This window comes from Terribacillus saccharophilus (assembly GCF_046592595.1).
Classification (GTDB): Bacteria; Bacillota; Bacilli; order Bacillales; family Amphibacillaceae; genus Terribacillus; species Terribacillus saccharophilus_C.
Genome location: NZ_JAWVPF010000009.1, coordinates 173,014 through 230,684 on the forward strand (window position 1 = coordinate 173,014; position 57,671 = coordinate 230,684).

The following is a 57,671-nucleotide window of genomic DNA, read 5'->3' on the forward strand; positions in this document are numbered from 1 at the left end:
AGCCTATTATCAGGAAGCTGGCCGTGCCGGACGTGACGGAGAACCGAGTGACTGTGTTCTGCTCTTCTCGGGACAGGATGTACATTTACTGAAGTTCCTGATTGAAAATTCATCATCCGATACACAAGCGGAATATCAGAAGCTGCAGCAGATGATGAATTACTGCCATACGCAGAGCTGCTTGCAGACGTATATGCTTCACTACTTCCAAGATCCCCATATACCCGAGGATTGCGGCAGGTGCAGCAACTGTCTGAATGAATTCGAAAAAACAGATATGACGCGTGAGGCACAAATGGTCCTTTCCTGTGTGAAACGGATGGATGAGCGCTTCGGTGCCGTTTTGGTTGCAAAGGTATTAAAAGGATCAAAGGACAAACGCATCAAACAATTCGGACTCGAAAGTCTTTCCACATACGGCATCATGAAAAACCGCACGGAAAAAGATATCACACAGTTCATCCATTATTTATCGGCTGAAATGATTCTCGCACCAACCGATGATAAATACCCTGTTTTGACACTTACAGATGAAGCTGTCCAAATTCTCAAAGGGGAAAGAAAGGTGATGATGCAGATTGCCAAAGCGACAGAGACAGTCGAAGCAGATTACGACGAAGTATTATTCCAAGAATTGCGGGAATTGCGCAAGGAAATTGCCCAGGCAGAAGGACTTCCTCCGTACGTCATCTTTTCAGATGCAACATTGAAGGAACTATGCAGATACGTACCACATACTCAAAGTGAGATGCTCGGAATCAAAGGTATCGGGGAAAGAAGAATGGAACAGTATGGTGAGCAGTTCCTTGAAGTACTCAAGCAGCATGAGCAGACAGCAGCAACTCCTAACCGTGAACCAAAGCCCCTGCTTCAGGAAAAGCAAGATACTCCAAGTCATCTAATCAGCTTTGAAGCCTTTGAGAAAGGCAGTTCCATGGAAGAAATAGCGAAGGATAGAAGCTTGACTCCAATGACTGTCAGCAATCATCTCTTCAAAGCTTATGCAGATGGAGAACCGCTCGATCTCCAGCAATTTTTCACACCGGAGCAGGAGACAGCTGTTCTGGATGTGCTGAAGCAGCATGATGAACTTCCGAAGCTTCGCGAAATCAAGGAACAAATGGATGTAGCTTGCGACTATCATGCTATCCGTGCTGTACTCGTGCATCATGGTATTTTAGAACAATAAAAAAACCCGCATTACTGCAAAGGTCCAGTAATGCGGGTTTTTATTTTAATCGAACTTGATTGCCCAGCTGCCGTCACGGAAAACGGGTTCGGATGATCCATCTGCAAAAATACCATCAATGGATAGATCTGCTGATCCGATCATGAAATCAGTATGTGTCAAACTATCGTTGACGCCATGCTTATCAAGCTCTTCCTCATTCATGGAAGCTCCACCTTCCAATGTAGTCGGATAAGCTTTCCCTAAAGCAACGTGACAGGATGCATTTTCATCATAGAGCGTATTGTAGAAAATGAGACCTGATTGGGAAATTGGAGATTCATGCGGTACCAATGCAACTTCTCCAAGACGCAAAGCTCCCTCATCTGTTTCCAGCAAGTGCTTCAATGTTTCCTGACCTACTTCTGCTTTGTAATCAACAACTTTTCCTTCCTTGAAGGTAAGCGTGAAGTTATCGATCATATTACCGTCATAAATCAATGGTTTTTTACTTGTAACAGTTCCATCCACATCGTATTTATGCGGCATCGTGAATACTTCCTCGGTCGGCATATTTGGATTGAATTCGGTGCCGCCTTCTGTTGTGGAAGATCCACCTTTCCATATATGGCCATCTGGTAAGCCAATCGTCAAATCTGTTCCTTCGGATTTGAAATGAAGCTTTTTGTATCGTTTGCCATTCAGTACGTCGCGGGCATTATGCAGCGTAGCATTATGTTCTTTCCACGCTTGAATCGGATCGTCCTGATCAACTCGGACAATCTTGAAGATGGAATCCCAAAGAAGCTTAGTTGCTTCCTCAGCTGATTTCCCTGGGAAGATCTTCTGTGCCCAGGCATCTGTCGGAATAGTTATAATCGTCCATGGAACGATATCATTCATTGTATAATGACGGAGATGCTGCAAAGCTTGTGCAGTGGCTTTCGTTGCTTGTGCCACTTTGTTTCCATCCACATCTTTTAGAAGGTCAGGATCCGTGGAACGGATCTGCAAGAGGGCTGCACCCTTTTTCATATAATAAGCGCGCTGCTCTACCAGCCAATCAGGGATGTCTGTCAGAACTTCCTCGGATTGATGCGTATATTTCAAAAGCATGAGGGTATCGTCTGACCAATTGATATGTACCTCACTAGCACCCAACTCATAAGCACGCTTCGCAATCATACGGACAAATTCAGCTCCATCGATCGGTGCCATAATGAGAAGCGGCTGGTCTTTTTGAATATTCACGCCTGTACGTAAAGCGACCTCTGCATATTTTTCTAATAATTCCTTATCTGGCATTGGAATCAATCCTTCCCGTCATTGAATTCAGACTATTCTTCCATTCTAATAAAGTATGGGCAAATTGGCACGGAATATGCCTGATATGGCTAGCTGCAGAAATCTGATACGGTCTTTTCCGCCAAAAGCCAGGAACTGCGCCGGAAGCGAGAAATCGGCTTTTTCCGCTTTTCTATTGTCTAGCTTCAAAAGCCAGGAACTGCGCCGGAAGCGATAAATCCCTACGAAAGGAAGAAACACCTTTCTTCGGGCTTTCTCACTTCCTTCTTCGTTCCTAATCGGCTTTTTCCGCTTTTCTATTGTCTAGCTGCGGTGACCAGAAACTGCGCTTTTCTATTGTTTCTGGCTTTCGATTTCTTCGACGAGCAAGGATAGTGTTTCCCATCGCTCCATCTTCTGTTCCAGCTGCTGTTCCAGGTTCTGCTGCTCGGTAAATAGCTCCTGGACACGTTCGCTGTCACTGCCTGCTTCCGTGATTCCTTCGGCACATGCTTCTATTCGCTCCTCCAGATCAGCGATTTCATCTTCTATAGAGTTCCATTCCTGCTGTTCTTTATAGGAAAGCTTCTGCTTTTTCTTTTCTTTCTGTGCTTGAACCGGCTCTTGTTTTGCCTGTTGCTGCAATTTAGGCTGTTCCTGAACCTTTTCGCGGTACTCGCTATAGTTGCCGTAGAATGTCGACACGGCTCCTGCTCCTTCAAAAAGGATTAGCTGGTCCACGACACGGTCGAGGAAATACCGATCATGGGAAACCGTGATGACGACACCAGGATAACTATCCAGATAATCTTCCAGAATTCCTAATGTTTCTGTGTCCAAGTCATTTGTCGGTTCATCAAGAAACAGGACATTCGGTTCCTGCATCAATACACGCAGCAAGTACAATCGTTTTCTCTCACCGCCTGACAAACGGTGGATATACGTATATTGATGATTCCGCGGAAACAGGAATTGCTCCAGCATCTGTTCTGCAGTGATGATGTTTCCATCCGCGGTATGGATGACCTCTGCTACTTCCTTGATATAATCAATGATGCGCAGCTGCTGGTCCATATCCTGCTGCAGCTGTGTATAATACCCCAGCTTAACAGTCTCTCCAGTTTCCACTTCTCCTGCTGTCGGTTGGATTCTGCCGGCAAGTGTGTTTAATAGTGATGTCTTCCCGCTTCCATTCGGACCGATGATTCCGATACGATCACCTGGTTTGAACAGGAAGTCGAAATGACTGAATAGCGGCTTATCCCCGAATTGTACGGTTATATCTTTTGCCTCCAGCACTTTCTTTCCTAAACGGGCTGCTCCAACTTGAAGGTCCAGTTCATTCTCCTGCGTCTGAAACTTGGTTTCTTTCATCTGTTCTACCCGTTGGATCCGTGCTTTTTGTTTGGTAGTCCGAGCTTTTGCCCCGCGTCGAAGCCATGCAAGCTCCCGGCGCAGTGTATTTTGATGTTTTTCCTGATCCAATAGTGTCTGAGCTTTCCGCTCTGCTTTTTTCGTCAAATATGTTTCATAGTTTCCTTCATAACGATAAAGGCTGCCCATCTCCAATTCAAAGATATGACTCGTTATCCGGTTCAGGAAATATCGATCATGCGTTACCAGCATGATCGCTCCGGGATAACTAGGCAAATAGCCTTCAAGCCATTCGATTGTCTCGTTATCCAGATGGTTTGTCGGTTCATCCAAAAGCAGCAAATCGGCAGGTTGAATAAGTGCCTTCGCCAGAGCTACCCGCTTTCGCTGACCACCGGATAATGTATCGACAGATGCTGTATAATAATTGACTCCAAGCTTCGTCAGGATTGTTTTTGCCTGCGTACTGGCATCCCATGCATCTTCCGCATCCATTTTAGCTTGAAGGGTGAAGAGCCTATTTTGTGTCTTGGTATTATCCGGCTCTTGCTCCAAGCTGGATAGTGTTTCTTCGTATGCACGAATCGTCTGCAGGATTGGACTAGTTCCGCTGAAAACTTCCTCCAGAACTGTTTTACCCGGAGTCAGTTCCGGCTCCTGAGCCAAATAAGCCAGCTGAAATGTCTTGCTGTGATCGATGTTTCCACTGTCCGAACTTTCAATACCAGCCAGGACCTTCAGCAATGTGGATTTTCCAGTTCCATTGACACCTACCAGACCGATTCTTTCACGGCTTTCGATATGAAATCCAATCTCCTGGAATAACTGTTTATCTCCATATGTTTTTGTAAGATTCTCTACACTGAAAATACGCATACGCTTCTCCTTCCCGAACAAGGAAAAAGCCGCCCATACAGGCGGCTTTTTCTCATCCATCCCTGCTTATTGCTGTGGCATGGACTTTCTGGCACCATGATTGACAGGGCCTACGTATTGATTAAGCTGGAAACCTCCGCGAATCGCTTCTGTAATGAACGTCTTCGCTTCATAGATTGCTTCCTTGACACTGCTGCCGTTCGCCAACAGTGCACAGATAGCCGCAGAACTTGTGCAGCCAGCACCGTGTGTATAAGTTGTATCAACATTCTCATTCTCAAGAATTTCAAAGCTTTCTCCATCATAAAGCACGTCAATTGCTTTATCTGTCTCAAGCTTGCTGCCGCCTTTTACAAGAACATACTTTGCACCCAGCGCATGAATTTTCTGAGCTGCTTCTTTCATTTCTTCCACAGAATGAATCAATGGCATCTGTGCAAGCTTAGCAGCTTCGAACAAGTTCGGTGTGATGACAGTCGCAAGCGGGACAAGTTTTTCCCGAAGACTCACTGTGTTTTCCGGCTGCAGCTCTTCATCCGCGCCTTTACACACCATAACTGGGTCAATGACTACATTTGGAATGTTGTTTTCTTTGATCATATTTGCAGCCAATTCGATGATTTCCGGAGATCCCAGCATTCCTGTTTTCACCGCGTCAACACCAGCTCCCACTACGATCGTGTTCAACTGTTCCTTCACTGTATCCACATCAACCGGAAAAACATTATGATGCCAGTTATTATAAGGATCCATTGCAACGATTGTCGTCACAGCAGACATTCCGTACACGCCAAATTCCTGCATTGTCTTCAGATCCGCTTGGATACCCGCTCCGCCAGAGGAATCTGAGCCTGCAATTGTTAATGCTTTTTTCATGTCTGTTACCCCTTTTGCACACATGCTGTCATTTTTTATCACTAGTTGTATTATACTCCTTTTCCACTCTCTCTATCAACCAGCCTGCATGCTTGCGAAGAGGGAGAGTTAACTTTTGCGGAATTCTGCTTTATATAAGGTTTTTCGTCAATACCCCCTCCTTTTACTGGAAAACTATGTTGGATTTGTAATACAATGAATCTAGTTGTTTTTACCTATTTTTAGAGGAGGTGTCCCCTGTTGGAAGATAATGGACTAGAAGAATCATATTTAAATAGAAGTTCTGCGCTCCATCGTCGGCATTATGGCCAGTATTTCACACCCGATGCCATAGCAAACATGATGAAACAGTGGGTGCTGCATAATCTGCAAGGCCGTCGGCTCCTTGATCCCGCAGTCGGTCTGGGGAAGCTAGTCAGAGATATACCTGATACATATGAAATTGATGCATACGATGAAGACTTAAAGATTTTGGATGCTAACAGGGACTTTTTCACATCTCGAGCATCTATACAGCTGTATGAGCATGATTTCCTTGTGGATGGCTGGGACAAAACGTATGACGGCATTATTTGCAACCCTCCCTATATCCCTTTTCGAAACGAAGATGAGAAGGAAATCTATTTAAACTTATTTCGGCAGAATATGGATGTCTCGCTTTCTACATATACGAATTTGTACGCTCTTTTTATATTGAAAGCTCTGCATCAGTTAGAAGATCACGGACGTGCTGCATTTATTGTGCCTTCAGATTTCCTGAATGCAAGATATGGAACGAAAATAAAAGAATATCTTCTGCACGATAACAGCTTGGAAATGATCATTAACACCGATATTCAAATGGGCTGGTTTAAAGGAGCAGCGACAACCAGCTCTATTCTGCTATTCGACAAGTCAAACAGCAGCGATGCGATAGAGTTTATCCGTACGCAATCCGATGAGGAGATTCAACAGGCAGCAGCATATATGCTAACTGATCGGAAAAAGCCTCTTGGAATCATGCGTCATAGACAGGATTTGACCCCGGCTGGTAAATGGAGATTGCATTTCTACCAGGAAGACCAGAAACGCTTTAAGAACGTGCAGCCGCTCAACCACTTCGCAGCAGCTAAACATGGCATTAAAACTGGATCCAATCAGTATTTCTGCTTCAACAATAGTAAGATGCGCCAGTGGAACATTGGCAAGCAGCATTTTTTACCTTGTATTTCTAAATCAGCTCAATTGAAGAATCCATTTTTTACGTACGTAAACTACAAGGAACTCGTGCAAAAGGACGAACAAATGCTTTTGCTGCATGCCGATGAGGAACATCTAAAGGATCAGGCGTTGGTACAATATCTAGCAGATGGCAAATTCCATCGCGTTGATCAGCGCCACCTTATCCGCTCCCGCAACCCTTGGTACCGGTACCCTGTTTTGGATGCAGCGCCAATCTTGGTGAGTGTATTCAACCGTAAGCAGATACAGTTTGTCCGAAATAAAACAAATGTCCGTCATCTGGACCAGTTGATCGGTATTTATTTTTATGAAGAGTATGAATCGGATGCAGATATTTTCATGGCTTATTTCCTCAGTGAAAGAGCACAGGAGCTGATGGCAAATCCCCATAAAGAATATGGGAAGGATTTAAAAAAACTGGAGCCGGATGACTTGAATGCATCACTTGTACTGGATATTCAAACACTTTCCCAAGAGCAGAAACAGGAAATACGCAGTCTCTACGGAAGGATAGAATATTTAACGGTACATGACGGAGATGAGCGGGAATTGGAGCATCATTATCAGCTCCTGAACGATTTCTTTCATAATTGGATACAATCATACGAGGAAGAGGAGCTATAAGAAACAGCTCCTCTTTTTTTTGTATTAAAACGCTAAACTATTAACGTATTCCTCCGATAGATACCAATGTACATGTATAGCTGCAAGGGGGATAACTATGGAAAACAAAATTGAAGCGATTATAACAGCAGTGCCATATATGAAAGCAATCCTTAGAGAAGAAGCAATGATTACCATTTTCGATGAAGAGCAGTATTTGTATTATTCTCCAAGTGCAGATCTTAACTTCCACCACAAGGCTGGAGATCCACTGCCAGAGGACTATAAGCATTTCAAGCAAGTCAATCCGGATGGTGTCACTATCGTGAAGGTTCCGAAAGAGCAATTCGGTATACCCTTTGATAGCATCTCAATTCCGATAAAGGATGACGCCGGAAAGATGATTGGCGGAATGAATTGTGCAGTGACGACAGCAAAACAAGACTTGTTCAAGGACATTATCAGTAGTATGGAAAGCGCCACCGATGCTTTACTTGGAAAGATACAGCATATTGCAGCGCATTCTGAGGAGTTGTCTGCAACTACAGAGCAGATCTCGGAGAATACTCGCAATACAGTGGCTCATTCTGCCAAAATAACTGATATCGCAGGAACAATCAAAGGTATCAGCGAACAGACGAACCTACTCGGTCTCAACGCAGCCATCGAAGCAGCGCGAGTAGGCAGTGCTGGAGCCGGATTCGGGGTTGTAGCTACAGAAGTCCGAAAGCTCAGTATCGAATCCAAGAACGCAACCGTCAGTATTGAAGAAACACTTCGCGCAATAAAGGAATCCATCAATCGGATGCAAAATGACTTTCAGGAAATTGCAACCTCTTCCCAGGAGGAAGCCAAGCTTGTTACGGAGTTTATGACCGAAATTGAAACGCTGACAAAAACAGCGGCTGACCTGCGTGAATACGCAGAAAAAAATATCCTGACATAAAAAAGACGAGCCTGGCATAAAAGCAGGCTCGTCTTACTTATTATTCCTCAAAATTACGACCATCGTTACGGAACCACGGATAGTCTGTTCCGAATGCCACAGCCATTTCTTTAGAGCGTTTCAACCGTTCCTTACGGTACGCAGCACGCTGCGGTGCACCATCATGCAGCCATTTCTCTTCAGGGCTCTCTGGAAATACTTCTGGTACTACAACCGGCTGTTTATTGTCACCAAGCGCAACCATCGTTAAAAATGCAGTTGCCGATACCTTTCTGTCTCCTGTGCGCAAGTCCTCTGTCACCGCTTTGACAAATACCTCCATGGAGGTATTGTTCGTCCACGTAACAAATGCTTCTACACAAATCGTATCTCCTACTTTAACTGGTGCAAGGAAATCTACACTGTCAGTCGAAGCTGTCACTACAAGCTGTCTAGCGTGGCGGTAAGCGGCGATTGCCGCTACATCATCGATATGAGCCATAAGCGTTCCTCCGAACAGCGTACCGTGGTTGTTCGTATCAGGAGGAAGTACATGGGACGTTTTAACTGTCAAAGATGCGATACATGGTTTCGATTTCACTATGGGTTCCTTCTTTCCGCCAAACTTTAGGCTACAAGATCGGGGAGATCAAACGCGAAAGGGATTCCTTGAAACGGATCCAGTTTGACCTCTGTTTATATAGTTTATGTGAAAGCTGTGTTGATAATAGGATATCCTCTTCAAATTTTTCTTTCAATACCCCTGCCGTATTTTGATCATATAAAAATGCATTAACCTCGAAATTCAGGCGGAAGCTTCGGACATCGATATTAGCTGTCCCGACAGAAGATATCTTATCGTCGACAACAATCGTCTTCGCATGCAGGAAGCCATTTTGATAAATATAAACCTGGGCTCCGGCCTTTATTAAGTCACCTGCATTCGAATAAGTTGCCCAATACACAAATGGATGATCCGGTTTGTTTGGAATCATGATCCGAACGTCAACTCCTGAAAGCACAGCCACCTTCAGTGCATCTGCCAGGCTCTCATCCGGAATGAAGTATGGTGTCTGGATATACACATACTTCTTGGCAGAGAGAATCATTTTGATATAGCCATGCTTGATCTGCTCCCATTCCGAATCAGGTCCGCTGGAGACGATTTGAACTCCCACATTACCGACTGGTTCTGACAGATAATAGCGATCTTCATACTCGATATCATGCCGGGAAGCTTGGTTCCAATCCAGGATGAAGCGTGTCTGCATTGCTCTTACGGCTTCTCCGGTGATCCGCAGATGCGTATCACGCCAATACCCGAATTTCTTATCATACCCCAAATACTCATCTCCGATATTAAAGCCGCCAATATAGCCGACTTTTCCATCGATGATCGCCAATTTCCGGTGATTTCGGTGATTTAGCTTCAGATTTATCTTCGGGATGAAGGACGGGAAGAAAGCTTCGATTTCAACACCGGCTTTCACAAGCCTGCGAACATAACTTTTCTTTATGCTTCGCGAACCCATATCGTCATACAAAAAGCGCACCTTCACGCCTTCTTGAGCCTTTTTAATCAATACATCCGCCAACCGTTCACCAAGCTTGTCGCTTCGCACTATATAATACAGAAGATGGATATGATCCTTTGCCTGCGATAGATCATGCAGCAGCGCATGGAACTTCTTCTGACCATCTGTGAAAAGCTCCACATCGTTTCCCTGAGTCAGAATGGCATCATCATTACGCAGATGCATGTAGGCAAGGTCTTTGTATTCCTTGACTGCCTCCTGTTTATAGACGAATGTATCTTCCTCAATGGCACGTAATTGAGCCTGTACTTGTTTCTTAACCCCAAGCCTGGATTTCGTGTCCCAGGTGAAAATCTTGCCCGAGAGCTTGCGGCCGAAGAGTAAATAAATCACGAAGCCCGCAACCGGGATAAAAACGAGTACGAGCAGCCATGCCCATGTAACACTGGCATCGCGCCTTTCAAGGAAAACAATCGCTAGTGCCAGGAGGATATTTATGATAGTTAATAATCCTAATAAATACGCAAATATATGCACATGAGCGTCTCCCTTCATATGTGGCATATTTCCATTTACCCATACTAATATATAGTATCACATCAAGCATTTACAACTTCTTGTAATCCAGCAGAAACAAAAGTATTGAAAAGCATCAAAGCCAACCTTACACTTAAATCATACAGAGATAGAAAGAGAGGCGCATATTAATATGCAATCGCAATCATCCAAGTCCGGTGTCGTGTATGCAGCAATCGCATACGTGATGTGGGGCGTTCTGCCGCTTTTTTGGAACTTATTAGGGGAAATAGATGCGGGTCATCTGCTGGCTCACAGAATCGTGTGGTCCTTCGTGACGATGATCCTTGTAGTGCTTTTGTTAGGGAAGATCCGTCCCTTTTTCCAACAAGTAAAAGATTTATTCTTGGATAAACGCGCATTCTGGGGACTATTCGCAGCTTCGTTGACAGTAAGCCTCAATTGGCTCGTTTTTATCTGGGCAGTTAATTCCGGACATGTCCTGCAGTCCAGCTTAGGTTATTATATCAATCCACTGATCAGCATTTTGCTTGCTATGATCGTCCTGAAGGAAAAGAGCACCCGCTTGCAAATTGTAAGCTTCATCCTTGCCGCTCTTGGTGTCCTTTATCTGACCATCAGTTATGGTGTGTTTCCTTGGGTATCCTTCTTGCTAGCAATCAGTTTCGCTGTATATGGCCTGTTAAAAAAAGTTGTGACAATCCCGCCGATGTTCGGGCTGACAATCGAGACGATGTTCGTTACACCGCTGGCTATTTTGTATCTGCTCTTTGTTCCCGCCGCACATAGCGATCCGATTTCTACAGGTACTGCCATCATCCTATTCTTGTCTGGAGCTGCCACAGCCGCACCGCTTTTGCTGTTCGCCCATGGAGCCCGCAGACTTTCTTTGACACAAATCGGATTGCTTCAATATATCGGACCGACACTCATGCTCCTCTTAGGTGTCACTTTATTCGGTGAAGCATTCACGCATGCACATCTGATTGCTTTTTCATGTATTTGGGGAGCACTTGTCCTCTATACCATTTCTGGCATCCGGCTGAAGCGCCTGACGACAAAGCAGCTGAAACAAGCCCAAGCTGCAAAATAAGCCACCTTTATTTACGAAAAGGTGGCAAGAAAAGCAATAACACAAATAATCCACATAAGATAGTAGCAAAGATGTATAATGTCCCTTTGATGATCTCCTCCTGGAACAAGAAGGAGAATATACTGGTGACAAGCAGCAGCAAAGCCGTTACAGCAGCCGGTATGAATAAGACAAACGGGTTTTTCGTGAAGTGCCGCAGCACTCCGATACTAAGCAGTGCAATTCCAGAAAAAGCCAACAGCAGCAAGGAAAAATCCATACACCTGCACCTCCTGCTGTTCAGCTTATTCAGGTACTGCCCAAAGGGTTATACAATACCGGCAATTCTTGCCGGTATTTTTTTAAAACTGGCGTTCTTCCTCAATTTCTTGTTTTGCATCATAGATGACAACTTTGCTAGGCGCATTTTCCTTAGCGATTCCTTCAGCTTCCAAAACTGCATCATCGCGTGTGTGATGCAGTTCCACTGGTGCTGTATTCTCAATCTTCACGTACCAGCCAGACGCGTCTTTATTCGGGACAACACTGTATTCTTTCATACTATGTTCCTCCTTCATACTTTTATAGCTTTTGTTCCCAGCTGTCCATCCCGTAAAACATCACGTGCCAGCTGTTCCCACTATCCAACTCCCTTTAAATCTAGTAAGATATAATTTTACATCCAATTTACAATTGTACTTTACCGTAAACCGCTGTCTAAGGAATTTAATAGCGGGAATACGTAACTATATTTCTACCAAACGAGGGTGATGATGCTTGCAAAAAAGAAAGATTTACCTGATTATTGCATCGTTCCTGCTCGCCGTCGTCATTGGCGCAGTGATTGTCTTTGCTGCATCCGATCAAAAAGCAACAGTCACCAATGCCCCTTCAGAGGTTGTCCCAACTACTGATTCCTCCGAAAATCCTGATGAGGAAGCTGCCGCATCTGAAGAAGAAGCAGATAACTCTTCAGATATAAAAAATGCTTTCCAGCGCTTGCTTAAGGATACACTTGGTCTTTTCATCAAGGAAGATTTGCATATTTCAGCGGTTGGTGATAGTTTGACTCAGGGAGTCGGCGATGAGACGGAGAATGGCGGCTACGTCGGAATTCTTCAGCAAACATTTGAGCAAACCGACGATCGTGTGAAAATTGATAATTTCGGTAAACGCGGAAACCGAACAGATCAGCTGCTGAAGAGATTGGATGATCCAGTCATTTCAGCCTCCATCGAGAATGCTGATGTTGTCCTTATTACTATTGGTGCCAACGATATCATGAAAGTGACGAAAGATCACTTCACTGACTTGGACTATGATGACTATAGTGCGGCCATGCCGTCCTATGAGGAACGAATGAAAGAAGTATTCAATAAAATTGATAAGCTGAATCCAGAAGCTGAAGTGTATTTGATTGGCTTTTATAACCCGTTCGAGGATAACTTCCCTGAACTCAAGGATCAGCTTGGCACTATCATGGATGAGTATAACGCCATAGGAAAGCAAGTCGCAGAAGAAGCAGATCAGCACTATATTGAAACAGCCGATTTGTTCCGCGGCCAGACCGAAAGTTTGCTTTCCGATGACTACTTCCATCCAAATGAAGTCGGGTATGGAAAAGTTGCAGAACGGGTATTGGAAAGCATTAAGCCCGTTATACAGGAAGACCAGGAAGACGATGAATAGGCAGGTGATGTATAGTGGAAAACAGGAAGAACGAATCCCAGCCACCAAAGCAGCGTGACTGGAAGAAATACTTCAAAATACTAGCTATTGCAAATGGTATCATTCTGCTGCTTTTATTGCTGCTCATTTTCCTGCCGGCATTCAGTCCGGCACCGGATCCGCCGAAGGAAGCACAATTTGACAGCTCTGACTCCTCGGAGTTCACAATCAGCTCAACAAAAGCAAATGTCAATGAACTGATAAATGCATACATCGATAAAGAGCTGAATGATAACTCGGATAATTACTCTGTTGTTTTAGGTGATGATGCGGTGGAACTGACCGGAGGTATTACAGCATTCGGCGTGCGGATTCCGCTGCAGATGACACTTGAGCCGCAGGTGCAGGATAATGGAGATCTTCTGCTTGTACAGCGGGACATATCACTTGGCAGTCTTTCCCTGCCAAATGATAAAGTACTCAAATATATAGACAGATATTACAAAATGCCGGATTGGGTAACCATCAATCCTGATGAAGAATCTATCTATGTTGCTGTTACCCAAATGGAGTTAGAGAATAACTTCCATGTGGAAGTAGAGCAATTCGATTTACCGAATGATAACCTCAGCTTCAAGCTGTATATCCCTAATGATACATTCGGCTTGTAAGTAAAGCAGGGCATCCCCTTAAAGGAATGCCCTGTTTTTTATTGAAGAAGCCCGTTTTCATGCACATAAATTGCTGCTTGTGTCCGGTCCTGCACTTCAAGCTTGCTCAGAATATTACTGACATGCACTTTGACTGTCTTTAAAGCAATGAACAGCTCCGAGGCAATCTCTTGATTCGATTTGCCCTTTGCGATCAAGAGCAGCACTTCCTGCTCCCTTGCTGTCAGCGCATCATGCAAAACGGGGGCTTTGGGCTTGCGCATGCGTGCCATTACTTTATTCGTCACTTCCGGCTCGAAGACGGCTGTGCCATTATATGTAGATCTGATCGCCTTCGCTATCTCAGAGGCTTTGGATGTTTTCAGCAGATAGCTTGCAGCTCCTGCTTCTAAGGCCGGATACACTTTATCATCATCCAGGAAGCTTGTGACGACGATCACTTTTGCTTCTGGCCAGGAACCAACGATTTGCCTGGTTGCCTCAATTCCGTCCATTCTATCCATTACAAGGTCCATCAAGATAATATCCGGACGCAAATCGAGTGCAAGCTGCACTGCTTCCTCCCCGTTATCCGCCTCCCCAATAACTTCGATATCGGCTTGGGTTGATAGATAGGCGGAAACACCGATTCGGACCATCTCATGATCGTCTACAAAAAGTACCTTGATCAAGCTTCTTCTTCCTCTCTGTCAAGCATCGGAACGCGTACTTCCAAACGTGTACCTTGCTTTGGCACACTTACCACCCGCAGATGGGCGCCTATTTCCGCTGCCCGCTCCTTCATATTTTGTAAACCGTATGCTCCTGGCTGTTCGGTTCCCATTTCGAAACCGATGCCATCGTCTGCAACAAGCAAGATAATAAAGCTGTCACGCTGCAGCAGTTTGATGGACAAGCTTTCCGCTTTTGCATGACGCAGCGTATTGGATACGGACTCCTGGACGATCCGGAACAACTGATCCTCGATACCCTTTTCCACAGGGAACGTGTCCAGTTCCCAATTTATTGTAAGGGGCACCTTTGCCCGCAAATCTTCGAGGAGCATCTCCATGCCTTCCTGCAATGTCTTCCCTTTCAGCGCAGCAGGTCTTAGATGGAGTAGCAGTGCCCGCATCTCCAGCTGCGATTGCTGCACCATAGCCTCCAGCTGCTTCAGTGCTTTATAGAGCGCTGTCTCTTCTTCCTCTGATTCAGTCAAAGCAGAAATCAGCATAGATGCTGCAAAAAGCTCCTGGCTGACTGAATCATGCAGCTCTCTTGCCAAACGATTCCGCTCTTCCGACACAATGCGCTGCACCTCTTCTTCGCGGTCGATCACCCGCTCATTCGTCAGCTTTTGTGCAAGCTTTGCCTGTTCGTTCATATAAGTCTGGAGACGTTCTAGTTCAGCCCATGTTTGCTGCAGCTCCGTCAAGCTGAAGCTGCGTTTCTTCAATGGCTGCTGGCCTTCCCTTATGCTTTCCATTTCACTTGCCGCCTGATGCCAGCGTTTACGCCAGTAAAGCCCGGAGAACAATCCGAGAATGGCCCCGGAAAAAAGGACAAAGAGCGGTGCCGCAATCAGAAATGGCACTGTGCTTTCATGCATCGTCCAAATATCTTTCCAATCATCCAGCGGGAAATCAATAATATACAGTACAGCTAATCCAGCCAGCAATAACAGACTGTACAGCATCCCAAAGCCAACGTGGCGTTTCACGATATTACTCATACGCGCACCACCTCCAGCTTACCGGCTACTACGCTCGTAACAATCTTAATGCGCTGGGATGATTGCTGATAGCCTTTTGTACGCATATGAATCACTTTATTCCAGCAATTCTGTTCTCTGTGATCGAAAATCGTGACTGAGCCGTAAACGACTGAATGATGGACATCCACTTCAATATCATATGGCACAATGATTCTTACATTACCGAGGACTTTGCGCACCATCAGGACGGCCTCTTCTTTTGGCAATACCGTATAATTCAAATCGATGATTGTATCACCTATGAAGGACTGGATATTCGTATCCTGCCACTCATACACGCCGCTTCCTGCCGACTGTGCGCCAAACCAGCTGTTTTGAAACAGAGACTTCTGTTCGAATACTTGCTCTTCTGAGGCGGCCTGATCAAAGGAAGGCTGATAGGTTTGCGGTTTATCCGTCGTATTATCATGGACTTTCGTAAAGTAATAGATGATACCCGCTGTAAGCACAAGATAAAAAGCGAATGATTGCAATAAACTCATGGCAACTATGAATATGCCTGCCCAAAACAGTATCGTTCCTTTACGACCGGATAACTGCCGCTTGCCAAGATAGATGAATAGAATACCCATACCAATTCCGATCAGCACACCTGTCCCCGACAGCAGTAATTCAGCCACGAAAACGACAGCTGCTGTGATCAGCAGCCAGCGGATCATATCATTAGGCTTCACTCCGAGGCACTCCTTTCATGCGGCAAGTGTAAATAAGGAAGCACACAGCCGCCTGTGTCCTTCCTAGATTACCATGTTGTGCCTATTTTAACTAGATTTCTTCTCGAGCTCAGCAAGCTTGGCGTCCAGCGTCATTTTTCGATAATCCGCGTCGACTTTTCGCTCCAAACGGTCTATATAGCCTTCTAGATTATTGAACTTATTGGATGCAAATTCGAATTCCGGCTTATGCTTCAGGACTTCATTCATACCTCGATGTGCTTTAGCAACATTCTCACGCTCTGCAAACTCCATTTTCTTTACATAAAGGTCTTTTAGCTTATGTTTCATCTGCACGTATTTCTTTTCAAGCTCTTGCAGGTCTGTGCTCGCTTTTTCCATCATCGTTTTAATCTTATCTGCGCGCTCCTGATACTGCTCACGTTCTTCCTGCGCTTGTTCGGCAAGTTCTGCTTCTCCTTGCTCTGCAGCAAGCTTCGCCTGTCTCTCCCGTTTATCTGCCATTGCCTGCGCCGCATGATATTCCTTCGTGAAATCATGCTTGAGCTGATATTGCTTTTCAATCAATTCACGGATCTTTTTTGCTTGCTGTTCGCATTGACGAATATATTGGCTAAGCTGAACCGTCGGATTCTTTTCCTCCTTCTTATCCAAAATTTCATGAAAATCTGCTGCTACCGCCTGTTTTATACGAGTAAAAATGTTTTCCATGTGTACCTCTCCTTTTTTGTTTAAAATATGTCATCAACAAGAGCCAATACTGGGATGAGCAGTGCCAAAATCGGGATAAATGCCCAAATCCATGTATTATCCTGGCGATTCGGCTTTGCCTTCTCCTTGAGTTCCTCCACTTCCAATTCCAGCACACGTATCCGTTGCTCCAAGTAATCGTCCACTATGCTCCTCCTTTTTTAATCAAAGCGTATAATCGAACTTCTCAGCTTCCTTATCCTTCTTCCAAGCCCGATACAAGTAATACAAAGCTGCCAAAGCAACCAATCCGATCAACGCCGACAGATTGGAAAGTGAGATACATACACCAATCCCAATCACTATGCCCCAGCCAATCTTGGCACCGACACTATCCGTCAAAATGAACCTCCTCAGCCCGTAATAGCCAATTGCCACACTGATAGCCAGCACAAGCAGCGAGCCTAGGTTAGCTAAGAGCACTGCTGCAGCTATAACCGCACCGATGATCAATAACACCTTCTTCATGAAGCCATTCTCCTTTCTTTCATTTCATACTCCTAGTCTACCGCTATCCCCCCTCCCCCATAACGACCCCCAGCCATAACTTGAGTAAGACTTTGGTCTTACGAAAGGCGTAAGAAACCGTTTAGAAACGGAGAGGTAAGCAAGGAAGCCCGGAGTGGGGCGCTTTTCCCCAAGTAGGGATTCATTGCTTACAGCGCAGTTTCTGGTTTCTGGAGCTAGATCACATACGAAAGGCGGAAAAGACCGGTTAGAAACGGAGGGATAAGAGAGGAAGCCCGGAGTGGGTGTCCTTCCCCATGCAGGGATTCATCACTTATACAGCAGTTTCTGGTCTTTGCAGCTAGATCACACACGAAAGGCGTAAGAAACCGTTTAGAAACGGAGAGGTAAGCAAGGAAGCCCGGAGTGGGTGTCCTTCCGCAGGGATTCATCGCTTCCGGCACTTAAGCATCCAATAAAAGAACATACAAAAAAAACGTCCGTAAATTATCAAGATAATTTTACGGACGTCCTTATAAAGTCTTCTATACTTTGGAGCAATCTACATTAAATATGAAATTTCCGTTTCAGCTTCTCTACCCACTTTTTAGGCATCCTATAGGAAATCAGGAGCAAGATGGAACCTAATAGAGTAGATGGCAGAAGCTCATCTACAGAATGAAATACAATATTCCCTGTATTTGAATAGCTGCCTACTATAATCTCAATACCGATGAGGAGAATAAGAATCGAAAAAATAATATAACCGCTTTGACGGAACCAGCTTCGATTCCTTTTAAAAATAGCTATATTGATAACAAGTAACAACAAGATAATAACCAGGAGTGGAAGGGCCGCTTCGACAGACCATCCAGCATATCCATTGATTACATCAAACCCTATTATCCCAGCGCATGTTGTTATCAATATGACGATAATCTTATCTCTTGTTCCTTTTACATAATCAAAGGCAACGTAAAGGAAGCTCCAGCTAATAATGATGGATAAATTGCTGTATAAAGACCAGGTCAAAGCTTTATTTAATATGACATCTATAAGTGTAGGAATAAGGAATCCCAATATCATCAGAACACAGAGAACGCGATATACAACGCGTATGAAAAAATTCACTAAGTTCTCATATAAACTATAATATGTAGGAAACCCATTCGCATCCAACAGCTCTTCATCGCTCAATATTTTCGGTATATATGTAAAGCATAGCGGACAAGGAACTTGGTCTTTTTCAACACTGACCCCGCACTTAGGACAGTAGGCCATTAATATGCACTCCTGTTGGTTTCGATTTTAATTTTTACGCCTTCTTTAACTAATTTTCTAAAGAACATTCTTTCTACCAGCCGATCATTCGACAAATTACCAAAGGTAATATACATATCATCCTTGTAGCTTATTACCCCAGCTTTTATCTTGTTGCCGATACTTGGCGGAGGGTAAAATTCAAACCGCTCCACATGCTTTTCTAATTCTTCATCAAGGGAGATTACTCCTAAATTGGAAATCGAGCTAGTATATAAGTTTTCACCAAATCTGGCGTGTACCATTGGAGAAATCCAGTCCTTTACAAACAAAGGCAGCGCCCGAAGCAGGAAGTTCCGTTCCCCTCTCACACCACGAGCAATTAATGTTTTTAATTGTTTATCATTAAGATATCGTTTCAGCTCTATACTAATCGTTTCAAGGATATCCTCGAAACTATATGCGCCCAATCGTGGATCTATCGTCACTGGTACACTTACAAAGAAGTTTTTCAGCGTATTCGTTTCAAAGAAATTACGCAAGTTGACAGGAACATTTATTGTAATAGGTCTTCTCGTTTTAGAGTTTTGAGCTTGAATATCAATTAATATTTCAGCATATAACGCCAGCAAATAAGTTGTGATACTTGTTTGGTATTGCTTTGATATATTCTTTAATACCTGAATATTTAATTTACCAGTCGTAACGTGATATACGCCTCTTTTGTCCAATCGTAATGGAAGCTTATAGGCTTTATCCAAGGTGTCCTGCCAGTTTGGGACCAGCTTCTCATAATGTTGGAAAAAGGCGTTATCAAAATTAAATCCATTGAGCTTTTTTCTTATACATGTCGCGTGGACGCCTTCTTTTTTCAAGTAGTTCCTTACAAGCAGCTTCAAAAATTCTATGCCACCAGTGCCGTCGGTCAACATATGGGATAGTTCCAAAGAAATCTTTTTGTTATAGTAAAGCACTCTGTAAGGAAACGTGTTGCGACCTGTAAAAAACAGATTGGAGCACGGATAAAAGTGCTCTTTTGAGACAGTAGGAATAGTTGCTGTTTTTTCGAAGTAGTACCAAAAGAAACCCCTTTTTACGATAACTTTAAACGAAGATATTTCTTCCAGTGTTTCCTCTAATGCTTCTTGGAGAAATGCAGCATTAATAGATTTGTACATACTAACAGAAAGCCGAAAGACAGTGGATACCCTGGATGAAACAGTAGAAGCATAAAGCTTTCCCGCACTATCTAGTTTGTACCAATCTGTTTCCATACTACTATCTCCTTTATGGATTTAAGTTTCTGATTTTAAACATAACTATCAAATTGTACTATATTCTTCTTACTATTGTTTTAACTTTTATGAAAGAATCTTATCTGAAGTATATCTTAAGAGGGCATCAAAAGAACTCCGTAGATTAACGTGGACGGAGTTTATCCTTATAGAAACGTTTTCCGATAGCAAATAATGTAACTATTATACCTAATAGTAAAATACCGATACCAATAGCAGAGAAAACTACTCCCAGGATTTTAATCTCGGAAATCTGAAACATATGATACATTGCTAAGCTTCCGAAAGGAAAAATCAAGATAAGACCAGTGACAACACCAGGTGCATATTTCTTCTCTGCAATCGTTGCTGCAACATGAGGTACGAGTACATTCAAAAGCATAGCACCTATCAATCCAGCCTGAAGGTACTGTAAATATACATTGGATGGCCACAGAAAATACAACGCACCAATGGAATATGCAACTAATGTTATGACAGTTACCGCAAAACGGAAGACCTTAGGCTCAACTGTCTTTTGAAACTTGCTTGTCCTGGACCAAGCAGGCAAAAAGAAAGCTTCCTCCAAGTTATGTAAAGTAAATGCGATAAGGAAAAGCAGGATTTCCATATACAACCCCCTCTCTTCATTATCGCATATTTACACGAATCAGTTGTTTAACTTCTGAACATCAGCCAGGATCATCTGACTCTTAGGCATGCTTGGCATGGAGGAATGACTATAGCTATAATCCTGTTTTGGCACCTTATATTTCAGACGATTCACGAGAAAATCGACGCTGATTTCCATCACTTGTATGGTGACCCATTCTCCTGCACAGCGATGTCCCATGTCGAAATCCCCGCCGCCTTGCGGAATAAAGTCAAACGGGCTTTCCTTCCAATCAAGGAACCGGTCTGGACGGAATAAATCCGGCTGCTCCCAAAGATTCGGATCGTGATTGTTACCATACAGATCGAGCAAAGTCATGGTGCCTTCCTTAAACTGATAGCCATTCCATTCGAAGTCCCGTTTTACTTTTGCCATGGTAGCTGGGAAAAATGGATAAAAGCGGCGGACTTCCTGCACAAATCGATGGATGCTTCCATTTCCTTTTTTCAGCCGTTCACTTTCCTGTGGAAATTGATGCAGGGCAAGTGCTGCAAATACGATGTAAATACTGATGGCGACGATCGGCCGCAGGATATTCAGTACTTCTGTTGCAACAACTTTCTCTGGCAGCAGCTTCCCGTCATTATCCCGATGCACGGAAAAAACATGCAGTGCACCTTCCTTAGTCGCATGCAGATTCCCGTTCCTTACCTGCTCGACAAGTCCGGCAATCCAATCCTCAGCATCAGAGCGAGAAGATCGTCCTTTCCAGTGGGTTGGTCCAACGGCTGCTGGCGATTCAAAAAGATAACGCATTTGTTCTGTCCTTTTTTCATCATCATCCAGCGGTACCCCTGCCCAATCGCACGCAGTCTTCATGAGGATTTTCTGTGATTCTTCATATAAGTTTATGTGATCCGTTTTTTCCCACTGCTCAGTTGCCTTCCCCCATTCCCTTTCCAACAATGTATCCAGTCGCTGCAGCTGTGCCTTTGTCATAATGGACATGAACATAGCCTTGCGGTTGCGGTGCTGTTCACCATCCAGCGTTTGAACGCCACCAGGACCGAACAGTGTTTTGACAAGCCGATTCGGCGCAGCTCCAGCACGGATGAACTTATCCGGATCATAAAATAGTTCTGCTCCTTCTTTCCCGCCAAGGCAAATAGCCTTTTTTCCGAGCAAGGTAGTCTCGAACACATTTGATTGAAAGCTTTTTCTCCGATGCAGGATGAATTCATAACCTTCCTTCAAAAATGCAAGACTATGATCTAATCCTTCTTCCTTCGGCATGGACATACAACGTCACCCTTCCCTGTTTTGCTTGTCTAATTCCCTTGGATTACAACGTGAAAACGAAAAGCACCTTGCTTATTTTCCCTAAACAAGGTACTTCCTATGTATTATTAAAAAGCTACATAAAATGGATGCTCATCTTCATTAAGACAGCTTTCAATTCGATCCAAATAATTTCCCCAGGTTACCATCTTCTTGACTTGTTCAAACGGAAAATAACCAACTTCCAGACTTTCCTCCGAAGGCGTACAAACACCACCAACCGGTTTACCAAGGAAAAGTGTATTGCAAATACTCCTTTCCGTATTTTGATAGATACCACAAAACTTATTCACCTCAATATCAATACCACTCTCTTCCTTCACTTCCCGAATCGCTGCTTGTGTAAGTGATTCTCCTTCTTCCACTTGACCGCCAGGCATTTCCCAGCCCCGTCTTGGCCCTTTGATCAATAAGATATTCCCTTGTTCATTCCGCACAATGACTGCTGCGGAAACAATATGTTTTGGCGGCATCTTTATCCCTCCCTTTTTTGTTTCTTTCCATTTCACTGGCTTTTGTTCCTGCATCCATAAAGAATTTTTATATGCATTATTTTTCCACTGCAACAATGTTAGACTCTTTTAAAAAGGAGGATTTCCAATGCTTGATATCATCCTGCTCGGATTCGCGTTGGCTGCAACACCTGGTCCAGACTTTCTGCTTATAACACGGAACACCTTGTCGCAAGGCAAAAGATTCGGTTTCGTTACGCTGCTTGGCAACCGCTGCAGCCTGCTCATCCACATCAGCTTTGCCTTACTCGGTCTCTCAATGATTTTGCAGCAATCTGTCGTGCTGTTTACTGCAATCAGGCTGCTCGGTGCATGTTATTTGATTTATCTTGGAATCAAAAAGATCCTACACCTTATTCGCGGACAAAAAAGCTCGCAGGAGCATGCAGTAATCACCATCACAAAAGCGCAGGCTTTCCATATGGGTTTCTTAAGCAACTTCCTCAATCCAAAAGTAAGCTTGTTTTTCCTGAGCATCTTCCCTCAATTCGCGAGCACCGATCAGCTCCATAATCCGTTTCTGCTTATCATTTGCTTCCTGCTCGGCAACAGCGCCTGGTACGTTGGGACATTACTGCTAGTCGGAATGAAACGCATCCGTAAAATTGTTGTCAGATTCCAATCATATTTGGATACGGTATTTGGTTTTGTCTTCCTTTTCTATGGCGGAAAGATTGTCTGGGAGGATGCGGTAAGCAAAATCACCTTTTCAGATGGTTCTGCTCCTCGGCTGCATTAAAAGAAGCCCTGCCATAATCGGCAGGGCTTTCTTCGTTTACTGTTTTTTGAATTTAGCTAATGCATCCGCTAAAGCAGTATTTGCAAAACCTTCATCTTGCTGGTTCTTCTTCAAATACTTCTGTACATCACGCTTACTTGCTTTATTGGTTTTTTCTTTCTTCCGACGATCGTTGAAAGTACTAAGCTTCTCACGATGTCCGCATTTGCAGAAGAAGATCTGGCCTTCTCCTTCACCACGCAGCTCCAACCGCTTATGGCAGTTCGGACAGCGGGCATTTGTCGTTTTGGCGATATTTTTCTTATGGCCGCATTCCCGGTCCTGACAAACGAGCATACGACCGCGTTTGCCGTTCACTTCAAGCATCAGCTTGCCGCAATCCGGACATTGCGTACCAGTTATATTATCGTGTTTATATTTGTGCTCGCTGTTCTTGATTTCCGTCACGACTGCTTTCGCATACTCTTTCATTTCGGAAATGTATTGCTGCTGGTTCAGCTTGCCTTCAGCTATGGCACTTAGCTTCATTTCCCATTCCGCTGTCAGTGCAGGTGATTTCAGATCTTCTGGTACAAGCTCAAGCAGCTGGCGGCCTTTGGAAGTCATTTTCAGATACTTGCCTTGTTTTTCGATATAAAATGTATTGAACAGTTTATCGATGATATCGGCACGAGTCGCAACAGTGCCAAGTCCGCCAGTCTGGCCAATCGTCTTGATAAGATCTTTGTCCTCACCAGCCATGAATCGAACCGGATTTTCCATTGCATGAAGCAAGGTTCCTTCTGTGAAACGTTCCGGCGGTTTTGTCTCGCCAGTCGTCATCCGATATGCAAGCATCCACTCTTCGCCTTTTTCTACATTCGGCAACGTTTGATCGTCATCGACTTCTTCATCATCAAAGCGGTTTGCGTAGACTTCCTTCCAGCCTTGCTTTTGTACAATTTTACCTTTGGCAGTAAAAGTCTCGCCAGCAGCTTCCACAGTCAATGTTGTTTGTTCATATTCAAACGGCGGGAACAAGACAGCAAAGAAACGCTTGATCACCAAGTCATAGATCTTCCGTTCCTTATCGGAAAGGTCAGCGCCATACGCATTCTGATCGGTCGGTATGATCGCGTGGTGATCGGATACTTTCGAGTCATCAACGAATGCCTTCGTCGCTTTGATTGGTGCATTCGTGATTTTCGTAGCAAGACGCCCGTAACTGTCGACGCCTGCAGCTTTTACTCTGTCCTTAAGCGTAGGGACGATATCAGAAGAGAGATAACGCGAGTCCGTACGCGGATATGTGAGCAGTTTGTGGCGTTCATACAGCTGCTGCATGATATTGAGCGTCTCCTTACCGCCAAAGCCGAACAGACGGTTTGCATCGCGCTGAAGCTCTGTCAGATCATAGAGCTGTGGAGCATAGCTCTTCTTCAGCTTTTTCTCTACTTCCTTAACTATACCTTTCACCTGATTGAGCTTCTGAAGCACCTGCTCTGCCTTCTCTTTGGAGAACGTACGTGTACTGTTGTGCTTCTGATCCTTCCAAACAAGACGCAAACCTTTCTGCGTTTTCGCTTCAATACCATAGAATGTCTCTGGCTTGAAGTTCTTGATCTCTTCTTCTCGCTGATGGATCATCGCAAGTGTCGGCGTCTGCACGCGTCCACTGGAAAGCTGTGCATTGAACTTCGTTGTCAAAGCACGCGTAGCGTTCAGGCCGACATACCAGTCTGCCTCGGAACGGGCTACCGCTGCTTTATACAGATTCTCAAACTGCTTGCCGCTTTTCAGATTTTTGAATCCATCCTTGATCGCTTTGTCCGTTACCGAGGAAATCCACAAGCGCTTCACTGGCTTGTTCACACGCGCTTTCTCTAAAATCCAGCGCGCTACAAGCTCCCCTTCACGACCTGCATCCGTCGCAATGACAATTTCACTCACATCACTTCTGTTCAATTGAGTTTTCACCGTACTGAACTGTCTGCCAGTCTGCTTGATCACGACAAGCTTCAGCTTGTCCGGCAGCATCGGCAGATCTTCTATCTTCCAAGTTTTATATTTATCGTCATATGTCTCAGGGTCCGCCAACGTCACTAAATGCCCAAGCGCCCACGTTACAATATAGTCTTTTCCTTCCATATAGCTGTTCGTCTTCTTTGTACATCCAAGAACACGCGCTATATCGCGGCCGACAGAAGGCTTCTCTGCCAGTACAACCGTTTTACCCATGATAACATCCTTTCTCGAATCACTTCCTATAGTGTAGCACATGGCGGCTTTTTTCGGGAGCGAGTGAGGTGCATGGTACATATTGACGAATACACCTTTGCTATCTTCCATTTCGCACTCTGCATGCTTTTTACAATTTTTTGAACATTGACTTACACTTAGAAATCCCGTAAGCTTAAGGCATGCGTGACATTTTTGATCATGGAGGAAAAGGTATACATGATAACGGTAAATAATGTAGGTCTACAATATGGCGACAAAAAGCTATTTGAAGAAGTTAATATAAAGTTCACCCCTGGAAACTGCTATGGGGTTATTGGTGCAAACGGTGCCGGAAAATCCACTTTCTTGAAAGTACTTTCCGGCGACGTCGAGCCGCAGGTTGGTAACGTGGCAATTGGTGATGGAGAGCGTCTTGCCTTCCTGAAACAGAACCACTTTGGTTATGAAGAACACGAAGTTCTTCAAACAGTTATGATGGGTCATGAGCGTCTGTTCAAGATCATCGAAGAAAAAGATGCCCTTTATGCAAAAGCTGACTTCTCTGAAGAAGACGGTATGCGTGCCGCTGAGCTTGAAGGTGAATTTGCGGAGCTGAACGGTTGGGAAGCAGAATCCGATGCAGCTGTTCTATTAAAAGGCTTAGGTATTTCTGAAAACTTGCATGATAAGAAAATGGCTGAATTGACTGGTTCCGAGAAAGTGAAAGTGCTACTTGCACAAGCTTTGTTCGGCAACCCGGATGTTTTGCTTCTGGATGAGCCTACCAACGGACTTGATTTGCAGGCGATCCAGTGGCTGGAAGAATTCTTGATCAATTTCGATAACACAGTCATCGTCGTATCCCACGACCGTCACTTCTTAAATAAGATTTGTACACATATCGCGGATGTTGACTTTGGTAAAATCCAGCTTTATGTGGGTAACTATGACTTCTGGTATGAATCCAGCCAGTTAGCTACACAAATGGCACAGGATGAGAACAAGAAAAAAGAAGAAAAAATCAAGGAATTACAAGCCTTCGTCGCGCGATTCAGTGCGAATGCTTCCAAATCGAAGCAAGCGACTTCCCGTAAGAAGATGCTTGATAATATTACATTGGAAGACATCAAGCCTTCTTCCCGCCGCTATCCGTATGTAGGATTCCAGCAAGAGCGTGAAATTGGTAATGATGTGCTTACAGTGAAAGGCATCACAAAAACTATCGATGGCGTTAAAGTACTGGATAACGTCAGCTTCACAATCGGCCGTGAAGATAAACTTGCCCTAGTCGGCCGCGATGAAATCGCGAAAACTACTCTTCTGAAAATCATCATGGGTGAAATGGAGCCTGATGCTGGTGAGTACAAATGGGGTATCACAACTTCCCAGTCGTACTTCCCGAAAGACAACTCCAAATACTTTGATGGTGTTAATCTGACTTTGGTGGAATGGCTTCGCCAATACTCCCCTGAGGATCAGACAGAGACGTTCTTGCGCGGCTTCCTTGGCCGTATGCTATTCAGTGGTGAAGATGCACTGAAAGAAGCGAGCGTCCTATCCGGAGGAGAAAAAGTACGCTGTATGCTATCGAAGATGATGCTGAGCAAATCGAATGTCTTGGTGATGGATGAACCTACGAACCACTTGGATCTTGAGTCCATCCAATCCTTGAACGAAGGATTGATCAAATTCAAAGGTGTGCTTCTGTTCACTTCCCATGACCAACAGTTCGTAAACAGTATTGCGAACCGCCTGATCGAGATCACTCCGGCTGGTATCGTGGATAAAGAAATGACGTACGATGAATATGTATCTGACAAAAAGCTGCAAAAAGAAATCGCAGCAATGTACAGCTAATCTATCAAGCTCCAAGGCTTTCTGCTTTGGAGCTTGTTCTTTAGGAGGCTAGAATGTCTTATACAAGCAATATCAAGACGCCTTTAGGGAATGTACAAATCACAGCAACAGACCAGCTTATAACAAGCATTACATTCGGCGAACCACTCCCTATCAATGAGAACTTGCTTACATCACTGGCTCAGACTCAGCTCCAAGCATATTTTGCAGGCGAGCTTACCGATTTTCAGCTGCCACTGGGGATGAATGGTACAGCCTTTCAGCAGCGTGTGTGGGAACAGGTCAGCCAGATACCTTATGGCAGCTCGGCTTTTTACAGCACGATTGCTGAAGATGCCGGAAACGGACGAGCTGTCCGGGCAGCAGCCAGTGCGGTTGGGCGAAACACATTCGCCATTGTCGTCCCCTGTCATCGGGTGGTCGGCAGGAATGGGATTGTAACAGGATACCGCTGGGAGCCGTGGCGTAAGAATTGGCTGTTGGATTTTGAACAACAAAGGAGCAGATGACAGATGAAAGTACTTGTGACAGGAGCTGCCGGACACATCGGCAAAAATTTAGCCAAAGCTATTCACGAGAAATATGATCTCGTGATGACGGACATTAAACAAGACGAAGAGCTAATGCAATTCGGTGCGTTCAAACAGGCTGATCTTGCTGTGGCAGAAGAAGTGGAACAACTGGCAGAAGGTGCGGATGCAATTGTCCATCTTGGCGGCATCGCAACGGAAAGCACATATGAGAAGATTAACCGGAACAACTTCAATGGAACATACCATGTATATGAGGCAGCTAGAAAACATGGTATCAAACGCATCGTCTTCGCCAGCAGCAACCACGCCGTCGGCTTCCAGCCGATTAATCAATCAATCGGACCTGATGCACCTCATTTGCCTGATACTTACTATGGTTCCAGCAAAGCATTCGGTGAAAACCTGGCAAATATGTATCACATGAAACATGGCATTGAAACAGCCAGCCTGCGCATTGGCAGCTATTTGGAGAAGCCTGCTGAACACCGCAACCTGAACACATGGATCAGTATCCGGGATATGAATCAGCTGATTGTCCGCTGTCTAGAGGCAGATCAAATCGGTACGAGTGTCTTTTATGGTGTGTCTTCCCTTCATAATGACTATTTTGATAACCGGGATGCGGCGAAAATCGGCTATGACCCCGAAGATAACCCGGAGGATTACCGAGAAGAAATCGAGAATGTGAAGATGGAAAATGTGACCGATTACGTCGGTGGTATGTTTACTAATTTCGGAAAATGAATGGAACTATCCTGACAGTCTGGTATTCAGGCTATTAGGATAGTTCTTTTTTTGGATACTTCGTAAAGGAATCCTGTAACTTACAACGAATTCATACAAGGGCAAAAGTAAACAACAGAGAGGATGTTGAAAATGGTACAAGGAATCAATTCTTATATCGTAACGAATGGCAATGGACAAGAGGCAGTGAAATTATATGAAGAAGCTCTGGGAGCTCAAGTACTAAGCATCCAAACTTTCGGAGATATGCCGGAAGACCCTAACCATCCCGTACCAGCTGAAGCGAAGGATCGAGTTTTACATGCACATTTGAAAGTCGGAAATAACGATCTGATGCTGTCTGATACATTCCCAGGTCAGCCCCTCGAGCTAGGCGACCAGGTAGGAATCGCTGTTATCACAAGCTCTCCCGAGGAAACAAAGGATGTATTTGAAAAGCTATCGTCGGGCGGAGAAATAATCATGGAGCTGCAGCAGACTTTTTGGAGTACATTGTATGGGCAGGTAAAAGATAAGTTTGGTGTAACATGGCAAGTTTCTACAGAAGGCCAGAGTAAATAATTGAACTATAAGAAGAGACACTGCTAGTTTAAGCAGTGTCTCTTCATTTTCTATGCTTCTTTTCTCGAAGCAATCAAATCTCTTACTTGCTGTCTGTCTCCTTGATGCAAAGCATCAACAATCTTGCTTCCTACCACCACTCCATCACAATACTGGCTCAGTTCTTTCACATGTTCCGGTGTTGAAACACCAAATCCGGCCAGCACAGGGGCTTTGCTTATTTCCTTCAGCTCCTGCAGATGTGTGCCGAGTTGATCGACAAAGGTCGCTCTCTCCCCTGTCGTACCTGCTACTGTTACGGCATACAGGAAGCCTTCCGCGCGCTCAGCGAGTGCCCGGATCCTTTCAGACGTACTTGTCAATGCAACCAAGCGGATCAACGCAATGTCGTGCTTCTGAAGAGCGTCAACAACTAGTCCTTCCTCTTCAAGTGGCAGATCAGGCAGAATGAGACCGGAGATTCCTGCAGATGCACAGGCTGAAGCGAAGTCTTCCACCCCATAAGCGAACACTGGATTCAAATACGTCATGATGACGAGCGGAACGCTGCGTATGTCCTTATCCTTAGCAACCTCATCCAGTACTGCTTGGACTGTCGTGCCAGCTTCCAATGCGCGAATTCCAGCTGCCTGGATAGTCGGCCCGTCCGCTACTGGGTCTGAAAAAGGCAGTCCCAGTTCGATTGCTGTAGCGCCGCTGTCGGCCAGAAATTGAATGCGTTCATTCAAACTGTCCAAGCCGCCGTCACCAGCCATGATATATGGTACAAATGCTTTCTCACCAGCTTCGGAAACTAGTTGAAATGCATTATCCAGTTTCGCTTTACTCATAAGAATCCCCTCCTGTTTCATGCGCTTCCCGGATTGTGTTTACGTCTTTATCACCGCGGCCGGACAAGCAGACGACCAGTACATCTTCATTGCCCATTACTGGTGCCAGCTTTTTGCAGTATGCCACTGCATGTGCGCTTTCCAGAGCAGGTATGATTCCTTCTGTCCTGGATAGGAGACGTACAGCCTCCAGCGCTTCTTCGTCGGTAACGGCATCATATGTTACTCGTCCTGCATCTTTTAAATAGCTGTGCTCTGGACCGACGCCAGGATAATCCAATCCAGCTGAGATCGAATGTGCTTCCTGTACCTGACCATCCTCATTCTGCAGCAGGTAAGACAATGAACCATGCAGAATTCCAGCTTTTCCTTCCGTGAGAGAAGCCGCATGTTTACCGGTAGGAATGCCCATACCTCCCGCTTCCACACCGTACATTTTTACATCACGATCCTCCACGAACGGGTAGAACATGCCGATTGCGTTACTTCCGCCGCCAACGCAAGCAACAATCGCTTCCGGCAGCTTGCCTTCTGCCTCGATGATCTGCCTGCGGGTTTCATCGCCAATGACCCGCTGGAAGTCACGGACTATCTGCGGGAATGGATGCGGACCGGCAGCTGTACCGAAGATATAATGGGTATCTTCGACATTTGCTGTCCAATAGCGCATCGCTTCGTTTACTGCATCCTTCAAGGTGCCGTTGCCTTGATCGACTGATACGACCTGCGCACCTAACAGCTCCATACGATAAACATTCAAAGCCTGCCGTCTGACGTCTTCTTTGCCCATAAAGATGATGCATTCCAATCCGAGCAATGCACTCACTGTCGCCGTGGCCACTCCATGCTGTCCTGCACCTGTTTCGGCTACAACCTTTTTTTTGCCCATCCGCTGAGTCAGCAATGCCTGCCCGATTGTGTTGTTGATTTTATGCGCACCTGTATGGTTAAGATCTTCACGTTTCAAATAGATTCTGGGCCCGCCAAGAGTGGCAGATAGACGTTCTGCATAATAAAGCGGGGTTTCACGTCCGATATACTGTTTCAAGTAATAGCGCATCTCTTCCTGGAAGGCAGGATCCTCTTTTGCTTCTTTGAAGGCTTTTTCCAGTTCCAAGATGGCTGGCATTAGTGTTTCTGGTACAAAACGGCCGCCAAAGCTTCCATAATGCCCGGTTTCTGTCGGATATGCTGTCATGTTTTTCACTGTCCTTTCTTTGACGCTGTTATGAATTGTTTTATTTTGATCGGATCCTTTTGTCTGTCTGTCTCTACGCCGCTGCTGACATCGACCCCGATGGGACATACTTCTTGGATTGCATGCTGTACATTTCCAGCATGCAATCCGCCTGCAAGGAAGAGCTTTTGCCTTGGTATTGATTCTGAGTTTGCCAGCGACCAGTCGAATGCTGTGCCGTTGCCTCCTCTATACGCTTCTGCCGGACTATCCAGCAGATAGTAATCACATGCGTAATCGGCCAGCTGGTCCAGGTCGTTCTCTGAAGCTACCGAAAAAGCTTTGATGACAGGCTTGCTGATTGCTTTGATGTAGTCTGGTGTTTCATCGCCATGCAGCTGAATGTAATCCAGTCCTGCCGTCTTGGCAATTGCCAGTAAACTATCAATCGGTTCGTTGACAAATACACCTACTTTTTTGACGTGAGCCGGAAGTTCCTTGCCTATGATGGCAGCCTGCTCCGGTGATACCCTCCGTCTGCTATCCGCAAATACGAATCCGATCATGTCTGCTCCTGCTTCCGCTGCCGTCTGCCCAGCCTCCACCGACTGGATCCCGCAAATCTTGACGATCATGACTGCTCCGCTCCTGCAGGGACTTGGAGTGTTTCCAATACACCAGCTGCATCTCCAGCTCGCATAAGCGTTTCCCCGACAAGGATTCCTTTTGCCCCTGCTTTTGCTACTCTTATCGCGTCCGCTGGTACCGTTATGCCGCTTTCGCTAATGACAAGCGTTGCGGAGGTGTCGATCTTTTCTATCAATCTTTCTGTTACACCCAAATCCACCTCGAAGGTTTTTAGGTTTCGATTATTGATGCCGATGATATTCGCGCCAAGTTCCTGTGCTTGCTCTAATTCTTCTTCATTGTGCACCTCTACCAGTACATCCATCCCTTTGGATGAAGCATATTGATAGAGAGCGTGCAATCGATCTTTTTCCAATGCTGCAACGATTAGGAGAATGACATCCGCTCCGTAATCTGCTGCTCTATCAATCTGGATTTCATCCAAAATGAAGTCTTTGTTCAGCACAGGAAGCTCCACTGCTTCCCGTACAGCTGCCAAATCATCCATCGTACCTTTAAAGAAAGGTGTGTCAGTCAAGACTGAAATTGCTGCAGCTCCCGCTGATTCATACATTTTAGCTTGTTCTGGAGGAACTACATCGGGATTGATCATTCCTTTGGACGGGGAAGCGCGTTTAATCTCTGCAATAACTTGCAGCTGGTTCTGTTGCTGGAATCGTTCGTATAAAGATATCGGCTTACGCTGGGCAATGGTTCGATGATATGTTTGTTTCAATGCGGCGATTTCCGTCTGTTTTTCTTCCAATATCCTTGCTAAGAATGTCATGATGTCACTTCCTTTTGTTTATAATCGATTAAATATTGCAACTTTTGTTTTGCTGCTCCGCTGTCAATGCTTCCCCTCGCAAGCTCGATTCCTTCCTGAATAGATGCAGCTTTTCCATTTGCAAATATACCAAGTCCTGCATTCAGCACGACCGTATCTCGATGGACCCCTTTCTCCCCATTCAACACACGCAGCAGAATCTCTGCATTCTCGGCTGCATCACCGCCCTTGATTGCTTCCAGTGGATACACCGGCAGGCCGACCTCTTCTGGATGAAGCGTGAAGGATGTCTGCTTGCCATTCTCAAGAAGGACAAGATGATTCTCTCCTGCAAGTGAGGCTTCATCCATATAACCGGCCCCATTAATGACAATCGCCCGCTTGCGCCCAAGTTTATGGAGTGCCGCAGCCATCATCTCGAGCATGTCGCGCCGATAAATACCTAAAAGCTGAGAATCAAGCTGGACTGGGTTTGTCAAAGGTCCAATCAAATTAAAAATTGTTGGGATGCGCAGTACTTTACGCAGCTGCATCACCTGCTTCAGACCTGGGTGAACATGTGATGCGAATAGAAAGGCAATGCCATTCTCCTCAAGCAGATACGTCATCTCCGCTGCAGGCAAGTACAACGGAATCCCTAGTTTCTCCAGGACATCCGCACTGCCCGTTCTGCTGGATACGCTTCGATTACCATGCTTGGCAATCGTAATACCTGCTCCCGCAATGACAAAGGCCGCTGTCGTACTGATGTTGAAGCTTTGCGACCCATCTCCTCCAGTGCCGCAGTTATCCATCACGTTTGCCGCCTGAAGGGGAATGGTCTGGGCTTTTTCCCGAATCGCCGCCACCATACCTGCTACTTCATCCGCTGTTTCCCCGCGAGTTTGCAGCATGGAAAGAAATGCACCTGCTACTGCATCTGGCATGCTGCCATCCAGTAGTTCCCGTGATGCCTGCAGCGCCTCTGCATACGTCAGTTCTTGCGTATTCGTAAGTTTAGCCAATAACGGTTTCATGACTTTCCCCTTCTTTCATGATTTGAATATAATGCTTCACGATTTCCTTACCAGCTTCAGTCCCGATTGATTCCGGATGGAACTGCAATCCGTAGATCGGATAATGGATATGCTGGACAGCCATAATTTCCTCGTCATCCACTGAATAGGCGGTAACTTCCAATTCATTCGGAACATTGCGTTTATCAATGACAAGAGAATGATATCTCATGATTGGCAGATCCTTTATGATCCCTTCGATTGCTGGTTCTCCTTCATAACGAAGTGTCGATGTTTTCCCGTGCTTGATTTGTCCCGCTCTGATAATGTCTGCTCCGAAGGCTGTGCCGATTGCCTGGTGGCCCAGACAAATGCCGAGTATCGGTATCTTGCCAGCAAAGTGACGGATTGCCTCAACGCATATACCTGCATCTTCCGGTCTGCCAGGACCTGGGGAAACGATGATTGCATCTGGTTTCATCGCTTCCATGTCCTGGATGGAGATGGTGTCATTGCGGACAACCTGGACTTCTTCGCCAAGCTCCGCTGTATATTGGAACAGATTATACGTAAATGAATCATAATTATCGATCAGCAGTATCATGTAAACCAACCTCCGTTAAGGATTTCGCTTTATGCAGCGTCTCGTGATATTCTGTCTCGGGGTCCGAGTCATACACCAGTCCGGCTCCCGCCTGTACAAAAGCTTTCTTGCCTTTTATGATCATTGTCCGGATGGCGAGCGCCAAATCGAGATCACCGTTCATATTTATATAGCCAACTGCCCCAGAATAGAGCCCTCGTTTTTTCTTTTCAAATTGATTGATCAGTTCCATTGCCCGGATTTTTGGAGCACCGGAAACTGTTCCGGCTGGAAGAGCTGCAATCAATGCATCCAGTCCAGTCATATTATCTGCCAATTCTCCTTGTACTTCAGAGACGATATGCATAATGTGCTGGTATTTTTCCACTGTCATATATTTCGTCAGCTCGACAGTACCAACCTCGCACACACGCCCCAGGTCATTGCGGCTTAAGTCGACTAGCATCCGATGCTCCGCCAATTCCTTTTCGTCAGCCAGCAGTTCTGTCGTCAGCTGTTCATCGTGCGCTGGTGTTTTACCCCGCGGCCTTGATCCAGCAATCGGGTTGGCCGTCACTTTATTTCCGCTTGCCTTGATCAAGCTTTCAGGTGAAGCTCCCAGTACGGTATAATCCTCAAAATCCAGGAAGAACATGTACGGCGAAGGATTACTCGCCCGCAGCTTTCGATAAAAGCTGAAAGCATCTCCACTGAAGTCTGCCGTCAATCGCTGTGAAAGCACAATCTGGAATACATCACCTGCTCTAATGTACGCCTTGGCATCCTCCACCATCTGCATGAATGTTGCTTGATCCGTCTCAGGCTGGAAATGCACTGGCTCCAATACAGCATCAGGTATGTCCTTGAAAGATGTTATTTCCTGCTCCATTTCGTCCAAACGAGCTTGGAGCATTTCTTCTGTCCTGATCCCAGCACCATCAATTGCCAGTAATGTGACCTGCTGATGCTTATGGTCGTATACGATAATATCCTCATAAAACATAAAATGAACTTCCGGCATACCGATTGGATCTTCTGGTACTTCTCCGATCGCTTCATACTGGCGGATCGAATCATACGCCATATATCCGACTGCTCCGCCATAGAACGGAAACTCAAGCGGCAGCTCTATTCCGCTAATCTGTTTCTTCAGAACTCCTAATGGCTTTTCCGCTAGCTTCTCTTCCTGATCAGAGAACTTCAGCATTGTTTCCTTTCCCTTGCCAATCAGCTCTTTATAAGGGTTGGCTCCAATGATGGAATAGCGTCCCTTTCCAGTATGATGTACCGAGCTTTCCAGCAAGAATTTCTTTTCACCTGCCAGCCGTTTATAAATTACGACAGGTGTGAGTGTATCTCCGTTCAATTGTTTCTTTTGAAATCTTATGCTATCCGTAACCGCCATCTTTCTCGCTCCCTTTTCTTTGTAATAAAAAAACCGTCCCCTATGCACATGAATCGTTCATGTGCATAGGGGACGGTTTTACACCGCGGTGCCACCTCTATTGAAAGCTCTTTGCTTTCCTCTCTTCGGATACGAAAGCCCAAGCCTTGATATCCTATCCCGGTAACGGGGGAAGCCGGATTCCCCTACTATGTTTCAAGGAATCTCTCTGAAGTCCATTCCATGCTGCCGATTTGGCCTGGATCTCACCGCACCAGGCTCTCTGTGCAAATCAAGCAGCATGTACTCCTCTTCATCAACGATTTATGTGTATAAAAAAAGGGCAATCTCTCCAATAAAGGACGAGATTACCCGTGGTACCACCTTTGTTAGCTAGCGAACTAGCTCACTTTGCTCCTGTTATCGGGGGAGTTGCCGCCACAGCCTACTGGTAATTTCAGCTATGGTGCTCGGAAGTCCATTCACATATGCGCCACACCGATTCTCACCAAACACCGGCTCTCTGAAGTGACTACACAAGCTACTACTCTTCGTCTTCGCTCACGTATCAGTTATGTTGGATTCATTGTAGTACCCCTGATTCCGTTTGTCAAGGATATTTATTCTGTATCCACTAAATCAGGCTTGCCATTTTCTCTGAAAACGAGTTCTTTCCGGGGCAGACGTTGTTTTGTTTCTTTTTCGATCTGTTTGATTTGATGTCTGTCACGAGGAGTCACAAAGGCTACTGTCAGGCCTGTGCTGCCTGCTCTGCCTGTACGGCCGATTCGGTGGATATAGCTTTCGGTATCTTCCGGCAGATCGTAATTGAATACATGTGTCACACCTTCAACATCCAATCCCCGAGCTGCTACATCTGTTGCAACAAGGAACTGTGTCTTATACTCACGGAAATTCTTCATCGCGCGTTCCCGTTTTGCCTGTGACAAGTCACCATGCAGTTCATCCGATTCAAATCCCTGTGCGCGCAAATATCCATGCAGCTCAGAAGCACGTCTTCTTGTCCTGCAGAAGATAATCGCAGCAAATGGACGATACATCTGCAATAGCACCTTCAATGCATTCCGCTTCTCACGATCTGACATTTCCAGGACAATCTGCTTGATTTCCTTCAGGGTCACATTCGATGTTTGGATAGTGATTTCCTTCGGCTTTTGCATCTGGGAAGATGCCAACTGGCGGATTTCCTTCGGCATTGTGGCAGAGAATAAAAGTGTCTGTTTCGCCTTAGGCAAAGCATTCGCCACGTCTTTCACATCATGCCAGAATCCCATATGCAGCATCTGATCTGCCTCATCCAGGACGAACGTCCGTACATGAGCAAGATCCACGGTACCTCGGCGCATATGATCCAGAAGACGACCCGGTGTGGCAACAACGATATCCACTCTTCCTTCAAGTTTTTTAAGCTGCTTGACAATATCCTGACCGCCATAGACAGCCAAGATACCGATTTCTTCTTCAGGATGGATCAACTTCGCCAGTTCATCATAAATTTGGATGGCCAGCTCTCGTGTCGGGCTCAGAATGAGTGCCTGAATACCAGCACTATCAGCTTCCAGCATCTCCAATATCGGCAGAAGGAAAGCAAGCGTCTTACCCGTACCTGTTTGCGCTTTGGCAATCACATCTTTTCCAGCCAAAATCTCTGGAATTGCTTGCTTTTGAACAGGCGTAGGCTCTGTCAAACCTAATTTATGTAATATTTCCAATCGGTTATTTTGTAAGTTCAAATCATTGAACACATTCATGTTGTTCCCTCTTTCATACTTTTTCCATAATTATTATGTGAAGTTTCCATAGAAGTACGCATCAAAAGTTTGTAAGATACTAGTATACACATAAAAAGGGGGAAATTATATGCAAAAATGGCTGATCGGCATTTTTGTCCTGCTGATCATCAGTTTCAGCATCATCGGACTTTCTCGGGGTGAAGGAGATATACAAAGTAAGAACGAGACAAACAAATCGTCTGTAAATTTAAAATAATAAGGCGTTTATACTGCACACACGCGGGTAAACTATAATATAAATAAAAACAGGCAGAGCAAACCGCCATTTGCTCCACCTGTTACGCTATTTGTATTAGTCTAGTACTTTTACTGTTACAGTTTTACGTCCCCAGTTCAATGCAGTTCCTTGATCCGGTACGTGTACATCGATCTTATTACCTTTGATTGCACCGCCAGTATCGCCTGCAATTGCTTCACCATAGCCTTCAACCCATACTTTTGATCCTAATGGGATTACACTTGGGTCTACCGCAATAACTTTCGCATTCGGATTAGCATTCAAATCGATACCAGTAGCTGTTACACCAGAGCATCCTTCACATTGACCAGTATATGCAGTTGCGGATACTGTCAATTCTTTTGTTGCTTCTTGGCTAGTAGTTGTAGCTGCTTTTTCTTCTTTTGCAGGAGCTGCTTCTTGTTTAGCAGGTTCTGCTTTTTGTTCTGTTTGTGCAGGTGCTTCCTGCTTTTCTTCTTGCTTAGGTGCTTCTTGTTTTTCTTCTTGTTTAGGAGCTTCTGTTTGAGCCGCTTCCTGCTTCACTGGTGCTGATTCCGTTACAGCTCCGCCAGTTACAGCCAGTTGCTGACCTATTACAATCAAATCGGAATTAAGGCTGTTCCAAGATTTCAACTCGCCTACCGATATATTGAACTTCCCTGCGATCTTAGAAAGAGAATCGCCTTTTTGTACTGTGTATGAGTCTGCTGTTTGTTTTGTTTCTTTATCTATAGTTAATTTTTGATTAGGAAAGATTAGGTCAGAATCAAGTTGGTTAAGCTCTTTAAGCTGATCTACACTCACTTCGTATTTGTCTGCGATTTTCCAAAGAGAGTCCCCTGTTTGAACATTATATTCAGCAGCTGATGCTGTTGTACTGAATGCCCCCGCAATTACTAGTCCTGTAGCTAAAGATACGACTGTTTTTTTCATACGTCGTTTACCTCCTTAAATTTCTAACAGGACTTATGGTATCACATGGGCTTAGCCCAGTGGGTTACAGGAAGTTTAAGGTTATATTACAGCCCAAGCCTACAGCAACACTATTGTTACATTGTAATCTTTTTGTAACAAAACGACTGATAACCAAGCTTAAAGGGGATTTTTTGTAATAAAAGGCCTTGTTTTATTCCAGTAAATGTAAGTTTATAAAGTTAAATTTCTTGTTGACTTTGTTTGCAGTCGCTTTTTTCTATTCATTTTTTGTCGTTTTTCCGGCTATATTAGGACAAATGTTACAAAAGCAACCCCCAAATTCCCTTTTATATTCCAATTACACAAAAAAACAGGAGCTGCTGCTCCTGTTTTTCACTTCTTTACTGCCCAATTATGATTGCAAGTTGCTTCAATAACTTTACGTTGGCTGATGTAATCTGCAATTAGTTCTGTCATGTCTGTTGTGATTTCCCTGACAACATTCTTTCCTTTGAACATTACGTAATCTCCTCCGCCAGCTGCCCGATAATTATTCATTACTACCTCATACATCTTATCTGCAATTACTGGGCTGCCTGTGATGGCCAATCCCTGTACACGGTCTCCTGCTTCACGACTGATATCCAATATGTAGTCGACGCCTTCCCACATGTCATAATTATAATGCTGGGGCTTCGGTTCCAGGAAGGAGCGGCTCACTTCAAGCTCACCTTCTTCATTTAAACTGAAGTAAGTGGCAGAAAGCTCGAGTGCCTGCTTCATATCTGCACCGGAAATCTCGATCACTTTCAGCGTATTTGGATAGATATAATTGGAGACGATATCCCGCATCGTAATATCCTGCGGAAAACCAGGCGACGCATTATGAAACAATGCTGTACTTGAAATATTCACATTTGCTGCATCCATCTGTACTTTATTGATGAATTCAATAAATGGAGTCTCCTTCACCCTCGTTTCAAATGCATCATGGATGATCATATCTCCATCTATTTTTCCTATCGGCTGGTCGAGCCATTTCTGTGTTTCCTCTTCATAGGAAGAAACTAGTCTCAAAATTGTTTCATCAGGCTCGATATCATTCGTAATCGTATGCAGCTTTGCCTCTGTGGTGACACGTTTTCTACTATTATGTACGTGTTCTACAGCAATCGAGACTTCTCCAAGGAATGCACCATTGGAACCTGGCTGCACAACGGTCACATCATTCACCTTTTCTGCAAGTGAACGATGCTGATGCCCGGTGACCAAAATATCAATTCCTTCTATTGAATGGCAAATTTCGTAGCCAACATTTTCACCAGTGAGTGATTCTGTCGGCTCTCCTGTATCAAGGTCCCGTTCAAAACCGCCGTGATAAGCAACAATCAGGACATCCGGCTGTTCTTTCTCCCGCACTTCCTTCACCCATCGTCTCGTCGATTCCAGGACATGCTCAAAAGCAAGCCCATCAATGTGATTTGGATCCTCCCAGTTTGGAATGAAATGAGTAGTGACACCAATGACCGCCAGTTTCACGCCATCAATCTGCTTGATTTCATATGGTCTGCCAAATACAGGTTCCTTTTTCGTTTCATCAAGGATATTGCCGCAAAGATAAGGAAATTCCGCAAGCTGAATTGCTGACTGCAGATACGGCATGCCATAGTTGAATTCATGATTGCCTATTACTGCCGCATCATACTTGAGCTCATTCATGCAGCGAATCAAAGGATTATCTTTATCTGCTTGGTATTTAGCATGATGATATGTCAGCGGTGTCCCTTGTATCATATCCCCATTATCAAGAAGCAGAACATGCTTCTTTTCTTCTCTTATTCTCTTAATCAAGGTAGCGACCCGTGCCAGTCCCTGGGGAGCTGGTTCATGATCCCGGTATGTAGTAGGAAAGATATTTCCATGCACATCACTAGTGACTAGCATGGTGATATTTGTCACTTTTTCAGACATACTTTTGATTCCTCCGACCTCTTTTTCAGAATTAAAACAGTTTTTGCTATTATCTATCATAACATGCCAAAACTATCTTTACATTCTTATTACAGTAAGTTAACATAAACTGGAACAAGTCGTGATATAGTTGTTCATGCAGTGCAAATTAAACAATTTTTGGGGGTATATCATGTTTAAGAAAATTGCAGGTGTTGGCGCGACTCTATTTCTTGCAGCAGGGTTGCTAAGTGCGTGCGGATCAGACGATTCCAGCGCAGAAGGCGGCAGCAACGGAGATTTGAAAGAATTGCGTGTGCAGTTCGTTCCTTCTCAGAATGCAGAAACACTTGAGGCAAAAGCAGAGCCGCTTGCAGATCTTCTCGAAGAAGAACTGGACATTCCTGTTGAAGTAAGTGTATCTACTAACTACAACACTATCATTGAGGCAATGGCTTCCGGCCAAGTAGATGTCGGTTTCCTACCGCCTACAGCATATGTATTGGCACATGACAAAGGTGCTGCAGATGTTATCCTTCAGTCCCAGCGTTACGGTGTCAATCCAGAAGACGGTTCGCCAACTGATGAATTAGTAGATTTCTACTTAGCACAATTCGTCGTGAAGAGCGATTCTGGTATTGATTCTCTTGAAGATTTGAAAGACAAGACGATTGCCGTTCAGGATGTAACATCCTCTGCAGGTTATGTATGGCCTGCCGGCGCACTTGATGCTGCTGGTTTGGACATTCAGTCCGACTTGACTCCAACGACTGTAAAAGGTCATGATGCTGGTATCATCAGCGTATTGAATGGCGACACAGATGCTGCTGTAACATTCCAGGATGCACGTAACGTCGTTAAAGCTGACTACCCAACTGTATTCGAGGATACAAAAGTAATTGCTACTACTGAAAAGATCCCGAATGATACAATCGCAGTCACTCCTGAAATCAATGACGAGTGGAAAGAAAAAATCACTGACGCCTTCATCAACATCGGTAAAGATCCGGAAGGTTTGGAAATCATCCGCGATGTTTACACACATGAAGGTTACGTAAAATCTGATGACAGTAAATTCGAAGTTGTTCGCGAGTATTCCGAAAAATTCGCACAAGAATAATTGAATAATCAAGCTTTCAATCCAGCCAGCCTGAGATTTCCTTAGACTGGCTGGGCTTTTGTCTGTATGTATATCTTTTCTTAACCGTATTTTTTCTGCTTTACTATTAAACTACATAAAAAGGTTGGTATAGAAAGTGATAGAATTTCGCAACGTTTCGAAAACATATCCGAATGGCGTCAAAGGTTTGAAAAACATCAACTTGACTATCGAAAAAGGCGAGTTTATTGTCATTGTTGGTCTTTCCGGTGCCGGTAAGTCTACATTGCTACGCTCGATTAATAGATTGCATGAAATTTCCGAAGGCGAAATCATGATTGATAATGAATCCATTACAGCTGCAAAAGGAAAGAATTTGCGTCATATACGCCGTGATATCGGTATGATTTTCCAAAACTTCAATCTCGTTAAACGTTCCACTGTTCTGCGGAACGTACTTTCCGGCCGTGTCGCTTACCATTCTACTCTAAGAACTGTTTTCGGCTTATTCCCAAAAGAAGATGTCAACTTAGCCCTTAATGCTCTGGATCGTGTAAATATCATCGATAAAGCGTACACTCGCTCGGATCAGCTTTCTGGCGGACAGCAGCAGCGTGTGTCGATTGCCAGAGCTTTGGCACAGGAAGCTAAAATAATCCTTGCTGATGAACCAGTGGCTTCCCTTGATCCGCTGACAACAAAACAAGTAATGGATGATTTGAAAAAGATCAACCAAGAGCTTGGCATCACGACTGTTGTCAACCTTCACTTCATTGATATTGCGCGTCAATATGCAACACGCATTATCGGTTTGAATGCAGGCGAAGTCGTGTTCGACGGACCAGTAGAAGAAGCGACTGATGAGAAATTCCAGGAAATTTACGGACAGCAGCTGGAAAAAGAACAGCAGCGAGGGCCAATTGGAGCGGGTACCGAATGAGTCAGCCTCCGAAGAAGACGATTCCGAAACCGCCTACCAGAATTAAGCATTATCTGACAGCGGCAATCGTACTTGCCCTGCTTGCCTTAAGTTATATTCAGACTGGCTCCAGCTTCATGGATTTGATTACGAACCGTGATCAAATGGCCAGCCTTATCGTCGATATGTTCCCGCCAGACTGGGCTTATTTTGAAAACATCATCGAACCGATGCTCGAGACGATCCGTATGGCTGTCATCGGGACAACATTCGGAGCTATCATCTCCGTACCAGTAATATTGCTCTGTGCCAATAACGTAAACCGGATACCTTGGATCTCTTATCCGGCGCGATTTGTACTGAACTTGATCAGAACAGTCCCAGAACTATTGCTCGCTGCAATCTTCGTAGCAATTTTTGGTTTAGGCATGATTCCTGGTATCTTCGCTCTGACAATCTTCTCCGTGGGGATTATCGCAAAATTGACATATGAATCTGTCGAAGGAATCGACAAGGGACCTATGGAAGCCATGACAGCGGTTGGTGCGAATAAAGTACAGTGGATCACTTTCGCTATCATCCCGCAAGCTGCTGCCTATTTCGTATCGTATGTGCTGTATACATTCGAGGTAAATATCCGTGCCGCTGCCATCCTTGGCCTTGTAGGAGCTGGTGGTATCGGTCTTTACTACGACAGCAACCTTGGTTTCTTGAATTATCCACGTGTCAATACCCTGATCATTGCGACACTTGTCGTTGTGTTGATCATCGATTATGTGAGTAACAAACTACGGGAGAAATTACTATGAGCCAATTACCTACACATACTGTCGATAAACCGAAAGGCCGCGGTAAAAAGGTCTTCAACCGTGTGTTGATCCTAGTTATCCTGGCTGCCATCTATGTTTGGGCTTTTTCTGGGATAGAAGAATTTGAAATCAAGGAAACTGCCGGTCAGATTTCCAAGGCGATTTTCGATGGTATCATCCATCCGGACTGGGCATTCGTCAATGAAGAGGAAGGCCTTATCTTCGGATTGATCGATACACTTGCCATCTCCATCCTTGGTACGTTCATTTCTGCTATTCTTACGATACCATTCGGTTTCTGGGCCGCGAGCCGCCGTGATAAATCCGGCTTCTTCGTTACTGGCCTGGGCCGATTCGTACTTAGCTTCATCCGGGTATTCCCAGAGGTTGTCCTGGCGATTATCTTCATTAAAGCAGTCGGTCCTGGATCATTTGCCGGGGTACTTGCCTTGGGTCTGCACTCCATCGGGATGCTCGGTAAACTATTTGCTGAGGAAGTAGAAGCGATCGATCATGGACCACGTGAAGCCTTGATCGCAACAGGTGCTAATCGTATCCAAGTACTTGTCTATTCTGTATTGCCGCAAGTACTGCCTGGTTTCATCTCCTATACACTCTATCGTTTCGAACTGAATGTCCGTGGAGCTTCCATCCTCGGTATTATCGGCGCAGGTGGTATCGGAGCACCGCTTATCTTCGCTTTGACTTCCCGTAACTGGCCGCGAGTTGGCGTCATTTTGCTTGGTATCATTATATTGGTATCCGTTATTGACTTAATCTCCGGCTATTTACGTAAAAAGATCGTATAAAGAAAACAGCGATTCTGCTTTAGACAGAATCGCTGTTTTTTAGTTCAATACAGTTGTACGTTCGCTTGCAGGCACTCTTGGCTTCACTTTCGGTTCTTTCCCGATAAATCCGACTTGCAGGAGCCCAATATTACGCTCCCCTGGTCTGATTTGCAGTAATTCCCTCGCATCTGCATTCTCAAGCAATGCATTAGTCTTCCATATCGTTCCGATACCTTTTTCCCAAGCAAGCAGACTGAAATTCTGGATCAGCATACTGGCAGAAGCATAATCTTCTTCCCGGAATTTCATTTGTATATTTTCCTCTAGTACGACCGCAATCCAAAGCGGAACATCGGTGATCTTCCTTCTTAGCGCCTCTGCTTTTTTCTCTTTCTCTTCAGCAGTTGCGGCACCCTTCGCACCTTGCTTTGCGTTGATGTCCCCAAGCTTTTGTTTCGTCTCGCCATCAATCAGGATGAAACGCCAAGGCTGTGTCATCTTATGATTTGGCACCCAAACTGCTATATCAAGTAATTTCTGTATTTCCTCGTAAGAGATCTTTTTACTCGTATCATAATTCGTTATGGATCTTCTGTCCTTAATCAGCTGCTCCAATTGCATCTGTCTCACTCCTCTTCCCATCTCCGTGCTTTTCTTTAATTGAAAATCATTATCAATATCATATCTGAATATTCCATACACTGTCAATGCGCGAGTAATTTGGAAAAAATCTTACTTTTTTATGAAACTTTTTGGATAACGCTTGAACAGACACCTATTTTGTGACAATATAAATGATAACGAATCTCATTCTCACACCATTGAGAAGAGGAAAGGGGTACCAGTAATGGGACGTTTACAGACGGAATTACTTGAAGTAGCCTATGGAGATAAATCAATCGTAAAAGATTTGACTATAGAAATTCCTAAAGGAAAGATTACAGCTCTTGTCGGAGCGAATGGTTCTGGTAAGTCTACTATACTTAAAACTATGGCGCGTGTCATGAAGCCGAAGAACGGCACGGTACTATTGGACGGGAAAAGCATTCATAAACAGTCAACGAAAACGGTCGCGAAGCAGCTTGCCATCCTCCCACAGAATCCAGTTGCACCAGAAGGTTTGACAGTAGCTGAGCTTGTTGCATACGGGCGCTACCCTCATCAAAAAGGGTTCGGCACCCTGACTCCTTATGATAAGGAAGTAATCAATTGGGCAATTGAAGTGACTGCGATGGAGGATTTTGCACAGCGTGCAGTCGATCAGCTTTCTGGCGGACAGCGTCAGCGCGCATGGATTGCGATGGCACTGGCACAGGAAACAGAGACGCTCTTCCTTGATGAGCCGACAACATTCCTGGATATGGCGCATCAGCTGGAAGTGCTTATGCTATTGCATAAACTGAATCGTGAAGAGAACCGCACAATCGTCATGGTTGTACACGATCTTAATCATGCTACACGCTATGCAGATCATATGATTGCTATAAAAAAAGGACGGGTAATTTGCGAAGGTTCGCCTGCTGACACGGTTACCGCAGAGAACTTGCGTGAGGTGTTCAATATTGAGGCAGATGTGATTATCGACCCGCGTACAGGAGTGCCTCTCTGCTTGCCTTATAATATTCTCGGAAGTACAGCGCCTGTTGAACCAGAACCTATGATGGAGAAGACTTTAGCATGAATAAAACGCGTTGCAGCTATATGCAACGCGTTTTATTTTATTTGCTCATTTTCCATTTGTCTTGTTGCCCTGATAAACGCAACTGCCCCGCTTATCTCCTTTTCAGACAGCTTCCTCTGATCGACTGACAGTTCTGCATTCCCCCGATTCGTCAGTTCCATTTTCTTATCAAAATGACGTCCCAATAAATCGTCACAGCTAGTGTCAAATAGATCTGCCAGCATTATCAATGCTTCGAATGACGGACGCCGATATCCGGATTCATAGCCTGCATATGTGCTTTTTGCTATACCGAGACGGTCTGCGGTATCTTGCAAAGACCAATTTTTCTTTTTTCTTAATTCTGATAACCGATCCAGATTCATCCTACTTCCCCCGCTCTTTTTCCTTCCTATTATTATAGCATCGTTTCGTACGCGATACGAATAATATATTCTTGATTAACCCTAGTTGCTTCTCTATAATTAGGTGTAAAGTACGCAATTAGCGAATTATATTAGAGATAGATAGAAGAGGTGCAGGGAATGAAGAAGCTACTACTACTTACCACCGGCGGCACCATTGCATCAGTCGAAGGAGCAAACGGCCTATCACCGGCTGTAGATGCGAATGAATTGTTAAGCTATGTTTCCAATATGGATAATGATTATACAATGGAAACGATCTCGCTTATGAATCTGGACAGTACGAATATGCAGCCGGAAGATTGGGTGACAATGGCAGAGGCAGTCAAAGAACATTATGATGCTTACGATGGCTTTGTCATCACACACGGAACCGACACGATGGCTTATACAGCAGCAGCTCTGTCTTATATGCTGCAAAACGCGGACAAACCGATTGTGATCACCGGGTCGCAAATTCCGATAACGTTCCAAAAAACAGACGCCAAGAAGAATATCAAGGATGCAATCCGCTTTGCTTGTGAGGAAGTCGGCGGTGTCTATGTTGTATTTGATGGACGCGTCATTCAAGGAACACGGGCGATCAAGCTGCGGACGAAGAGCTATGATGCATTTGAAAGCATCAATTACCCCTACATCGCCTTCATCCATGAAGATGAGGTCGAATATAATAAAAAAATTCAAAGCGAAAAACTCCCGTTTACCGTTGATACTTCCCTCTGTACTGATGTACTCTTATTAAGGCTGTATCCGGGCCTGAAGCCCGAGATGTTAGATGCTATAGGAAGCATGTATAAAGGAATTGTAATCGAGAGCTATGGCAGCGGCGGCATTCCATTCGAAGGACGCGACCTTCTGCAAAAGATAAACGAATTGGTGGAAAGAGGCATTATCGTCGTCATCACGACGCAATGCCTGGAAGAAGGCGAAGACATGAGTATTTACGAAGTCGGCAGGCGTATCAACCAGGAGCTGGTTACTCGCTCCAGCAATATGAACACCGAGGCAATCGTACCTAAACTCATGTGGGCACTAGGCCAATCCACTGATCCCAAAGAAGTCAAACGTATGATGGAAACGCCGATCGCTGAAGATATTACTATATGGCCCTCTTAAATAAGTGAAAAGGAAGGTTCAGGTCATGGCAGACTTACAAGAGAACTATCGGATTGAGAAAGACTTTCTCGGAGAAAAACAAATTGCAAAAGATGCGTATTACGGAATTCAGACGCTTCGTGCGTCAGAGAATTTTCCGATAACGGGTTACCGAATCCATGAAGAAATGATCAAAGCACTTGGTATCGTAAAAAAATCAGCTGCTCTTGCAAATATGGACGTAAAACGTTTATATGAAGGGCTTGGCAATGCTATTGTTCAAGCATCAGATGAACTGATAAACGGTCAATGGCATGATCAATTCATTGTGGATCCAATTCAAGGCGGTGCTGGCACCTCTATCAATATGAATGCGAATGAAGTCATTACGAACCGCGCCCTGGAGATCCTTGGTCATGAAAAAGGCGATTATCAGCATTTAAGCCCTAATACGCACGTGAATATGTCTCAGTCAACTAACGATGTGTTTCCGACAGCAATCCACATATCCACGTTGAACATGCTCGAAAGATTGCTCGATACGATGGAATATATGCAAGGGGAATTCAAGAAGAAAGCCAGTCAGTTCGATTCTGTCATCAAAATGGGCCGTACGCATTTACAGGATGCAGTGCCAATTCGCTTAGGACAGGAGTTCGAAGCTTACAGCCGTGTGCTGGAAAGGGATATCAAACGGATCAAGCAGTCACGCCAGCATCTGTATGAGGTCAATATGGGTGCAACAGCCGTTGGTACAGGATTGAACGCAAATCCGAAATATATCGAACATGTAGTTGAACATTTGGCTGCCAACAGCGGTCTGCCGCTCGTCACTGCTGAAAATCTTGTGGATGCAACACAGAATACAGATGCCTATACCGAGGTATCCGCAGCTCTGAAGGTTTGTATGATGAACATGTCCAAAATTGCGAATGATCTTCGCTTGATGGCTTCTGGCCCAAGAGCGGGACTGAATGAAATCAACTTGCCAGCACGCCAGCCAGGTTCATCCATCATGCCAGGAAAAGTGAATCCTGTCATGGCTGAGATGATCAACCAGATTGCATTCCAAGTAATCGGCAATGATAACACGATTTGCTTGGCATCCGAAGCGGGACAGCTCGAATTGAATGTGATGGAACCTGTACTTGTGTTCAACCTATTGCAGTCCATCAGCATCATGAATAACGGCTTCCGTTCCTTCACAGACAACTGTCTGATTGGCATTGAAGCAAATGAAGCTTTATTGAAGGAATATGTAGATAAAAGTGTTGGTTTGCTAACAGCAGTCAACCCGCATTTAGGCTATGAAGTTGCTGCACGGATTGCACGTGAAGCGATCCTTACTGGTAAATCTATCCGTGAACTTTGCCTCCAATATGATGTCTTAACCGAAGAAGAGCTTGATATTATTCTAAATCCTTTCGAAATGACCAAACCGGGTATTGCAGGTGAGGAGCTTTTTGATAGATAATAGAAAAATGTGCATGCGGCCTATTTCTTTAAAAAAATAGGTCACAGAGCGCATGTTTATCCGTTTCTATTTGTAAGCGGGTTCACTATTATTTTTAGGAGGACTGGTTTTGAAAGAAGCAAGATTACCATCAATTACCGAGATTATCATCATACTAGGGATTTTTCTAGCGCTAGTATTATCTTTTACAGTCTATCTTGACCTGCCAATCCAATTGGCTCTTTTCATCTCCTGGTTTGTCGTTATCATTTTAGGTATTCGGCTGGGACACCAGTATCAGGATTTACAAAAATCCATCATGGGCGGCATATCGAATGGCTTGGAGGCAATCTTGATCCTAGTTGCAGTAGGTGCACTGATCGGTTCATGGATTGCAGGCGGGGTCGTACCGACCTTGATTTACTATGGCCTTGAATTCATTCATCCGAGCATTTTCTTGCTTGCAACCTTGATCATCTGTTCGATCATGTCTGTTGCCACGGGAACATCTTGGGGAACAGCTGGTACAGCAGGTATCGCCATGATGGCTATTGGCGAAGGACTTGGAATGCCGCTGCCGCTTGTAGCCGGAGCAGTACTGTCCGGATCTTATTTCGGGGATAAGCTCTCCCCTTTGTCTGATAGTACGGTGCTTGCTGCCTCTCTCTCCAAGGTAGATGTATTGGAACATGTTCGAGCTATGCTGTTCCTGTCACTGCCAGCGTTCGTCATCACGGCTATTCTTTTTACAGGGGCTGGATTCCTCTATGCTGGTGATGATATTGACCAAGCAAGGGTTGATTCACTCAAGGCTGCTTTGTTAGATAACTTTGATATCAGCATCCTTATGCTGATCCCAGCGATAGCTGTGCTTGTTTTACTGGCCATGAAGAAACCATCCTTGCCAGTAATCGCTACTGGTGCCCTGCTGGGCGCGATTTGGGCAACATTATTCCAGGGATTGAATTTCACAGAAGCTCTTGGCACTGCTTATAATGGCTTCTCAATAGACACAGGTGTGAACTTCATTGATGGCATCCTCAACCGAGGCGGCGTCATGGGTATGCTCGACACACTGATGGTCATCATCTTCGGTCTTGGTTTCGGTGGATTACTGGAGAAGCTTGGCGTCCTGCAGGTTATCGTTTCCACTTTCGAAAAGAAACTTGTATCAGCAGGCAATACGACAGTCGCTACACTTATAGTCGCATTCCTTGGTAATGTACTAGGCTGTGCCATGTATGTTGCCTTGATCCTAACACCAAAAATGATGGAAAAAACGTACGACAAACAGCAGCTTGATCGTCGTGTTCTGTCCCGTAACACAGAAGTCGGCGGTACATTGACATCCGGTATGGTACCTTGGTCAGACAATGGCATATACATGGCTGGTATTCTTGGCGTTTCTACGTTCTCCTATCTGCCTTTCATGTGGCTGAGCTTTGTGGCAATCGGACTAGCTGTCATCTACGGTTACACTGGAAAGTTCATCTGGTACAACAAAGAAAAAATAGCTCCTGAAAGCTAAAAAAAGACCTTCAAGCACTCATTGCTTGAAGGTCTTTTTGCATTACCAGCGCCAAAACAGGTTCTTCACCCAATTCCACACAGTTCCGATAATGTCTTTGACAATGTCCACAATCGGATGATACGGTTTGTCATCTTCATCTGGCTGTTCCGGTTCAGCAGGAGGCTGTTCCGGGTCTACCGGCGGCTCCTCTGGATCTGCAGGAGGCTCAGTTGGTGTATCGCCGCTCACTTCGGAAATGCGCCCCTCTGCTTCATAGCTGATAGGTTCCATTTCAAAGCTGCGCACATATTCCACAGTTGCCTCCAAATCCTCTGGTCCCATTACCGGATTACGGCCTAGTTCGCTGATCGGACGATATTTATCTCCCAGTGATGTACCCATGAAGTTATTCACTGTCAGCGTGTAGACTTTATCTTCGATAATAGGTGACCCATCAGGAAGCTTAATGTCCACAACCTGATTTGTTTCTCCATTCCATGTATACGTAAAGCCGCTTATGCTGTAATCCGGACCATAAGAAGTGATCTGGGCATTCAATATAGGTTCCAAATCAGCTCCATCGATTTCGAATGTCATAAGTGTATTATTGAAAGGCTGGATATTGAAAAGCTCACCCCAAGTGATATCACCTTCCAGTAAGTCATCCCTGATTCCTCCGCCATTCATCATAGCAAAGTCACTATCCATTGCATGATTCATGCCATCAGCAAGCAGGTTGCCAAGTGCATTATCGCCTATTTCTCCTTTTACAGCATAACCGCCGGTCATTGTATTAGCTGCGACACCTACAACTTCGTTCATGATTGGTGCCACTTCATCTGCATATTTTGCCAATATAGCTCCGACTGCAGGATCCGGTGAATAGGCGGCTTGATCTGCCCAGACAATTTCGGCTTTCTTGGATACAATATCACCAGTTTCGCGATCAATCTCCACATCCACATCAGAGAAGGCTTTGCCATATTCAGATGCTTGAACGATAAGCTTATTATCTACTGTCGCATTAACAACAGCATGGTTATGGGCTGCGAAGATAATATCGACCTCGTCGTCTACCGCGTTCGCCATGTCAGCTGCATCTCCTGTAGCGCTGTCTCCACTCTGCTCAGCTGGCATATGGGAAAGAACAACAATAGCCTTCACGCCTTGTTCCTTCAGTTCTGCTGTTGCTTTGTTGACTGCTTCCACTTCATCCGTAATGGTAATGTCCTGAATTCCTTCTGGCATAACCATACCAAGTGATGCTGTCGTATTTACTCCGATGAATCCGATTTTTCCCCCGTCTACTTCCTGAATGCTGTAAGGAGGAAGAATCGTTTCGCCGCTGTCTTTGTATACACAGTTGGCGCAAAGTGTGGCAAAGTTTGTTCCATCATAGCCAGGAGTTCCATTCGGATGCTCCCCGCCTTCCACAATACGCAGCAACTCTTCTGTACCTTCATCCAGTTCATGGTTGCCGATTGTACCCACATCAAAACCCATCGCTTCCATGATCTCGATTGTCGGCTCATCCTGAAGCAAAGCTGATACAGGTGAGCTGCCGCCGATCATGTCTCCTGCATGCACCAGCAGACTATTTGGATTTTCCGCTTCCCGCTGTTTGATAGCTGCAGCAGTATAATCCATACGGCCAAATGTACCATCCATTGTACCATCTTCGTTTGTATCAAGTTCATATTGCTGATCAATCTTACCATGAAGGTCATTCATCCCAAGCAGCTGTACAGCTAGGTTATCTTCATTTGCTGGAGGCTCTGTGCCCTCAGCTGCAGTATAACCTTCTGCAATCGCATCTTCTTCTGTCCAGAAGAAAATACGCTTATCCACCGGAATGGATTCCCATTCTGCTGGAACTACATATTCCTTTGTATCCGAGTTTCCAACATATTTATCCAAACCGCCGCCATCATAGCGGGCCCTGAATTCAAATGGCAGTTCCTCCAGAGGCGATTCAGGGTTCCAGATACCTTTTTCCTGCTCTTTCGCTTCTCTTACAGATTGCTGATACGTCTCATACTCCTCCGGTTCCCCGATTGGAGAGATGAAATAGGTGACTGCCAGCCCTTCTTTCACCAATTCGAGGTTCATATTTTCGCCTTCATCTGTGATCACTTGTGCCAGTAAACGCCCATAATTATCTGTTGGCTCTTCTCCTACTATAAGTGTGATTTCTTCACCTGCAGAGAGCTTGGATTTCAAGTAATCAGATGCAGCTTTTCCGTGATCCAGCTGGTTCTGATCCAAATCATTCTTGACTGAGTGGAATGTCTCCGGTGTATCCGCATTTACAAAGCGTACACGATCCGATCCCAAAACAGGATCTTGGAGGCGAATTGTATCTCCGTCAGTTACAGATTCCACAACTGCTTTGTACGTGCCTTCTGTTTGAGGCGCTTCTGGTTGTTCTGCTGCTACTTGCATATCCTCTTGCTTACGAGGCAGGACTTGATAGCTGTCGTATTGGCTCAGGATACCGGTAACGGTGTACCACTTTCCTTCTTCAATCGTCGAGATATCCAAAGCAGATTCCATGATACGCAATGTAACAGATTCATAGTCCTCATTGATGAACTGGACATTATAGCCGCCGCCAGCCGGGCTATCCGGAATATCTTTGATATAGCCGTTCACCTGGACCAGCTCTCCTTCAGCTGGTTCGGCTGTTGCTTCATCCTGAAGCTGACTGATTGTCATATCTTCAGCCGAAGGTAATTCATTATCAGCAGAAACGATAGTGATACCATCTGCTGCTGGTTCTATTTCCGTCAATCCTTTATAGCTTGTAATCTCTCCTGTAACGCGGATAAGGTCGCCTTCCTTGATGTCAGGGAAAGCAGCTGCATCACTATGATAGATATTGATACCCGCTGTATCGTCCTGCAGGAATGTTGATAATTTCCCTCCGCCGATACTTGCATTATCTGCTGTAGCAATGCCTTTTACTGTTACCGTTTCACCAGTCTTAGCCTTCACATCGGCGATCGGCTGAACTGTGCCTGCTTCCGGCTCTTCTTCAGGAACTTCACCTGGCTGCCCTTGTCCGTGAGAGCCGAGTGTATCGAATGTATCTTTGCCCGTCACTTCCCACTGCTGTGAAACGAAGACTGTGCTGCCTTCAGTTACATCAGCAGTTCGGATGAGCCCGATATCCTTGGCTGTGTCCTGATCATTCCCGATCTCGCCAACCACGTCCAAAACGATACCATCCTGCTGGAGAGCTACTGCATCATTTCCATTGAAATTAATGACACTTCCATTCGTCAGATCCGCTGCTGCAAGCAATGCTTCGCTGGCACGCGGGTTGGCAATCACATATGTATCACCAGATTCCAATGTTCCCGACAAAGTCAGGGAAGCAGTTGCTTCCGTATTTCCGTTAAAATATCCTGAAAGCTCAAATTGACTAAGATCAATTGGCTCGTTTGTCGGATTATAAAGTTCAATCGCCTTATTGTAAGAACTTCCTTCTACGTATTCCGATAGAATCGGTGCCATAACACGTTCTGCAGCCTGTGTACCGGCTGGGAAGCTCGGCAAAATCCCGGAACAAATAAGAGTGACTATTGCAAAAACAGATACGATCCTCTTGCCCATCTACATGATTCCCCCAAAATATTAGTAAGTTCGGCAAATACTGGCGAACTCCGTCATTTACCATACTAGCGGGAATGCGGTTTTCCTGATATAGGAGGATAGTTTTGATTCTGGTTAATTTTCTGTAAAGCAACCGGGATTTTTGGAGCAAAAATAAAAAAAGCAGCCGAAGCTGCTTTTTAGCGTAGTGGATAGGCATCCATATAGGCTTTGGCTGCACGAAGCACACGTGCATCCTGGAATCGGTTAGCAGCCAGCTGCATGCCGATCGGCAAGCGCCCTTGTGAAAGTCCTGCCGGCACGGAAGCGGCCGGAAGACCAGTAACATTGTACGCATGTGTCATCATCCAGTCTGCATCCTCCTTTACTTGCTGTCCATCAATGACAGACGGACCTAACAAATGATAGTCGAATGCAGGAACCGCTAGTGTCGGTGACAGCACTAAATCATAATCCTGGAGTACCGTCTGCAGTCTATTCCAGACTGTCGAACGATTTCTTTCATACGCACGATAATCGGAAGCCATCAATGGCTTGCCTTTTTCGATCATATCGCGGTAGGAATCAGAAACCCATTCCGGATTGTTTTCAAGCAATTTTGCGCTTCCTGCTGCTGAAGACGCATACCACATGCTCGTAAAGAATCCATTGAATTCATGTCTATCCATATCAAAATTAAGATCTACTGTCTCAATGGACATTCCGAGCGCCTGCCAATTATCGAATGTTGCTTCCACAACGCTTCTTACTTCCGGGTCAACAGCATACATGCCAAAATCCGGAGTATAGGCAATACGCAAACCTTGGGCTTGTTCCTCTAAATAGGATGAGCCGATATGACTGTCTAAAAGCGGCAGACTGAATGGATCTGTCGTGGAAGGGCCCTGGACTGCCTCAAGGAAAAGCGCACTGTCATCAGGATGATTCGAGAGCGGTCCATGATTGACGAACGGAGAACTTGATCCGAATACATTCCCCAGATTGTTATCCATCGGAATACGACCGTATGTCGGCTTAAAACCGAATACGCCGCATAAGCTTGCCGGAATACGGATGGAGCCTCCCCCATCGCTTCCTTCTGCCAGCGGCACCATTCCTGCAGCAACGGCAGCGGCAGCCCCGCCACTGGATCCCCCAGCTGTTTTGGAATGATCCCAGGGATTCACAGTCGCACCAAATACCATATTATCTGTCGTGCCTTTATGACCAAATTCAGGTGTGTTCGTCTTACCCATGATCAGAGCACCTGCTTGACGGAGACGCTTAACGATTGTAGCGTCCCTGTCAGCAATGTGATCCTTATACGCTGGTGAGCCAAAAGTGGTACGCATCCCTTTTACCGGTGTGAGATCTTTGATCCCTACTGGAATACCATGCAGCAGGCCTGTCTCCTCCCCGCGCATGACTGCCGCTTCTGCCTCTTTCGCTTCGGCAAGCAGCTTATCATTCATGGTAACGAATGCATTGATCTCACCGTTTTTACGCTCTGTTTGAGCCAAATAATAGGCAGCAACCTCAACAGGAGAAATTTCCTTGCTTTTAATAGCTGTTACTAATTCACGTACTGATTTGCCTTCCACTTTCATCGCCCCTTTTTATCCTCTACACGTATCATAACGCTAGCTTGTCCCGCGTTCAACCGTCAGAGGACCATAGCGGCAATCCAGCCGAGTGCGATAACAGGGAGATTGTAGTGCAGGAACGTCGGAACAACGGTATCCCACATGTGATCATGCTGACCATCAGCATTTAATCCGGATGTCGGTCCAAGTGTACTATCAGAAGCAGGCGATCCTGCATCACCAAGTGCACCTGCTGTACCAACCAATGCAATGATAGCCATTGGACTGAAACCTAACTCAACTGCCAACGGTACAAAAATAGTTGCAATTACCGGTACCGTTGAGAAGGAAGAACCTATTCCCATCGTGACAAGTAAACCTACGACAAGCATCAGCAAGGCACCAAGCGCCTGACTGCCGTTGATGGCAGCTGCTGCATCTTTAACCAAGGATTCCACATCACCCGTAGCTCCGATAACACTGGAAAAGCCGGAAGCTGCGATCATAACAAAACCGATGAATGCCATCAGCCGCATCCCATTAGTTAAAATCGTATCTGCTTCTTTCCATTTCACCGTTCTTGTAATATAAAGCACGATTATACCGGCTAATGCGCCGAATACCATGGAATCAGTCCAAATTTGAACAGCTAATGCTGCAACAATAGCTGCGATAGAGAAAATCAATGCACTTGTTTTCAACTGCACATTTTTTTCTTTCACTTCATCCGCCACAGGCAAATCGATCTCTTGGTATGTCCTTGGCTTCCGATAAGAGAATAGCGCAATGATCAGGCCTACTACCATGCCAAGTGCAGGAATTATCATAGCCTTTGTCACTTGATCGGAGCTTACTTCCAAGCCGCTCGATGTCATATTCGTTGCTACGATATCATGGAATATTTGACCATAACCCGCCGGTATCAGCATATATGGTGTAACCAGACCAAATGTCAGAATGGTAGCCGTTAAGCGGCGGTCGATTTGCAATTCATTGAAGATTTTCAAAAGCGGCGGAATCAATAATGGTATAAATGCGATATGCACTGGAATCAAATTCTGCGAGAAGCAGGCCATGATCAGAATCAAGATAAGAATGAGTGCACGTGTACGCTTTTTAGCGTATGCGGTATCTTTGCTCCCGCTGATGGAGATGATTCCCCGCACCATGGCTTCCGGAAGTCCTGTACTAGCAATCGCAACGGCAAATCCGCCGAGCATCGCATAGCTCAAGGCAACATTCGCGCCTCCTCCTACACCATCTGTAAACGCTGTGAGCGTTCCATCTATTCCAAGCCCTCCGACTAATCCGCCGATCAGGGAGCCTAATATCAATGAAAAAACAACGTTAATTCGCAGCAAACTGAGAACCAGCACTGCAATAACTGCTATAACAACTGCATTCACTTCTAATTCCTCCATCGCTTTATTATGGTAAAGTATTAAAGTACAATAACAGATAATCTAACTTTTTGTCAATGAATCCAGGATAAATCGGAATATTCACGCCATAAGAAAAACCAGCATTTCTGCTGGTTTCCCTCTTTTTAATCCGATATAACCACATTAATCAGCTCGAATGTGGTGACATCTGCAAGACCTCGGTTTGTTACGCGAATTTCTGGAATAACCGCCAAAGCAATCAAGGAGAATGTCATAATCGGATCCGTTATGCTGCACCCGAGGTTTTCCCAGGCTTTCACGAGACTACTTACTTGTTCAACGACTGTTTCCAATGGCTGATCGGACATCAGTCCGGCAATCGGCATCGGTAATTCTGCTAAAACTTCGCCATCCCGTACAGCAACAAGCCCGCCGCCGATTTCTGCCAGTCGGTTTGCAGCGATGGCCATATCTTCTCGATTTACGCCCATGACAAGCAGATTATGACTATCATGTGCCACCGTCGAAGCGACTGCTCCATACTGGAACTGGAAGCCATGGACAAATACATTGGATATTTGGCCGGTTCCTTTATGCCGCTCGATACATGTTAAATGGATGATGTCCTGTTCCTTATCGATCTGTACAGCCCCATCCTGCACCTGTAAGATGGCTGTCATCTTCTCTGTCCGTGCACTTCCTTCAATTGCTTTGACTACATTTACTTTTACGTCACCGTCTGGGCGATCTGTATGGTGCAGAAAATCGTCGGCTTTCATTTCACGCGCAAGATGGACGGAGCTTCGCACAGCATCCGGATACGTGTATGTAGGGAATGTTTGCTGCAGCTCACCATTTTCAAATTGGATGCTTCCATCCGCGATAACAGTAGCTGCTTCCATCTGCTGCAAATCTTCTATAAGAAGTAAATCCGCAAATTTACCAGCACTGATGCTGCCAATATCATTCTCCATATGGAAATATCGAGCCGAGTTGATCGTAGCAAGC

The 57,671-nt window shown here is 45.0% G+C and carries 55 protein-coding genes and 2 other annotated features (2 of these 57 only partly in view); of the genes, 20 read left to right on the plus strand and 35 right to left on the minus strand.

The genetic code is table 11. From position 1 onward, the window contains the following. Positions 1 to 1,189: the 3' portion of a DNA helicase RecQ gene (gene recQ / locus SFC25_RS16020; protein WP_411216249.1), read on the plus strand. Its footprint begins 932 nt before the window's first position; only the last 1,189 of its 2,121 coding nucleotides appear in the window; the start codon falls outside the window, past its left edge; its stop codon occupies positions 1,187 to 1,189. Between the two features lie 45 nt (positions 1,190 to 1,234). Here the strand turns inward: recQ and SFC25_RS16025 are convergent, their stop codons facing one another. The 3 genes from SFC25_RS16025 to pdxK all read right to left on the minus strand — a co-directional run bounded on the left by SFC25_RS16025 (position 1,235) and on the right by pdxK (position 5,578). Beyond that, a complete protein-coding gene (locus SFC25_RS16025) occupies positions 1,235 to 2,473 on the minus strand; it encodes an aminopeptidase (RefSeq protein ID WP_411216250.1) in 1,239 nt (412 codons plus the stop codon). A 333-nt stretch (positions 2,474 to 2,806) separates the two neighbouring features. Beyond that, a complete protein-coding gene (locus SFC25_RS16030; protein ID WP_411216319.1) occupies positions 2,807 to 4,702 on the minus strand; it encodes an ABC-F family ATP-binding cassette domain-containing protein in 1,896 nt (631 codons plus the stop codon). Positions 4,703 to 4,768: 66 nt separating this feature from the next. Continuing rightward, positions 4,769 to 5,578, minus strand: a complete 810-nt coding sequence (pdxK, locus tag SFC25_RS16035; protein ID WP_411216251.1) for a pyridoxine/pyridoxal/pyridoxamine kinase — start codon at positions 5,576 to 5,578, stop codon at positions 4,769 to 4,771. Positions 5,579 to 5,818: 240 nt separating this feature from the next. Here pdxK and SFC25_RS16040 point away from each other — a divergent pair, with 240 nt between their 5' ends. Together SFC25_RS16040 and SFC25_RS16045 are read left to right on the plus strand one after the other, a co-directional pair. Further along, positions 5,819 to 7,423 carry an Eco57I restriction-modification methylase domain-containing protein gene (locus SFC25_RS16040; protein ID WP_411216252.1) on the plus strand — a complete coding sequence of 535 codons (1,605 nt, stop codon included), beginning with the start codon at positions 5,819 to 5,821 and terminating at the stop codon, positions 7,421 to 7,423. Positions 7,424 to 7,520: 97 nt separating this feature from the next. Then, on the plus strand, positions 7,521 to 8,348 hold the full coding sequence (locus SFC25_RS16045; RefSeq protein WP_411216253.1) for a methyl-accepting chemotaxis protein: 828 nt from the start codon (positions 7,521 to 7,523) through the stop codon (positions 8,346 to 8,348). A 40-nt stretch (positions 8,349 to 8,388) separates the two neighbouring features. On the opposite strand, the gene SFC25_RS16050 is transcribed toward SFC25_RS16045, so the two are convergent. Beyond that, the gene (locus SFC25_RS16050; RefSeq protein ID WP_411216254.1) at positions 8,389 to 8,928 is read right to left on the minus strand and encodes an acyl-CoA thioesterase; all 540 of its coding nucleotides are present in this window, start codon (positions 8,926 to 8,928) and stop codon (positions 8,389 to 8,391) included. 31 nt (positions 8,929 to 8,959) lie between these two features. Then, positions 8,960 to 10,399, minus strand: coding sequence for a cardiolipin synthase (gene cls / locus SFC25_RS16055; protein ID WP_411216255.1), 1,440 nt, complete (start codon positions 10,397 to 10,399; stop codon positions 8,960 to 8,962). Positions 10,400 to 10,571: 172 nt separating this feature from the next. On the opposite strand from cls, the gene rarD reads away from it, so the two are divergent. After that, complete coding sequence (rarD, locus tag SFC25_RS16060; protein ID WP_411216256.1) at positions 10,572 to 11,492, plus strand: EamA family transporter RarD; 921 nt, start codon at positions 10,572 to 10,574, stop codon at positions 11,490 to 11,492. Between the two features lie 7 nt (positions 11,493 to 11,499). On the opposite strand, the gene SFC25_RS16065 is transcribed toward rarD, so the two are convergent. Continuing rightward, positions 11,500 to 11,751 (minus strand): hypothetical protein, encoded by a 252-nt coding sequence (locus SFC25_RS16065; protein ID WP_093880609.1) that lies wholly within the window; start codon positions 11,749 to 11,751, stop codon positions 11,500 to 11,502. 82 nt (positions 11,752 to 11,833) lie between these two features. Then, on the minus strand, positions 11,834 to 12,031 hold the full coding sequence (locus tag SFC25_RS16070; RefSeq protein WP_411216257.1) for a DUF2188 domain-containing protein: 198 nt from the start codon (positions 12,029 to 12,031) through the stop codon (positions 11,834 to 11,836). Positions 12,032 to 12,248: 217 nt separating this feature from the next. On the opposite strand from SFC25_RS16070, the gene SFC25_RS16075 reads away from it, so the two are divergent. Next, positions 12,249 to 13,160: a GDSL-type esterase/lipase family protein gene (locus SFC25_RS16075; protein ID WP_411216258.1), complete on the plus strand. Its 912-nt coding sequence runs from the start codon at positions 12,249 to 12,251 to the stop codon at positions 13,158 to 13,160. A gap of 14 nt (positions 13,161 to 13,174) precedes the next feature. Continuing rightward, the gene (locus SFC25_RS16080) at positions 13,175 to 13,810 is read left to right on the plus strand and encodes a YpmS family protein (protein ID WP_411216259.1); all 636 of its coding nucleotides are present in this window, start codon (positions 13,175 to 13,177) and stop codon (positions 13,808 to 13,810) included. Between the two features lie 38 nt (positions 13,811 to 13,848). Here SFC25_RS16080 and SFC25_RS16085 read toward each other — a convergent pair whose 3' ends face one another. The 11 genes from SFC25_RS16085 to SFC25_RS16135 form a co-directional block, all read right to left on the minus strand. After that, positions 13,849 to 14,481 carry a response regulator gene (locus SFC25_RS16085; protein WP_411216260.1) on the minus strand — a complete coding sequence of 211 codons (633 nt, stop codon included), beginning with the start codon at positions 14,479 to 14,481 and terminating at the stop codon, positions 13,849 to 13,851. Then, complete coding sequence (locus tag SFC25_RS16090) at positions 14,478 to 15,521, minus strand: sensor histidine kinase (protein WP_411216261.1); 1,044 nt, start codon at positions 15,519 to 15,521, stop codon at positions 14,478 to 14,480. The genes SFC25_RS16085 and SFC25_RS16090 overlap by 4 nt, the downstream gene beginning before the upstream one ends. Beyond that, on the minus strand, positions 15,518 to 16,237 hold the full coding sequence (gene liaF, locus SFC25_RS16095) for a cell wall-active antibiotics response protein LiaF (RefSeq protein WP_411216262.1): 720 nt from the start codon (positions 16,235 to 16,237) through the stop codon (positions 15,518 to 15,520). Before liaF ends, SFC25_RS16090 begins: the two co-directional genes overlap by 4 nt. Positions 16,238 to 16,324: 87 nt before the next feature. Next, entirely contained in the window at positions 16,325 to 16,948 is a 624-nt protein-coding gene (locus tag SFC25_RS16100; RefSeq protein ID WP_411216263.1) for a PspA/IM30 family protein, read from the minus strand. A 20-nt stretch (positions 16,949 to 16,968) separates the two neighbouring features. Continuing rightward, entirely contained in the window at positions 16,969 to 17,133 is a 165-nt protein-coding gene (locus SFC25_RS16105; protein ID WP_411216264.1) for a hypothetical protein, read from the minus strand. Between the two features lie 19 nt (positions 17,134 to 17,152). Beyond that, complete coding sequence (locus SFC25_RS16110; RefSeq protein WP_411216265.1) at positions 17,153 to 17,455, minus strand: lmo0954 family membrane protein; 303 nt, start codon at positions 17,453 to 17,455, stop codon at positions 17,153 to 17,155. Between the two features lie 546 nt (positions 17,456 to 18,001). Further along, entirely contained in the window at positions 18,002 to 18,715 is a 714-nt protein-coding gene (locus SFC25_RS16115; RefSeq protein ID WP_411216266.1) for a DUF6320 domain-containing protein, read from the minus strand. Beyond that, positions 18,715 to 19,968, minus strand: a complete 1,254-nt coding sequence (locus tag SFC25_RS16120; RefSeq protein ID WP_411216267.1) for an alcohol acetyltransferase — start codon at positions 19,966 to 19,968, stop codon at positions 18,715 to 18,717. Before SFC25_RS16120 ends, SFC25_RS16115 begins: the two co-directional genes overlap by 1 nt. Before the next feature lie 145 nt (positions 19,969 to 20,113). After that, positions 20,114 to 20,599, minus strand: coding sequence for an HXXEE domain-containing protein (locus SFC25_RS16125; RefSeq protein WP_411216268.1), 486 nt, complete (start codon positions 20,597 to 20,599; stop codon positions 20,114 to 20,116). Positions 20,600 to 20,638: 39 nt separating this feature from the next. Then, complete coding sequence (gene cypC, locus SFC25_RS16130) at positions 20,639 to 21,880, minus strand: CYP152 family fatty-acid peroxygenase CypC (RefSeq protein WP_411216269.1); 1,242 nt, start codon at positions 21,878 to 21,880, stop codon at positions 20,639 to 20,641. A gap of 107 nt (positions 21,881 to 21,987) precedes the next feature. After that, positions 21,988 to 22,392 (minus strand): NUDIX hydrolase, encoded by a 405-nt coding sequence (locus SFC25_RS16135; protein ID WP_411216270.1) that lies wholly within the window; start codon positions 22,390 to 22,392, stop codon positions 21,988 to 21,990. 127 nt (positions 22,393 to 22,519) lie between these two features. On the opposite strand from SFC25_RS16135, the gene SFC25_RS16140 reads away from it, so the two are divergent. Continuing rightward, on the plus strand, positions 22,520 to 23,170 hold the full coding sequence (locus SFC25_RS16140) for a LysE family translocator (RefSeq protein WP_411216271.1): 651 nt from the start codon (positions 22,520 to 22,522) through the stop codon (positions 23,168 to 23,170). A 36-nt stretch (positions 23,171 to 23,206) separates the two neighbouring features. On the opposite strand, the gene SFC25_RS16145 is transcribed toward SFC25_RS16140, so the two are convergent. Continuing rightward, positions 23,207 to 25,387 (minus strand): DNA topoisomerase III, encoded by a 2,181-nt coding sequence (locus tag SFC25_RS16145; RefSeq protein ID WP_411216320.1) that lies wholly within the window; start codon positions 25,385 to 25,387, stop codon positions 23,207 to 23,209. A 219-nt stretch (positions 25,388 to 25,606) separates the two neighbouring features. On the opposite strand from SFC25_RS16145, the gene SFC25_RS16150 reads away from it, so the two are divergent. The 4 genes from SFC25_RS16150 to SFC25_RS16165 all read left to right on the plus strand — a co-directional run bounded on the left by SFC25_RS16150 (position 25,607) and on the right by SFC25_RS16165 (position 29,064). Beyond that, a complete protein-coding gene (locus SFC25_RS16150) occupies positions 25,607 to 27,226 on the plus strand; it encodes an ABC-F family ATP-binding cassette domain-containing protein (protein ID WP_411216272.1) in 1,620 nt (539 codons plus the stop codon). Between the two features lie 53 nt (positions 27,227 to 27,279). Then, entirely contained in the window at positions 27,280 to 27,735 is a 456-nt protein-coding gene (locus tag SFC25_RS16155) for a methylated-DNA--[protein]-cysteine S-methyltransferase (RefSeq protein WP_411216273.1), read from the plus strand. Positions 27,736 to 27,738: 3 nt separating this feature from the next. Beyond that, complete coding sequence (locus SFC25_RS16160) at positions 27,739 to 28,503, plus strand: NAD-dependent epimerase/dehydratase family protein (protein WP_411216274.1); 765 nt, start codon at positions 27,739 to 27,741, stop codon at positions 28,501 to 28,503. A gap of 132 nt (positions 28,504 to 28,635) precedes the next feature. Beyond that, positions 28,636 to 29,064 carry a VOC family protein gene (locus tag SFC25_RS16165; protein WP_411216275.1) on the plus strand — a complete coding sequence of 143 codons (429 nt, stop codon included), beginning with the start codon at positions 28,636 to 28,638 and terminating at the stop codon, positions 29,062 to 29,064. 50 nt (positions 29,065 to 29,114) lie between these two features. Here SFC25_RS16165 and trpA read toward each other — a convergent pair whose 3' ends face one another. The 8 genes from trpA to SFC25_RS16205 all read right to left on the minus strand — a co-directional run bounded on the left by trpA (position 29,115) and on the right by SFC25_RS16205 (position 37,219). Then, complete coding sequence (gene trpA / locus SFC25_RS16170; RefSeq protein ID WP_411216276.1) at positions 29,115 to 29,894, minus strand: tryptophan synthase subunit alpha; 780 nt, start codon at positions 29,892 to 29,894, stop codon at positions 29,115 to 29,117. Continuing rightward, on the minus strand, positions 29,887 to 31,092 hold the full coding sequence (gene trpB, locus SFC25_RS16175; protein WP_411216277.1) for a tryptophan synthase subunit beta: 1,206 nt from the start codon (positions 31,090 to 31,092) through the stop codon (positions 29,887 to 29,889). Before trpB ends, trpA begins: the two co-directional genes overlap by 8 nt. A 5-nt stretch (positions 31,093 to 31,097) precedes the next feature. Then, positions 31,098 to 31,706, minus strand: coding sequence for a phosphoribosylanthranilate isomerase (locus SFC25_RS16180; protein WP_411216278.1), 609 nt, complete (start codon positions 31,704 to 31,706; stop codon positions 31,098 to 31,100). Further along, complete coding sequence (gene trpC / locus SFC25_RS16185) at positions 31,703 to 32,485, minus strand: indole-3-glycerol phosphate synthase TrpC (RefSeq protein ID WP_411216279.1); 783 nt, start codon at positions 32,483 to 32,485, stop codon at positions 31,703 to 31,705. The genes SFC25_RS16180 and trpC overlap by 4 nt, the downstream gene beginning before the upstream one ends. Beyond that, complete coding sequence (trpD, locus tag SFC25_RS16190; RefSeq protein ID WP_411216280.1) at positions 32,482 to 33,501, minus strand: anthranilate phosphoribosyltransferase; 1,020 nt, start codon at positions 33,499 to 33,501, stop codon at positions 32,482 to 32,484. The genes trpC and trpD overlap by 4 nt, the downstream gene beginning before the upstream one ends. Next, the gene (locus SFC25_RS16195; protein ID WP_411216281.1) at positions 33,482 to 34,084 is read right to left on the minus strand and encodes an anthranilate synthase component II; all 603 of its coding nucleotides are present in this window, start codon (positions 34,082 to 34,084) and stop codon (positions 33,482 to 33,484) included. Before SFC25_RS16195 ends, trpD begins: the two co-directional genes overlap by 20 nt. Continuing rightward, a complete protein-coding gene (gene trpE / locus SFC25_RS16200) occupies positions 34,065 to 35,468 on the minus strand; it encodes an anthranilate synthase component I (protein ID WP_411216282.1) in 1,404 nt (467 codons plus the stop codon). Before trpE ends, SFC25_RS16195 begins: the two co-directional genes overlap by 20 nt. Positions 35,469 to 35,533: 65 nt before the next feature. Continuing rightward, positions 35,534 to 35,776 (minus strand) — a binding site (T-box leader). 26 nt (positions 35,777 to 35,802) lie between these two features. Beyond that, positions 35,803 to 36,014 (minus strand) — a binding site (T-box leader). 53 nt (positions 36,015 to 36,067) lie between these two features. Next, positions 36,068 to 37,219 carry a DEAD/DEAH box helicase gene (locus tag SFC25_RS16205; RefSeq protein ID WP_411216283.1) on the minus strand — a complete coding sequence of 384 codons (1,152 nt, stop codon included), beginning with the start codon at positions 37,217 to 37,219 and terminating at the stop codon, positions 36,068 to 36,070. A gap of 109 nt (positions 37,220 to 37,328) precedes the next feature. On the opposite strand from SFC25_RS16205, the gene SFC25_RS16210 reads away from it, so the two are divergent. Then, on the plus strand, positions 37,329 to 37,457 hold the full coding sequence (locus SFC25_RS16210; RefSeq protein ID WP_411216284.1) for a hypothetical protein: 129 nt from the start codon (positions 37,329 to 37,331) through the stop codon (positions 37,455 to 37,457). A gap of 96 nt (positions 37,458 to 37,553) precedes the next feature. On the opposite strand, the gene SFC25_RS16215 is transcribed toward SFC25_RS16210, so the two are convergent. Both SFC25_RS16215 and SFC25_RS16220 read right to left on the minus strand, forming a co-directional pair. Next, positions 37,554 to 38,411, minus strand: a complete 858-nt coding sequence (locus SFC25_RS16215) for a 3D domain-containing protein (protein WP_411216285.1) — start codon at positions 38,409 to 38,411, stop codon at positions 37,554 to 37,556. A 375-nt stretch (positions 38,412 to 38,786) separates the two neighbouring features. Beyond that, positions 38,787 to 40,364: a bifunctional metallophosphatase/5'-nucleotidase gene (locus SFC25_RS16220; protein WP_411216286.1), complete on the minus strand. Its 1,578-nt coding sequence runs from the start codon at positions 40,362 to 40,364 to the stop codon at positions 38,787 to 38,789. A gap of 172 nt (positions 40,365 to 40,536) precedes the next feature. On the opposite strand from SFC25_RS16220, the gene SFC25_RS16225 reads away from it, so the two are divergent. From SFC25_RS16225 to phnE (SFC25_RS16240), 4 genes are all read left to right on the plus strand, one after another. Continuing rightward, positions 40,537 to 41,463, plus strand: a complete 927-nt coding sequence (locus SFC25_RS16225; RefSeq protein WP_411216287.1) for a phosphate/phosphite/phosphonate ABC transporter substrate-binding protein — start codon at positions 40,537 to 40,539, stop codon at positions 41,461 to 41,463. A 136-nt stretch (positions 41,464 to 41,599) separates the two neighbouring features. Further along, a complete protein-coding gene (gene phnC, locus SFC25_RS16230; RefSeq protein WP_095221099.1) occupies positions 41,600 to 42,382 on the plus strand; it encodes a phosphonate ABC transporter ATP-binding protein in 783 nt (260 codons plus the stop codon). Further along, positions 42,379 to 43,170 carry a phosphonate ABC transporter, permease protein PhnE gene (gene phnE, locus SFC25_RS16235; protein ID WP_411216288.1) on the plus strand — a complete coding sequence of 264 codons (792 nt, stop codon included), beginning with the start codon at positions 42,379 to 42,381 and terminating at the stop codon, positions 43,168 to 43,170. The genes phnC and phnE (SFC25_RS16235) overlap by 4 nt, the downstream gene beginning before the upstream one ends. Continuing rightward, positions 43,167 to 43,979: a phosphonate ABC transporter, permease protein PhnE gene (gene phnE / locus SFC25_RS16240; protein WP_411216289.1), complete on the plus strand. Its 813-nt coding sequence runs from the start codon at positions 43,167 to 43,169 to the stop codon at positions 43,977 to 43,979. Before phnE (SFC25_RS16235) ends, phnE (SFC25_RS16240) begins: the two co-directional genes overlap by 4 nt. Before the next feature lie 39 nt (positions 43,980 to 44,018). On the opposite strand, the gene SFC25_RS16245 is transcribed toward phnE (SFC25_RS16240), so the two are convergent. After that, positions 44,019 to 44,582, minus strand: coding sequence for a nitroreductase family protein (locus SFC25_RS16245; protein ID WP_411216290.1), 564 nt, complete (start codon positions 44,580 to 44,582; stop codon positions 44,019 to 44,021). 226 nt (positions 44,583 to 44,808) lie between these two features. Between SFC25_RS16245 and SFC25_RS16250 the strand changes: the two genes are divergently transcribed. Next, a complete protein-coding gene (locus SFC25_RS16250; protein ID WP_411216291.1) occupies positions 44,809 to 45,642 on the plus strand; it encodes an ABC transporter ATP-binding protein in 834 nt (277 codons plus the stop codon). Between the two features lie 32 nt (positions 45,643 to 45,674). Here the strand turns inward: SFC25_RS16250 and SFC25_RS16255 are convergent, their stop codons facing one another. Then, positions 45,675 to 46,007 carry a helix-turn-helix domain-containing protein gene (locus SFC25_RS16255; RefSeq protein ID WP_411216292.1) on the minus strand — a complete coding sequence of 111 codons (333 nt, stop codon included), beginning with the start codon at positions 46,005 to 46,007 and terminating at the stop codon, positions 45,675 to 45,677. 159 nt (positions 46,008 to 46,166) lie between these two features. On the opposite strand from SFC25_RS16255, the gene SFC25_RS16260 reads away from it, so the two are divergent. The 3 genes from SFC25_RS16260 (at position 46,167) to nhaC (ending at position 50,122) form a co-directional block, all read left to right on the plus strand. Continuing rightward, the gene (locus SFC25_RS16260; protein ID WP_411216293.1) at positions 46,167 to 47,162 is read left to right on the plus strand and encodes an asparaginase; all 996 of its coding nucleotides are present in this window, start codon (positions 46,167 to 46,169) and stop codon (positions 47,160 to 47,162) included. 25 nt (positions 47,163 to 47,187) lie between these two features. Continuing rightward, positions 47,188 to 48,615, plus strand: coding sequence for an aspartate ammonia-lyase (gene aspA, locus SFC25_RS16265; protein WP_411216294.1), 1,428 nt, complete (start codon positions 47,188 to 47,190; stop codon positions 48,613 to 48,615). A gap of 109 nt (positions 48,616 to 48,724) precedes the next feature. After that, complete coding sequence (gene nhaC, locus SFC25_RS16270; protein ID WP_411216295.1) at positions 48,725 to 50,122, plus strand: Na+/H+ antiporter NhaC; 1,398 nt, start codon at positions 48,725 to 48,727, stop codon at positions 50,120 to 50,122. A 42-nt stretch (positions 50,123 to 50,164) separates the two neighbouring features. On the opposite strand, the gene SFC25_RS16275 is transcribed toward nhaC, so the two are convergent. From SFC25_RS16275 to ade, 4 genes are all read right to left on the minus strand, one after another. Next, the gene (locus tag SFC25_RS16275; protein WP_411216296.1) at positions 50,165 to 53,719 is read right to left on the minus strand and encodes a 5'-nucleotidase C-terminal domain-containing protein; all 3,555 of its coding nucleotides are present in this window, start codon (positions 53,717 to 53,719) and stop codon (positions 50,165 to 50,167) included. Between the two features lie 179 nt (positions 53,720 to 53,898). After that, entirely contained in the window at positions 53,899 to 55,299 is a 1,401-nt protein-coding gene (locus SFC25_RS16280) for an amidase (protein WP_411216297.1), read from the minus strand. A 62-nt stretch (positions 55,300 to 55,361) separates the two neighbouring features. Then, positions 55,362 to 56,687 (minus strand): Na+/H+ antiporter family protein, encoded by a 1,326-nt coding sequence (locus SFC25_RS16285; RefSeq protein ID WP_411216298.1) that lies wholly within the window; start codon positions 56,685 to 56,687, stop codon positions 55,362 to 55,364. Positions 56,688 to 56,827: 140 nt separating this feature from the next. Next, a protein-coding gene (gene ade / locus SFC25_RS16290; protein ID WP_411216299.1) for an adenine deaminase crosses the window boundary here: on the minus strand, positions 56,828 to 57,671 show its 3' portion. The gene runs 950 nt beyond the window's last position; 844 of the gene's 1,794 nt are visible here — the last part of the coding sequence; its start codon lies off the right edge, out of view; its stop codon occupies positions 56,828 to 56,830.

Coding starts and splice junctions, on each gene's coding strand:
- SFC25_RS16090 (WP_411216261.1), bottom strand. CDS start 15,521: ATGAGTAATATCGTGAAACGCCACGTTGGCTTTGGGATGCTGTACAGT.
- SFC25_RS16070 (WP_411216257.1), bottom strand. CDS start 12,031: ATGAAAGAATACAGTGTTGTCCCGAATAAAGACGCGTCTGGCTGGTAC.
- SFC25_RS16210 (WP_411216284.1), top strand. CDS start 37,329: ATGCAAAAATGGCTGATCGGCATTTTTGTCCTGCTGATCATCAGTTTC.
- SFC25_RS16025 (WP_411216250.1), bottom strand. CDS start 2,473: ATGCCAGATAAGGAATTATTAGAAAAATATGCAGAGGTCGCTTTACGT.
- SFC25_RS16135 (WP_411216270.1), bottom strand. CDS start 22,392: ATGCCGCCAAAACATATTGTTTCCGCAGCAGTCATTGTGCGGAATGAA.
- SFC25_RS16120 (WP_411216267.1), bottom strand. CDS start 19,968: ATGGAAACAGATTGGTACAAACTAGATAGTGCGGGAAAGCTTTATGCT.
- SFC25_RS16220 (WP_411216286.1), bottom strand. CDS start 40,364: ATGTCTGAAAAAGTGACAAATATCACCATGCTAGTCACTAGTGATGTG.
- rarD (WP_411216256.1), top strand. CDS start 10,572: ATGCAATCGCAATCATCCAAGTCCGGTGTCGTGTATGCAGCAATCGCA.
- phnE (WP_411216289.1), top strand. CDS start 43,167: ATGAGCCAATTACCTACACATACTGTCGATAAACCGAAAGGCCGCGGT.
- SFC25_RS16245 (WP_411216290.1), bottom strand. CDS start 44,582: ATGCAATTGGAGCAGCTGATTAAGGACAGAAGATCCATAACGAATTAT.
- trpC (WP_411216279.1), bottom strand. CDS start 32,485: ATGACATTCTTAGCAAGGATATTGGAAGAAAAACAGACGGAAATCGCC.
- SFC25_RS16155 (WP_411216273.1), top strand. CDS start 27,280: ATGTCTTATACAAGCAATATCAAGACGCCTTTAGGGAATGTACAAATC.
- trpB (WP_411216277.1), bottom strand. CDS start 31,092: ATGACAGCATATCCGACAGAAACCGGGCATTATGGAAGCTTTGGCGGC.
- SFC25_RS16045 (WP_411216253.1), top strand. CDS start 7,521: ATGGAAAACAAAATTGAAGCGATTATAACAGCAGTGCCATATATGAAA.
- SFC25_RS16140 (WP_411216271.1), top strand. CDS start 22,520: ATGCTTGATATCATCCTGCTCGGATTCGCGTTGGCTGCAACACCTGGT.
- SFC25_RS16065 (WP_093880609.1), bottom strand. CDS start 11,751: ATGGATTTTTCCTTGCTGCTGTTGGCTTTTTCTGGAATTGCACTGCTT.
- SFC25_RS16250 (WP_411216291.1), top strand. CDS start 44,809: ATGGGACGTTTACAGACGGAATTACTTGAAGTAGCCTATGGAGATAAA.
- SFC25_RS16145 (WP_411216320.1), bottom strand. CDS start 25,387: ATGGGTAAAACGGTTGTACTGGCAGAGAAGCCTTCTGTCGGCCGCGAT.
- SFC25_RS16275 (WP_411216296.1), bottom strand. CDS start 53,719: ATGGGCAAGAGGATCGTATCTGTTTTTGCAATAGTCACTCTTATTTGT.
- SFC25_RS16115 (WP_411216266.1), bottom strand. CDS start 18,715: ATGGCCTACTGTCCTAAGTGCGGGGTCAGTGTTGAAAAAGACCAAGTT.
- SFC25_RS16125 (WP_411216268.1), bottom strand. CDS start 20,599: ATGGAAATCCTGCTTTTCCTTATCGCATTTACTTTACATAACTTGGAG.
- SFC25_RS16255 (WP_411216292.1), bottom strand. CDS start 46,007: ATGAATCTGGATCGGTTATCAGAATTAAGAAAAAAGAAAAATTGGTCT.
- trpD (WP_411216280.1), bottom strand. CDS start 33,501: ATGAAACCGTTATTGGCTAAACTTACGAATACGCAAGAACTGACGTAT.
- SFC25_RS16215 (WP_411216285.1), bottom strand. CDS start 38,411: ATGAAAAAAACAGTCGTATCTTTAGCTACAGGACTAGTAATTGCGGGG.
- SFC25_RS16030 (WP_411216319.1), bottom strand. CDS start 4,702: ATGCGTATTTTCAGTGTAGAGAATCTTACAAAAACATATGGAGATAAA.
- SFC25_RS16205 (WP_411216283.1), bottom strand. CDS start 37,219: ATGAATGTGTTCAATGATTTGAACTTACAAAATAACCGATTGGAAATA.
- SFC25_RS16110 (WP_411216265.1), bottom strand. CDS start 17,455: ATGAAGAAGGTGTTATTGATCATCGGTGCGGTTATAGCTGCAGCAGTG.
- trpE (WP_411216282.1), bottom strand. CDS start 35,468: ATGGCGGTTACGGATAGCATAAGATTTCAAAAGAAACAATTGAACGGA.
- cypC (WP_411216269.1), bottom strand. CDS start 21,880: ATGTCCATGCCGAAGGAAGAAGGATTAGATCATAGTCTTGCATTTTTG.
- SFC25_RS16195 (WP_411216281.1), bottom strand. CDS start 34,084: ATGATACTGCTGATCGATAATTATGATTCATTTACGTATAATCTGTTC.
- SFC25_RS16225 (WP_411216287.1), top strand. CDS start 40,537: ATGTTTAAGAAAATTGCAGGTGTTGGCGCGACTCTATTTCTTGCAGCA.
- phnE (WP_411216288.1), top strand. CDS start 42,379: ATGAGTCAGCCTCCGAAGAAGACGATTCCGAAACCGCCTACCAGAATT.
- pdxK (WP_411216251.1), bottom strand. CDS start 5,578: ATGAAAAAAGCATTAACAATTGCAGGCTCAGATTCCTCTGGCGGAGCG.
- SFC25_RS16260 (WP_411216293.1), top strand. CDS start 46,167: ATGAAGAAGCTACTACTACTTACCACCGGCGGCACCATTGCATCAGTC.
- trpA (WP_411216276.1), bottom strand. CDS start 29,894: ATGAGTAAAGCGAAACTGGATAATGCATTTCAACTAGTTTCCGAAGCT.
- SFC25_RS16150 (WP_411216272.1), top strand. CDS start 25,607: ATGATAACGGTAAATAATGTAGGTCTACAATATGGCGACAAAAAGCTA.
- SFC25_RS16160 (WP_411216274.1), top strand. CDS start 27,739: ATGAAAGTACTTGTGACAGGAGCTGCCGGACACATCGGCAAAAATTTA.
- aspA (WP_411216294.1), top strand. CDS start 47,188: ATGGCAGACTTACAAGAGAACTATCGGATTGAGAAAGACTTTCTCGGA.
- SFC25_RS16100 (WP_411216263.1), bottom strand. CDS start 16,948: ATGGAAAACATTTTTACTCGTATAAAACAGGCGGTAGCAGCAGATTTT.
- SFC25_RS16165 (WP_411216275.1), top strand. CDS start 28,636: ATGGTACAAGGAATCAATTCTTATATCGTAACGAATGGCAATGGACAA.
- SFC25_RS16180 (WP_411216278.1), bottom strand. CDS start 31,706: ATGATCGTCAAGATTTGCGGGATCCAGTCGGTGGAGGCTGGGCAGACG.